General features: G+C 38.4%; 55 protein-coding genes (1 of these 55 running past the window's edge). 18 read left to right on the top strand and 37 right to left on the bottom strand.

Annotation, left to right across the window (positions count from 1 at the left end):
* Nucleotides 1-491, top strand: partial view of an ATP-dependent RecD-like DNA helicase gene (locus O3626_RS07425; protein ID WP_371496178.1) — the 3' end only. Its footprint begins 1,942 nt before the window's first position; only the last 491 of its 2,433 coding nucleotides appear in the window; its start codon lies beyond the left edge, outside the window; it ends in the stop codon at nucleotides 489-491.
* A gap of 231 nt (nucleotides 492-722) precedes the next feature.
* Here O3626_RS07425 and dinB read toward each other — a convergent pair whose 3' ends face one another.
* Nucleotides 723-1,829, bottom strand: a complete 1,107-nt coding sequence (gene dinB, locus O3626_RS07420; protein WP_315377356.1) for a DNA polymerase IV — start codon at nucleotides 1,827-1,829, stop codon at nucleotides 723-725.
* Between the two features lie 261 nt (nucleotides 1,830-2,090).
* On the opposite strand from dinB, the gene pflB reads away from it, so the two are divergent.
* The 6 genes from pflB (at nucleotide 2,091) to O3626_RS07390 (ending at nucleotide 9,013) form a co-directional block, all read left to right on the top strand.
* Nucleotides 2,091-4,406 carry a formate C-acetyltransferase gene (gene pflB, locus O3626_RS07415; protein WP_003005386.1) on the top strand — a complete coding sequence of 772 codons (2,316 nt, stop codon included), beginning with the start codon at nucleotides 2,091-2,093 and terminating at the stop codon, nucleotides 4,404-4,406.
* Nucleotides 4,407-4,824: 418 nt separating this feature from the next.
* Nucleotides 4,825-5,583, top strand: a complete 759-nt coding sequence (locus O3626_RS07410; RefSeq protein WP_023919150.1) for a threonine/serine exporter family protein — start codon at nucleotides 4,825-4,827, stop codon at nucleotides 5,581-5,583.
* 4 nt (nucleotides 5,584-5,587) lie between these two features.
* A complete protein-coding gene (locus tag O3626_RS07405; RefSeq protein ID WP_003005049.1) occupies nucleotides 5,588-6,055 on the top strand; it encodes a threonine/serine exporter family protein in 468 nt (155 codons plus the stop codon).
* 106 nt (nucleotides 6,056-6,161) lie between these two features.
* A complete protein-coding gene (locus O3626_RS07400) occupies nucleotides 6,162-6,392 on the top strand; it encodes a hypothetical protein (protein ID WP_118227821.1) in 231 nt (76 codons plus the stop codon).
* A gap of 186 nt (nucleotides 6,393-6,578) precedes the next feature.
* Nucleotides 6,579-7,751, top strand: coding sequence for a hydroxymethylglutaryl-CoA synthase (locus tag O3626_RS07395; RefSeq protein WP_371496160.1), 1,173 nt, complete (start codon nucleotides 6,579-6,581; stop codon nucleotides 7,749-7,751).
* Nucleotides 7,751-9,013 carry a hydroxymethylglutaryl-CoA reductase, degradative gene (locus O3626_RS07390; protein WP_347112621.1) on the top strand — a complete coding sequence of 421 codons (1,263 nt, stop codon included), beginning with the start codon at nucleotides 7,751-7,753 and terminating at the stop codon, nucleotides 9,011-9,013. Before O3626_RS07395 ends, O3626_RS07390 begins: the two co-directional genes overlap by 1 nt.
* Before the next feature lie 488 nt (nucleotides 9,014-9,501).
* Here the strand turns inward: O3626_RS07390 and O3626_RS07385 are convergent, their stop codons facing one another.
* The 9 genes from O3626_RS07385 to O3626_RS07345 form a co-directional block, all read right to left on the bottom strand.
* Nucleotides 9,502-10,326 (bottom strand): PrsW family glutamic-type intramembrane protease, encoded by an 825-nt coding sequence (locus O3626_RS07385; RefSeq protein ID WP_371496158.1) that lies wholly within the window; start codon nucleotides 10,324-10,326, stop codon nucleotides 9,502-9,504.
* Nucleotides 10,319-11,980 carry a C69 family dipeptidase gene (locus O3626_RS07380; RefSeq protein WP_371496156.1) on the bottom strand — a complete coding sequence of 554 codons (1,662 nt, stop codon included), beginning with the start codon at nucleotides 11,978-11,980 and terminating at the stop codon, nucleotides 10,319-10,321. Before O3626_RS07380 ends, O3626_RS07385 begins: the two co-directional genes overlap by 8 nt.
* 548 nt (nucleotides 11,981-12,528) lie before the next feature.
* Complete coding sequence (gene fni / locus O3626_RS07375) at nucleotides 12,529-13,533, bottom strand: type 2 isopentenyl-diphosphate Delta-isomerase (RefSeq protein WP_371496155.1); 1,005 nt, start codon at nucleotides 13,531-13,533, stop codon at nucleotides 12,529-12,531.
* Nucleotides 13,530-14,537 carry a phosphomevalonate kinase gene (locus O3626_RS07370; RefSeq protein WP_371496153.1) on the bottom strand — a complete coding sequence of 336 codons (1,008 nt, stop codon included), beginning with the start codon at nucleotides 14,535-14,537 and terminating at the stop codon, nucleotides 13,530-13,532. The genes fni and O3626_RS07370 overlap by 4 nt, the downstream gene beginning before the upstream one ends.
* Entirely contained in the window at nucleotides 14,527-15,477 is a 951-nt protein-coding gene (gene mvaD, locus O3626_RS07365; RefSeq protein ID WP_371496151.1) for a diphosphomevalonate decarboxylase, read from the bottom strand. The genes O3626_RS07370 and mvaD overlap by 11 nt, the downstream gene beginning before the upstream one ends.
* Nucleotides 15,459-16,337 carry a mevalonate kinase gene (gene mvk / locus O3626_RS07360; protein ID WP_371496149.1) on the bottom strand — a complete coding sequence of 293 codons (879 nt, stop codon included), beginning with the start codon at nucleotides 16,335-16,337 and terminating at the stop codon, nucleotides 15,459-15,461. Before mvk ends, mvaD begins: the two co-directional genes overlap by 19 nt.
* Before the next feature lie 171 nt (nucleotides 16,338-16,508).
* Complete coding sequence (locus tag O3626_RS07355; RefSeq protein ID WP_371496147.1) at nucleotides 16,509-17,450, bottom strand: serine hydrolase domain-containing protein; 942 nt, start codon at nucleotides 17,448-17,450, stop codon at nucleotides 16,509-16,511.
* 10 nt (nucleotides 17,451-17,460) lie between these two features.
* Complete coding sequence (locus O3626_RS07350; protein ID WP_371496145.1) at nucleotides 17,461-18,228, bottom strand: CppA N-terminal domain-containing protein; 768 nt, start codon at nucleotides 18,226-18,228, stop codon at nucleotides 17,461-17,463.
* Between the two features lie 106 nt (nucleotides 18,229-18,334).
* Nucleotides 18,335-19,612, bottom strand: a complete 1,278-nt coding sequence (locus tag O3626_RS07345; protein ID WP_155124623.1) for a DUF308 domain-containing protein — start codon at nucleotides 19,610-19,612, stop codon at nucleotides 18,335-18,337.
* Between the two features lie 101 nt (nucleotides 19,613-19,713).
* Here O3626_RS07345 and O3626_RS07340 point away from each other — a divergent pair, with 101 nt between their 5' ends.
* The 3 genes from O3626_RS07340 to O3626_RS07330 all read left to right on the top strand — a co-directional run bounded on the left by O3626_RS07340 (nucleotide 19,714) and on the right by O3626_RS07330 (nucleotide 23,248).
* Nucleotides 19,714-22,002: a Xaa-Pro dipeptidyl-peptidase gene (locus O3626_RS07340; RefSeq protein WP_371496143.1), complete on the top strand. Its 2,289-nt coding sequence runs from the start codon at nucleotides 19,714-19,716 to the stop codon at nucleotides 22,000-22,002.
* A gap of 104 nt (nucleotides 22,003-22,106) precedes the next feature.
* A complete protein-coding gene (locus tag O3626_RS07335; protein WP_003008835.1) occupies nucleotides 22,107-22,601 on the top strand; it encodes a DUF536 domain-containing protein in 495 nt (164 codons plus the stop codon).
* 53 nt (nucleotides 22,602-22,654) lie between these two features.
* Complete coding sequence (locus tag O3626_RS07330; protein ID WP_013904187.1) at nucleotides 22,655-23,248, top strand: 3'-5' exonuclease; 594 nt, start codon at nucleotides 22,655-22,657, stop codon at nucleotides 23,246-23,248.
* 206 nt (nucleotides 23,249-23,454) lie between these two features.
* On the opposite strand, the gene O3626_RS07325 is transcribed toward O3626_RS07330, so the two are convergent.
* The 16 genes from O3626_RS07325 to O3626_RS07250 form a co-directional block, all read right to left on the bottom strand.
* Nucleotides 23,455-23,754: a YbaB/EbfC family nucleoid-associated protein gene (locus O3626_RS07325; protein ID WP_003005613.1), complete on the bottom strand. Its 300-nt coding sequence runs from the start codon at nucleotides 23,752-23,754 to the stop codon at nucleotides 23,455-23,457.
* Between the two features lie 78 nt (nucleotides 23,755-23,832).
* A complete protein-coding gene (locus O3626_RS07320) occupies nucleotides 23,833-24,984 on the bottom strand; it encodes a tyrosine-type recombinase/integrase (RefSeq protein ID WP_371496141.1) in 1,152 nt (383 codons plus the stop codon).
* 1 nt (nucleotide 24,985) lies between these two features.
* Nucleotides 24,986-25,234, bottom strand: a complete 249-nt coding sequence (locus O3626_RS07315; RefSeq protein WP_371496139.1) for a DUF3173 family protein — start codon at nucleotides 25,232-25,234, stop codon at nucleotides 24,986-24,988.
* A gap of 16 nt (nucleotides 25,235-25,250) precedes the next feature.
* Nucleotides 25,251-26,363, bottom strand: coding sequence for a CHAP domain-containing protein (locus O3626_RS07310; RefSeq protein WP_371496137.1), 1,113 nt, complete (start codon nucleotides 26,361-26,363; stop codon nucleotides 25,251-25,253).
* A 16-nt stretch (nucleotides 26,364-26,379) separates the two neighbouring features.
* Entirely contained in the window at nucleotides 26,380-26,604 is a 225-nt protein-coding gene (locus O3626_RS07305) for a hypothetical protein (protein WP_371496135.1), read from the bottom strand.
* A 1-nt stretch (nucleotide 26,605) separates the two neighbouring features.
* Nucleotides 26,606-28,489: a conjugal transfer protein gene (locus tag O3626_RS07300; RefSeq protein WP_371496133.1), complete on the bottom strand. Its 1,884-nt coding sequence runs from the start codon at nucleotides 28,487-28,489 to the stop codon at nucleotides 26,606-26,608.
* Nucleotides 28,490-28,500: 11 nt separating this feature from the next.
* Nucleotides 28,501-31,005, bottom strand: a complete 2,505-nt coding sequence (locus tag O3626_RS07295; protein ID WP_371496131.1) for an ATP-binding protein — start codon at nucleotides 31,003-31,005, stop codon at nucleotides 28,501-28,503.
* A 13-nt stretch (nucleotides 31,006-31,018) separates the two neighbouring features.
* The gene (locus tag O3626_RS07290; protein ID WP_049503699.1) at nucleotides 31,019-31,429 is read right to left on the bottom strand and encodes a conjugal transfer protein; all 411 of its coding nucleotides are present in this window, start codon (nucleotides 31,427-31,429) and stop codon (nucleotides 31,019-31,021) included.
* A 2-nt stretch (nucleotides 31,430-31,431) separates the two neighbouring features.
* Complete coding sequence (locus O3626_RS07285) at nucleotides 31,432-31,656, bottom strand: TcpD family membrane protein (protein WP_003005585.1); 225 nt, start codon at nucleotides 31,654-31,656, stop codon at nucleotides 31,432-31,434.
* 9 nt (nucleotides 31,657-31,665) lie between these two features.
* Nucleotides 31,666-32,661, bottom strand: coding sequence for a conjugal transfer protein (locus O3626_RS07280; protein ID WP_371496129.1), 996 nt, complete (start codon nucleotides 32,659-32,661; stop codon nucleotides 31,666-31,668).
* An 11-nt stretch (nucleotides 32,662-32,672) separates the two neighbouring features.
* On the bottom strand, nucleotides 32,673-33,230 hold the full coding sequence (locus O3626_RS07275; RefSeq protein WP_371496127.1) for a conjugal transfer protein: 558 nt from the start codon (nucleotides 33,228-33,230) through the stop codon (nucleotides 32,673-32,675).
* 1 nt (nucleotide 33,231) lies between these two features.
* Entirely contained in the window at nucleotides 33,232-33,465 is a 234-nt protein-coding gene (locus tag O3626_RS07270; RefSeq protein WP_000456042.1) for a hypothetical protein, read from the bottom strand.
* Nucleotides 33,466-33,479: 14 nt separating this feature from the next.
* A complete protein-coding gene (locus O3626_RS07265; protein WP_371496125.1) occupies nucleotides 33,480-34,712 on the bottom strand; it encodes a replication initiation factor domain-containing protein in 1,233 nt (410 codons plus the stop codon).
* A 207-nt stretch (nucleotides 34,713-34,919) separates the two neighbouring features.
* On the bottom strand, nucleotides 34,920-36,608 hold the full coding sequence (locus tag O3626_RS07260) for an FtsK/SpoIIIE domain-containing protein (protein WP_371496123.1): 1,689 nt from the start codon (nucleotides 36,606-36,608) through the stop codon (nucleotides 34,920-34,922).
* 13 nt (nucleotides 36,609-36,621) lie between these two features.
* Entirely contained in the window at nucleotides 36,622-37,083 is a 462-nt protein-coding gene (locus O3626_RS07255) for a conjugal transfer protein (protein ID WP_371496121.1), read from the bottom strand.
* A gap of 21 nt (nucleotides 37,084-37,104) precedes the next feature.
* A complete protein-coding gene (locus O3626_RS07250) occupies nucleotides 37,105-37,401 on the bottom strand; it encodes a hypothetical protein (protein ID WP_013904645.1) in 297 nt (98 codons plus the stop codon).
* A gap of 868 nt (nucleotides 37,402-38,269) precedes the next feature.
* On the opposite strand from O3626_RS07250, the gene O3626_RS07245 reads away from it, so the two are divergent.
* From O3626_RS07245 to O3626_RS07220, 6 genes are all read left to right on the top strand, one after another.
* Nucleotides 38,270-38,620: a helix-turn-helix domain-containing protein gene (locus tag O3626_RS07245; protein WP_371496119.1), complete on the top strand. Its 351-nt coding sequence runs from the start codon at nucleotides 38,270-38,272 to the stop codon at nucleotides 38,618-38,620.
* Between the two features lie 58 nt (nucleotides 38,621-38,678).
* A complete protein-coding gene (locus O3626_RS07240) occupies nucleotides 38,679-40,817 on the top strand; it encodes an AAA family ATPase (RefSeq protein WP_371496117.1) in 2,139 nt (712 codons plus the stop codon).
* A gap of 2 nt (nucleotides 40,818-40,819) precedes the next feature.
* A complete protein-coding gene (locus tag O3626_RS07235; protein ID WP_371496115.1) occupies nucleotides 40,820-42,004 on the top strand; it encodes an HNH endonuclease signature motif containing protein in 1,185 nt (394 codons plus the stop codon).
* A 119-nt stretch (nucleotides 42,005-42,123) separates the two neighbouring features.
* On the top strand, nucleotides 42,124-42,984 hold the full coding sequence (locus O3626_RS07230) for an ImmA/IrrE family metallo-endopeptidase (protein ID WP_371496113.1): 861 nt from the start codon (nucleotides 42,124-42,126) through the stop codon (nucleotides 42,982-42,984).
* An 8-nt stretch (nucleotides 42,985-42,992) separates the two neighbouring features.
* The gene (locus O3626_RS07225; RefSeq protein WP_371496176.1) at nucleotides 42,993-43,679 is read left to right on the top strand and encodes an XRE family transcriptional regulator; all 687 of its coding nucleotides are present in this window, start codon (nucleotides 42,993-42,995) and stop codon (nucleotides 43,677-43,679) included.
* 202 nt (nucleotides 43,680-43,881) lie between these two features.
* The gene (locus O3626_RS07220; protein ID WP_347112648.1) at nucleotides 43,882-44,526 is read left to right on the top strand and encodes a hypothetical protein; all 645 of its coding nucleotides are present in this window, start codon (nucleotides 43,882-43,884) and stop codon (nucleotides 44,524-44,526) included.
* Between the two features lie 212 nt (nucleotides 44,527-44,738).
* On the opposite strand, the gene O3626_RS07215 is transcribed toward O3626_RS07220, so the two are convergent.
* The 3 genes from O3626_RS07215 to O3626_RS07205 are packed head-to-tail and all read right to left on the bottom strand — an operon-like array spanning nucleotide 44,739 to nucleotide 47,095.
* On the bottom strand, nucleotides 44,739-45,527 hold the full coding sequence (locus tag O3626_RS07215; RefSeq protein ID WP_313790543.1) for an ABC transporter permease: 789 nt from the start codon (nucleotides 45,525-45,527) through the stop codon (nucleotides 44,739-44,741).
* On the bottom strand, nucleotides 45,528-46,298 hold the full coding sequence (locus O3626_RS07210) for an ABC transporter permease (protein WP_313790544.1): 771 nt from the start codon (nucleotides 46,296-46,298) through the stop codon (nucleotides 45,528-45,530).
* Nucleotides 46,299-46,306: 8 nt separating this feature from the next.
* Nucleotides 46,307-47,095 (bottom strand): ABC transporter ATP-binding protein, encoded by a 789-nt coding sequence (locus tag O3626_RS07205; protein ID WP_313790545.1) that lies wholly within the window; start codon nucleotides 47,093-47,095, stop codon nucleotides 46,307-46,309.
* Between the two features lie 293 nt (nucleotides 47,096-47,388).
* Here O3626_RS07205 and O3626_RS07200 point away from each other — a divergent pair, with 293 nt between their 5' ends.
* Nucleotides 47,389-48,240 (top strand): helix-turn-helix domain-containing protein, encoded by an 852-nt coding sequence (locus O3626_RS07200; protein WP_313790546.1) that lies wholly within the window; start codon nucleotides 47,389-47,391, stop codon nucleotides 48,238-48,240.
* A 123-nt stretch (nucleotides 48,241-48,363) separates the two neighbouring features.
* On the opposite strand, the gene O3626_RS07195 is transcribed toward O3626_RS07200, so the two are convergent.
* From O3626_RS07195 to O3626_RS07170, 6 genes are all read right to left on the bottom strand, one after another.
* Nucleotides 48,364-48,726, bottom strand: coding sequence for a hypothetical protein (locus O3626_RS07195; protein ID WP_313790547.1), 363 nt, complete (start codon nucleotides 48,724-48,726; stop codon nucleotides 48,364-48,366).
* A 315-nt stretch (nucleotides 48,727-49,041) separates the two neighbouring features.
* Complete coding sequence (locus O3626_RS07190) at nucleotides 49,042-49,272, bottom strand: hypothetical protein (protein ID WP_045760127.1); 231 nt, start codon at nucleotides 49,270-49,272, stop codon at nucleotides 49,042-49,044.
* A 761-nt stretch (nucleotides 49,273-50,033) separates the two neighbouring features.
* Nucleotides 50,034-50,801: a type II toxin-antitoxin system toxin PezT gene (gene pezT, locus O3626_RS07185; RefSeq protein WP_371496109.1), complete on the bottom strand. Its 768-nt coding sequence runs from the start codon at nucleotides 50,799-50,801 to the stop codon at nucleotides 50,034-50,036.
* The gene (pezA, locus tag O3626_RS07180) at nucleotides 50,801-51,277 is read right to left on the bottom strand and encodes a type II toxin-antitoxin system antitoxin PezA (RefSeq protein ID WP_371496107.1); all 477 of its coding nucleotides are present in this window, start codon (nucleotides 51,275-51,277) and stop codon (nucleotides 50,801-50,803) included. The genes pezT and pezA overlap by 1 nt, the downstream gene beginning before the upstream one ends.
* A gap of 121 nt (nucleotides 51,278-51,398) precedes the next feature.
* Entirely contained in the window at nucleotides 51,399-52,958 is a 1,560-nt protein-coding gene (locus O3626_RS07175) for an ATP-binding cassette domain-containing protein (protein ID WP_371496105.1), read from the bottom strand.
* Between the two features lie 446 nt (nucleotides 52,959-53,404).
* Nucleotides 53,405-54,271 (bottom strand): helix-turn-helix domain-containing protein, encoded by an 867-nt coding sequence (locus O3626_RS07170; RefSeq protein WP_371496103.1) that lies wholly within the window; start codon nucleotides 54,269-54,271, stop codon nucleotides 53,405-53,407.
* A gap of 1,130 nt (nucleotides 54,272-55,401) precedes the next feature.
* Between O3626_RS07170 and O3626_RS07165 the strand changes: the two genes are divergently transcribed.
* The gene (locus O3626_RS07165; protein ID WP_315377469.1) at nucleotides 55,402-55,578 is read left to right on the top strand and encodes a hypothetical protein; all 177 of its coding nucleotides are present in this window, start codon (nucleotides 55,402-55,404) and stop codon (nucleotides 55,576-55,578) included.
* A gap of 965 nt (nucleotides 55,579-56,543) precedes the next feature.
* Here O3626_RS07165 and O3626_RS07160 read toward each other — a convergent pair.
* Nucleotides 56,544-57,428: an aldose 1-epimerase family protein gene (locus tag O3626_RS07160; protein WP_195227784.1), complete on the bottom strand. Its 885-nt coding sequence runs from the start codon at nucleotides 57,426-57,428 to the stop codon at nucleotides 56,544-56,546.
* A gap of 144 nt (nucleotides 57,429-57,572) precedes the next feature.
* Nucleotides 57,573-57,671: family 1 glycosylhydrolase (locus O3626_RS07155; RefSeq protein ID WP_265659241.1), on the bottom strand; the 99-nt coding region annotated here is incomplete at its 5' end.

The following is a 57,671-nucleotide window of genomic DNA, read 5'->3' as shown; positions in this document are numbered from 1 at the left end:
AAATCGTCTACCCGCGCAATGAATGGTACAAGATTCGCTTAGCCTATGCGATGAGTATTCACAAATCGCAAGGAAGCGAATTTCCTGTGGTGATTTTACCCATTACTAATCAAAGCCACCGGATGTTGCAGCGTAATTTGATCTATACCGCCATCACGCGCTCTAAGAGCAAACTCATCCTCTTAGGAGAATACAGCGCCTTTGATTTCGCTACTAAAAATACAGGTACAGCGCGCAAGACCTATTTGGTTGAACGCTTCAAGGAACTGGACGGAGGCGAAGCAACCACAGACTATTCTTCATCCCTTGCAACGGCTTCTGCTACAGTCGAATCTGCACGAAGCAAGGAAGAAACTGTTGAAACGAAAGCAGAGACGTCTAAACCTACTGTCTATCGACTAACAGAAGACAATCTCCACACCATCTCGCCTATGATTGGACTGACAGAAGAAGAGATTGCAGCCTTTTTTGACGTCAAACAACCTAATTGATACCCCAAAAATTAAAATAATATATTTTTTAAGACTCATTAAAATACAACTGAAACTTTCCGCCGTGAGAAAAGTGCTAGAAACACTATGGTTTCTAGCACTCGGGAGTTTTGAAACTTTAGGTTCAAAACTAAGTCATGGAACTTCGTAGAAGTTCGCTGACATCCGTACTCACCTAAGGAAAGTTTCTAAGATGACTTTGTCATCAATCTCAGGCGACTAGTGAACAAACTAGTCGTCTTCTTTTTCTTCCACCAAAGGCAACTCGGTATGATCAACAAAGTTGGTCATGGTGACACCCAAGAGGCGGATTCCTGTATTTATCGATTCGATTTCTTGAAAAATGTGACGCGCTGAACGATTGATGCGCTCAGCCTCTCGTGTTGGCTCCGTCAATGTCATTCGCTTGGTCAGGGTGGTGAAGTCTCCATAGCGCACTTTTAAGACCAAGGTCTTTCCTTGCTTGCCGTGTTTTTCCAGCGATTGGGCCACCTTACTGGACAGATTGGCAATTTCTTCTACAATATCATCCTCAGCATAGAGGAGCTTGCGGTAGGTCCGCTCTTTTCCGATCGACTTGCGGATCCGATGGCTCTTGACAGGGCTATTGTGAATCCCTCGCGCCTTACGAAAGAGATCATAGCCAAAGCGCCCAAATCGATCGATCAAGGTCATCTCCGGGATAGCTAAAAGATCCGCGCCAGTATAGACCCCCATCTCATGCAGGCGCTCCACTGTCTTCTTTCCTACCCCGTGAAATTTGGCAATGTCCATCTGGCTCAGGAAATCCTCGGCATCCTCCGGCAAGACCACCGTTAGGCCACGGGGTTTTTGGTAGTCACTTGCCATCTTTGCCAAAAACTTATTATAAGAGACACCTGCTGAAGCTGTGAGATGCAGCTCTTCCCAGATCGCATGCTGAATCAAGCGAGCAATCTTGACAGCTGATTTGCTCTGGATTTTATTTTCCGTCACATCTAGATAGGCTTCATCAATACTCATAGGCTCGATCAGATCTGTATAGCGCTTGAAGATCTCACGGACCTGTTCACCTACTTCTCGGTATTTCTCATAATTTCCAGAGATAAAGATGGCTTGAGGACAAAGGTCCAGCGCTTCTTTGGAACTCATAGCTGAATGAATGCCATATTTCCTTGCTTCATAGTTACAAGTAGAGACAACACCTCTCCCTCCTGACTGACGAGGGTCCTGGCCAATCACGACAGGCTTGCCCTTCAAACTAGGGTTGTCTCTTTCTTCGACGGCAGCAAAAAATGCATCCATATCAATATGAATAATCTTGCGACTGGTATCATTCACTAATGGAAATATCAGCATTTTTCACCCTCCTTTCTTTCTATTATAGGAGGAAAATTTCAGAATTGCAAAAATCGGCTCTCCAGAAAACATGAAAATTGATGAAAAACTGTGTTTGTTTTCAAAAATATAGTACAGTATCGCAGAGGATTTGAAACTGTATTACAAAAGAATCTGCTGTTTTTCGCAATTCGCCTTTGTGTAACCGATTTCTGTATGGTATACTACTATTGTAAGTGCAACAGATATAGTTGCTAGAAAGACAAATAGAGGAAAATACACATGGTTGTTAAAACAGTTGTTGAAGCACAAGATATTTTTGACAAAGCCTGGGAAGGCTTCAAAGGTGAAGATTGGAAAGAAAAAGCAAGCGTTTCTCGCTTCGTTCAAGCTAACTACACACCATATGATGGAGATGAAAGCTTCCTAGCTGGTCCAACTGAACGTTCTCTTCACATCAAAAAAATTGTTGAAGAAACGAAAGCTCATTATGAAGAAACTCGTTTCCCATACGATAACCGTCCAACATCTATCGCTGATATCGCAGCTGGATATATCGATAAAGAAAACGAAGTGATCTTCGGTATCCAAAATGATGAATTGTTCAAATTGAACTTTATGCCTCGTGGTGGTATCCGTATGGCGGAAACTACTTTGAAAGAAAATGGATACGAACCAGATCCTGCAGTTCATGAAATCTTCACAAAATACGTTACAACTGTAAACGACGGTATCTTCCGCGCTTACACTTCTAACATCCGTCGTGCTCGTCACGCTCACACTGTAACTGGTCTTCCAGATGCTTACTCTCGTGGACGTATCATCGGGGTTTATGCTCGTTTGGCTCTTTACGGTGCTGACTACTTGATGGCTGAAAAAGCAAACGACTGGAACTCTATTACTGAAATCGATGAAGAATCAATCCGTCTTCGTGAAGAAGTAAACCTTCAATACCAAGCACTTCAAGAAGTTGTTAAATTGGGTGACCTTTATGGTGTAGACGTACGTCGTCCTGCCTTCGATACAAAAGAAGCGATCCAATGGACAAACATCGCCTTTATGGCTGTCTGCCGTGTCATCAACGGTGCTGCTACTTCTCTTGGACGTGTGCCAATCGTTTTGGATATCTACGCTGAACGTGACTTGGCTCGTGGTACTTACACTGAATCAGAAATCCAAGAATTCGTTGATGATTTCGTTATGAAATTGCGTACTGTTAAATTTGCTCGTACAAAAGCTTACGACGAATTGTACTCAGGTGACCCAACCTTCATCACAACATCAATGGCTGGTATGGGTAACGACGGTCGTCACCGTGTTACTAAGATGGACTACCGTTTCTTGAACACTTTGGACAACATCGGTAACTCTCCAGAACCAAACTTGACAGTTCTTTGGACTGACAAATTGCCATACAACTTCCGTCGCTACTGTATGCACATGAGCCATAAACACTCTTCTATCCAATACGAAGGTGTAACAACAATGGCGAAAGACGGATACGGTGAAATGAGCTGTATCTCATGTTGTGTATCTCCACTTGACCCAGAAAACGAAGAACAACGCCACAACATCCAATACTTCGGTGCTCGTGTTAACGTTCTTAAAGCTCTTCTTACTGGTTTGAACGGTGGTTACGACGATGTTCATAAAGACTATAAAGTATTTGACATCGATCCAATCCGTGACGAAGTTCTTGAATTCGAATCTGTTAAAGCAAACTTCGAAAAATCTCTTGACTGGTTGACAGACACTTACGTAGATGCTTTGAACATCATCCACTACATGACTGATAAGTACAACTACGAAGCTGTTCAAATGGCCTTCTTGCCAACTCACCAACGCGCTAACATGGGATTCGGTATCTGTGGATTCGCTAACACTGTTGATACTTTGTCAGCAATCAAATACGCTACTGTTAAACCAATCCGTGACGAAGATGGCTACATCTACGATTACGAAACAATCGGTGAATACCCACGTTGGGGTGAAGATGACCCACGTTCTAACGAATTGGCAGAATGGTTGATCGAAGCTTACACTACTCGTCTTCGCAGCCACAAACTTTACAAGAACGCTGAAGCAACTGTTTCACTTCTTACCATCACTTCTAACGTTGCTTACTCTAAACAAACTGGTAACTCACCAGTCCACAAAGGGGTATACCTCAACGAAGATGGTTCTGTGAACTTGTCTAAATTGGAATTCTTCTCACCAGGTGCTAACCCATCTAACAAAGCTAAAGGTGGATGGTTGCAAAACTTGAACTCACTTGCTAGCCTTGACTTTGGTTACGCAGCTGATGGTATCTCACTCACTACTCAAGTATCACCACGTGCTCTTGGTAAAACTCGTGACGAACAAGTTGATAACTTGGTAACCATCCTTGATGGATACTTCGAAAACGGTGGACAACACTGTAACTTGAACGTTATGGACTTGAACGATGTTTACGAAAAGATCATGTCAGGTGAAGACGTTATCGTTCGTATCTCTGGATACTGTGTAAACACTAAATACCTCACTCCAGAACAAAAAACTGAATTGACACAACGTGTCTTCCACGAAGTTCTTTCAATGGATGATGCCTTGAACTAAGATTCAAATAGGTCTTAAAAACCAGTCGGAAACGGCTGGTTTTTTCATCCCCATCGCAAGAGTATTCTGAATTTTGAAAGAGTTTAAGAGCCTACTATATAGAGTTTGACAGCGTTTTCTCCAAGTGTTATAGTAGAGCTGTAAATAATATAGAAGGGGTGATCCTATGTTTTTAACATTTATTTTCGCTATTATTTGGCTCTTTATCCTGATTGCACTGATCTTTTTAGCAACCCTTCTCGTCCAGGACAGCACCGTGCAGCACCACCACCCGAGTTAGCGAATGATAAGCCTAAACAATAGCTATTCTAAACGAATTCAGAAAGGATAAGAAACAAACTAGAATTGTCAGATTTTAGTTCTGTCTCTCGTCCTTTTTTGCTATAATAGAAACAGATTATTTAGTAAGAAGGAAATTATGGAAGAGTCAAAACAGATCAACCAAGTGATCGACGTCCTGATGTTAGCTGGAACCCTCCTGATAGAGAGTGGTTCTGAGATTCACCGGGTCGAAGATACCATGATCCGGATCGCCCATTCACAGGGAATCGTCGATTGCAATGTTTTAGCGATGCCAGTCGCTATTTTCTTTTCAATTGAGAATGCCAATGTCACGCGCATGAAACGGATCTTGCGGACCAATTACAATATCGAAAAGGTCTGTGATGTCAATCAGATCTCTCGTCAACTCGTCTCTGGAGAGATCGATCTCGAGCAAGCCTACCAGGCCCTGAGCGAGTTGAAAATGAAGCGCGTTCCTTATACCAATCTCCAGTTGACCATTGCGGCAACCCTCAGTGCTCCTTTCTTCTCCATCATGTTTGGAGGAAATTTCTATGATGCGATTGGAGCGGGTATTGCGACTGTCTTTGCCTTTGCTTTTTCTCTTGTCGTTGAGAAATACGTTCGCATTCCTTTTGCCACTGCCTTTGCGGCCGCCTTTGTCTTTGGTTTTTTGGCCCATATCTGGACGCGCTATAGTGGTTTTCCTTCCAATACCGATCTCATTATCGCAGGCTGTGTCATGCCCTTCGTTCCTGGAATCGCTATGACCAATGCCGTCCGAGATCTGATGAATTACCACCTCAACTCTGGGATGAGCAAACTCTTTGAGACTCTCCTCATTACTCTTGCACTTGGTGCCGGTACAACGGTCGCCCTAGTCCTTATGAAATAAAATCATGAACCTAACTGAATTTTTAATCCAAGCGGTGGCCAGTTTGATTGCCATCATCACCTTTTTAATCGTCCTCAATGTGCAACGCTCCATGTTGATTCCTGGAGGAATCCTCGGTATGGGCATCTGGCTACTTTACTATATCCTGAAAGGGCCTACCAATGTCATCGTTGCAACCTTTATCGCAGCCATTGTCGGCTCCTGTATCAGTCAGATTTTAAGTATCATTCTCAAGACGCCTGTTGTGGTCTTTATGTTGTCCATTCTCGCGCCATTGGTTCCTGGATATATTTCCTATCGTACTACTTCCTTCTTTGTCAGTGGCCAATATCGCCAGGCAGTAACCAGCGTGACCCTGGTGGTTATTCTGGCCTTGGTGATCTCCATCGGGATGGCTAGCGGCTCTGTTGTCTTGAAACTCTACCATTCTTACCAACGCCATCAAAAAAGAAAAATGACCAATGCCAACTAGCATTGGTTGTTCAATTTTTATGAGTGTCATCGCTTGCATTTTCCACATAAAAGAATACAATAAAAGTGAAAAAACAAATCCTTTAAAGTATGCGAGGTGATGTATGATGCTAAACAAGTATATCAAGTATCTTCCTTGGATGATCCTAGGAGCCCTCCCCTCCTATCAATCAGCAACTATCTATGCCCGCAATTCATTTGACTTGTTCTATCTGACCTTGAACTTTCTGATTGTGTACATCGCTTTAATCGTCTTCTACGAAAATGTTCTAAGAGACAAATGCAAAGAACTCTTCATACGAATCATGAGCAATCCTAAAAAAGATAAGCAAGGATAAGAGTTGAAAAGCCATCTGAGGATGGCTTTTTCTTATAGATTTTCTATTTTTCTTTGAAACATTGCAAAATCGGTCCCGAGAATGATTTCCTTGCTGATCTAGCTTTTTCAAGGGAGTTTTACCCTTAAATATGGTAAAATAGTAACGAAATATACTAGTAGATATCAAATAAAAAAGAGGTTAAGAATGACAATTGGGATTGATAAGATTGGTTTTGCGACGAGCCCTTATGTCTTGCGTTTAGAAGATTTGGCTGCTGCTCGTAATACTGATCCCGAAAAACTGATCAAGGGTCTTCTCTTAAAAGAACAAAGTGTTGCACCGATCACAGAAGACATCGTCACATTGGCTGCTACTGCAGCAGATGATATTTTAACAGACGAAGATAAAGAAGCGATCGACATGGTGATTCTTGCGACAGAATCTGGAATTGACCAGAGTAAGGCTGCTGCTGTGTTTGTCCATGGCTTACTAGATATCCAGCCTTTCGCCCGCTCTTTTGAGATGAAAGAAGCCTGCTATGCTGCGACTGCTGCCTTGGATTATGCTAAACTCCATGTTGAAAAATTCCCACAGAGTAAGGTTTTGGTCATTGCCAGTGACATTGCTAAATACGGAATTGGAACTCCTGGAGAACCAACACAGGGGGCTGGAGCGGTTGCTATGCTGATCAGCCACAATCCTCGTGTTCTATCTTTTAACGATGATAATGTTGCCCAAACACGCGATGTCATGGATTTTTGGCGTCCAAATTATGCGACAACCCCCTTTGTGAATGGGATTTATTCAACACAGCAATATCTAGATTCTCTGAAAACAACCTGGGCGGAATACCAGAAACGGACTGGCCTTACCTTGACAGACTTTGCAGCCGTCTGCTTCCACTTGCCTTATCCGAAATTAGCTCTCAAGGGCTTGAAAAAAATCTTGGATAAGTCAGTATCAGAAGAGAAAAAAGATCAATTACAATACAATTTTGATCAATCGATTCTATACAGCCAACGCGTAGGAAATATCTACACTGGATCTCTTTTCTTAGGCTTGCTGTCACTACTGGAAAATCGTCCCCAACTCAAAGCCGGGGACCGAATCGCCCTCTTTAGCTATGGAAGTGGAGCAGTTTCTGAGATCTTTAGTGCCAATCTCGTTCCTGGTTTTGAGCAACTCCTAGATCATAACCGTATGGACAAACTAGATCAACGGACGGTTCTTAGCGTTGCTGACTACGAACGACTCTTTTATGAGGAAGTAGATCTAGACTCTAGTGGCAATCAAGTGTTTGAACCTGCTACGCTTCAAACTTATGCTTTGACAGAGATCAAGGAACACCAACGCACTTACCAGAAAGTAGAAAAATAATGGCACGATTACCAGGTTTTGCAAAACTTTCGCCCACAGAACGCATAGAGGCCTTACTAAAGGAAGGCCTCTTAACTTGGGATGAAGCACAGATCTTAAAAGAACAAAAGGGACTCCCCCTCTCTATTGCAGATCAACTGACGGAAAATGTCTTGTCGACCTTTGATCTGCCTTTTAGCCTCGCTCCTTATTTTCTGATCAATGGTCGTGACTATGTCCTTCCTATGGTCACAGAAGAGCCTTCCGTCGTTGCTGCAGCCAGCTTTGCAGCCAAGCTCATCCAACGTTCGGGCGGTTTCACCACCCAAGTGCACCAACGTCAAATGATCGGTGAGATTGCTCTGACAGATGTTAGGGATGTGGAAATGGCTAGCAAGCGCATCCTAGAAGACAAGGAAACTCTTCTTCAGCTGGCTAATGAAGCCTATCCTTCTATCGTCAAGCGTGGAGGCGGAGCGAGGGATCTTTGGGTCGAAAACAAGGGGAACTTTCTCATTGTCTACTTGGCTGTCGATCCTAAAGAAGCCATGGGGGCCAATATGCTCAACACGATGCTGGAAGCTCTGACCGATCGCATCCAAGAACTCTCTGGTGGACAGGCCTTAATGGCGATTTTATCCAACTTGGCCACGCGCTCTTTGGTGAGTGCACGGTGTGCTATCGATTTTAAAGCACTGAGTCGAAATCCTGAGGAAGCCATTGAGATTGCCCACCGGATGGAGCTAGCTAGCCAACTGGCTCAAGTGGATCCTTACCGTGCAGCCACTCATAACAAGGGGATTTTTAACGGGATTGATGCCCTGGTCCTTGCGACAGGTAATGACTGGCGGGCCATCGAAGCAGGTGCCCATGCCTATGCCACACAAAGCGGCTCATACAAAGGCTTGAGTCACTGGACAAGTCAGCCAGAAGAGAAAAAACTCTATGGAGAGATCACCCTACCAATGCCAGTTGCAACAAAAGGAGGCTCCATTGGCCTCAACCCAACGGTTCAAGTCAGCCACCGTTTACTAGGAGAACCTTCTGCTATCGAATTAGCCGGTATCATCGCGTCGCTCGGTTTAGCGCAGAATTTTGCTGCCCTGAAGGCCCTAGTCACCACAGGGATTCAAGCAGGACATATGAAACTCCAAGCACGCTCTCTAGCCCTTCTAGCAGGAGCTAAGGAAGAGGAAGTTCCCCGTCTGGTCAGCCAACTCCTTGAAAACAAACCCTTCAATTTAGAAAAAGCACAAACACTCTTAAAAGAATTGAGAAAATGAAAGAACTAAGACAAGTTTTTCGTTTTCAGATTGAAGACAATGTCATTTTTGAAACTTTCCTTAGGTGAGTACGGACGTCAGCGAACTTCTTCGAAGTTCCATGACTTAGTTTTGGACCCAAGGTTCCAAAACTCCCGAGCGCTAGAAACAATCCAATTTCTAGCACTTTTCTCACTGCGGAAAGTTTCAATGTATGTATGAACGAGCCTATTGGTATGTATCAGTTTTAATTATTCTGTATCACTTAGCTTGTTTTATGTAAAAAAACAGTTTATTTACATTCTAAAAGAGGCTGGGACAAAAGTCCTAGCCTCTCAATTATTTTTGGATTGTCGAGCAAGACGCAGTGGTTGAGTGGGCTCTACTACGCTGATTTCATCAGCTTTTACAGCCCTACTCAACTGTGCGGAGGTGGGACGACGAAATCGAATTCTAACGAATTACCGATTTCTGTCCCACTCTCTTTTGTGTTTGAAAAATTTTTCTTATTATTTTAAAAATGACAACTCGGGATGTTTCTTAGTATAGAGTACCACTTCGATAAAGGTCCCTACTTGGACGGCAAAGAGCAGTCCGACGAGAAGATTAATCCGATGGTCTGTTTCATAAAACGGAGAATTCCATAAGAAGTGATTGGCTACTGTCGAGACAACACACCAGAGTCCAAAGAGTTTTTCCTTTTTCTGGGTCACTTGAGACAACAAGAGGAAGACACCAACGGATACAACAGCTGTATAGAGGGCGTGTGAAGCTAACCCACCAGAAATACGATTAATAGCCTCAGTAACAGCGGCTAATTGGCTAGTTTTTGTTTGGCGGGCAACGTACCCTAAATCCTCAATGATTTGAAAACCAAAGCCAGAGCCCAAGCCGGCAATTAGAATCGCTTTTAGATCTTTTTTGCCAACCATCAAAACTACCCAAAAGGCAACTAGAGCCTTAAAGAATTCCTCTGAGAATGGGGCTGTCAAGGCATCGGTCCACTTGTTAAAGACAGTGGCATCCTTGATCATATGGCTATTTAGGATGTCAATTAAGCTATTACCTGAAAAGCTCAACCAGCCTGCTACGAAGGCACCCCCAAACATAGCAATCCATAAGAGATAGGTTGGGACAGACAACTGCTTGGCCAATCGTTTTGAAAAGAGATAGAGTGGGATAATAATAGCAGCTAAAACAGACAAGTTCAAGACCAAGTCTCTGCCTGCAGACTGGCTAAATTCTTGTTGAGAAAGATGACCGAGTTCAAACTCCAAGCCAATTCCTGCAAATAGTAGAAAGAGATAGATCGAGGCTCTTTGAATTTTAGTCATCTTGTTTTCCTCCCTTTTGTTTCTTTGAGCGAATTAGGTAGATCACAATTGCTAGAAGGGTTGCTCCGAACAAGCCTGCTGCTAAAATGTAATCATAGTCAAAATCAACCAGATCAATTTTCTCTTCATAAGCAGCATCTTCTTCATCATCTAGATCTTGCAGAGCACTTTTTCCGTGTTCATCTGCTACCTTTTGTTCTGCTTCTTTTCTAATTTCTTGCAAGCGTTCAAAGGTTTTCTCAGCTCTCGCTATTCCTTCCTCTGTTGCCTTCTTACTCGCTTCTTCAGGCTGAGAAGCAAGGGCAATTTGTTCCTGATCACTCAGATCTTGTTCGACCATCCACTGAGACTCCAACCGTTCCATTTCAGTACGAATCGCCCCATCTTCGAATAAATCAGGATACTTGGCTACAAGGTCATTGATTCTTGAAACGGTCCAATACCAGGAGCGGTCATTGTAATGATCCCCTAATTCTTGGTAGGCTTGATAGGTGTTGAGAATATTGCCATAATACGGTAGGTAAGGAGCATTCCGCGGACTGCCCATCGACAGCCACATGGTACCTCCACCCGCACTTGCTGGGACCTCGTCTTTCAGTTGGAAAATATGGGCCTCCATGACATTTGGATTGGAGATGGGGTATTTATAAACGGCATCAAACTCTCCTTTTTTCGGGATGCCTTTTCCATCCAGCTCCATTTGATCCTGTGGTTTGTATTTGGTTCCTTCCAAACGATTGCGTTGGAGATTCATGGCATCGCGGAGAGTTAATTTCCGATCAGTTGTATGAAGAAGATCAAAGGACGCATCGTCATATTTAACAGGAGAGCTTGGGTCTAGAGATTTGATCCCCGACCAAACCCGCGAGCGATCCGCTTCTTGCAAAGGCGGATTATAGGATTGAGAAATGTGGAATTTTCCATCCACTTCCTTATAACTATTTGCGTCCTTGGCGACTTTTTCAAGATCTTTTGAGGCAATCGTACGCTCTGTATCCGATAAATCAATATGGCCTAAAAAGAAAGTATTTGGAAAGACTGCAAAGCGGTCTTCTGGGAAGAGAATGGCCGCATATTGGTGACCAGATAGGATTTCAATATACCAGACGCCTTCTTTATCGGCAATGGTCACAATATTTCCTTCTGCAGCGCCTTTTTCTTCGACGATTTTAGCAATGAGTTCAACCCCTTCTCTTGCGGTTTTCACACTTGGGAGAACAATGCTGGTTAAGCCGGATTCTGCCAAACCATCCTTGACATAGGGATCCACTTTTTGGATCTTGTCATTTGCTGAAGCAGAGACAGTCGCAGAAATGGAAACCCCATATTCATTGAATCCTGCTTCGTCAAAAATTCCCTGATCTGGGGTGACATCTGGGACCGCTGTATACTTATAGCTAATCTCTGGCAAGGGATATTGAAAACCGTTGGCGGCATCCTCAAAGATGGCACCTTTTTTATTGTAGACGCGCTCTTTGACCACAAAATTTTTATTATGGTTGGGCTCTAAATCTTCGGTACGCCCTACCAAGGTCGAGCCGTCGGCCGTCAGTTTCTTTCCGATGATGAACCCCGTACAGGCCTCAACAGGTTGAGCAATCAACAAAAGCGGAAGCAAGGCTGCTACAGCTGATCGAAAATAGTGCTTCTTCATCCTAAACTCCTTTTTAAAAATGTTTTTCCTTATTTAGTATACTCTTTTACAAGCCTATTTTGCAAGCGTTTCCAGTAACCGTAAACAATTCGTAAACTATCAGAATTTTTGAGGGTAAACACTTTAAAAAAAAGAAAGGATTGGCTTTAAAAAGTCAATCATTAGAATGTAGATAAACTATTTTAAAGTAAAATAAGTTAAGCGATTCTGCAAAGAAATAAAAATGCATTCCAATTTTTAAATCGATTCAAAAATACTGAAACTTTCCGCTGTGAGAAAAGTGCCTGAAACGTTTTTGTTTCAGGCACTCGGGAGTTTTGAAACCTTAGGTTCAAAACTAATTGAACACGGGCTACGGATTGTGTCAAAAAGATAAGTTCTCCTAGAATCGAAAGATTCTGCGTCAAACTTCCTATTTTGACTTTATCCGTAGAAGCCCTTTGTATCTTAATTAGTCATGGAACTTCCTGGATTGCTGAAATCATCCACTGGATAATTTCACCTAACCTCCGTACTCACCTAAGGAAAGTTTCTAAAATGATTTTTCTTCATTTTCTCTGTTGCTGAGCTTGCCATAATTTTCCATAGAGGAGATAGTCGACTTCTCTGAGCTCTTTCAGGTTCTGACAACCGAGCGCACAAAGGAGTAATTTAAGGTCTTCTTTCCATCCTTGGACAATAGCAATCACTTCTTCGATGCTCTTTGTCTCTACCATCTCAAGAAAAACGCGGGAAAGTCCTACGCCACGCGCTCCAAGGACCAAGGCCTTGACCATATCAAGGGGATGACGGATGCCACCACTCGCGAGGATCTCAACCTGATCTATCTGATCTTGTAACTGTAAGAGACACTGAGCAGTTGATTGTCCCCAATCATCCAGATAAGCGCGATTGCCACCACGACGATTCTCAATATAGGCAAAACTAGTGCCACCACGGCCAGAAATGTCAACTGTTTTAATCCCAGCCTCTAGTGCCAGCTGAACTGTTTTAGGATCCATACCAAAGCCGACTTCTTTCAGGACTACCGGTACAGGAAAGCTCTGCCCATAGCTCTTGAGATGGTCTTTCCAAGTATGGAAAATCCTCTCCCCTTCAGGCATGAGCAACTCTTGCATCAGATTCACATGGACTTGAAGAAAGAGGGGTTGTAGCTCTTCCACTGTTCGCAAGCCCAAATCTGGCTCTTTATCGATGCCAATATTGGTCGCTAACAGAAGATGAGGGTGATCTGTTTTGACAGCGTACGATTGATCGCTCGGATCCTTCAGCCCTGCACTGTAAGAGCCAGTCACAAAGAGAATCCCACAGGCTTGGGCTACTGCTGCCAACTTTTGATTGATCTCTTTGGCCCGTTCACTCCCGCCGGTCATGGCATTGATATAAAAAGGGACCTCCCAATCACGGCCTGCGAAATGGGTCGTTAGATCAATCTCCGCTAGATCCACAAGGGGGAGGGAACGGTGAATTAGCTCGATCTCATCAAAGCTATTATAGGAGGAGCTTTGCTCCAAAGCATAGCGAATATGCTGGTCTTTTCGATTTTCGCTCACGAATCTCCCATCCTTTCTTTGTAAATGACTTCAATATTCTTTTCCTTCCAGCGGTCTATCAAGGTCTGAGTCTCAACTGGGTCAAAACTAAGGGCGATTCCACAGTCGCCTCCTCCAGCGCCACTAGATTTGGCGCAAGCCGTTAGGCCATCTGTCGCTTGCTGCAGGACTTTTAGAGCCGGGGTATAGATCAGATGGTTTAAGGATTTTAGGTTCTGATCTGCACGTTGGATACTGGCCTCGATCTCCCTTTGGTTTCCTTCACGGAGGCCTTTTTCAAGATTCTTCACTGCAGTCTGACTCTCCTTGAGAAAGGCTTCATTGATCGCCCCCTTGATCTGGCGGATCAAATCACTTGAAATCGCTGGTTCCTTGGTCCAACCAACCAGAAAATCATAAGAGACGGCTGGCTGAATCACTCGGATCTGGTAGTTCCAATTCAGTTCTAAAACTTGTGAGAGGGGCTGGGAAGTCAAGGCTTCATGCAACCAAGCCCGATCAAAGGATTGGTAATAAATCAAGTCCTCGTAGGCAATACAAGCCAAATCGCCCATGGAACCATTGTCCCCTCTTTGCACCAAGACGACTGCTGCTAGTCGAAAAAGCAGATCGGGGCTTAGGTCTAGTTCATACAAAGCCGCCATGGCCTTGATCACGAGCAAGACCACACTTCCGCTGGAACCAATCCCATACTTCTTCCCCTCTTCACCCAATGTCCCCCTAAGGTGAAGATCAAGGGGTTTCGGGGCTATTCCCTGATCTTTCAACCATTCTTCCATGAGCTGGATAGTCTCTTGAATCAAGGCGTAGTCCTTATTTGGAGTCAAATCCACCTTGTAACCAAAGAGATCTGAGACCAACTGGTAAGTGTTAGCTTCTTGAATGGTAGCTGACAGATAAATGGGAATAAACTGAATCACGGCTCCACACCCAGGCGTTAACACCGCGTATTCTCCAGCTAGATAGAGCTTGCCTCCGGTCTGTACCTGATACTTAGTCTTCATCTTGAGGGTCCTTTGTCTTAGATACGATGGTCCGATAGCGGGCGTCAAATAAAGGCACCAGCTGATCCAAGTCTTCTTCTAGACAGAGGACTTTAACATTTGGCCCTGCATCCATGGTAAAGTAACAAGCATGGCCCGTTGCGCGAAGCTCACGGACAAAATCCATGGCTTTGTAGCTTTCTTCTGTCAAGTAGCTAAAGGCTGGAGTGGCTGTCCTGGTCGTTCCATGCATGGCAAGGGCATTGCGCTCTGTCAAGTGGCCGACCCGTTCAAAATCATTGGCAGCTAGATAGCCCAGCATGTCCTTGTAATCTTGACAAGACTCCTCCACCCATTCTTTGAAATTGGTCGAGGTTTCCATGCAGCGTTTCATCCCTTCGCGGCTAGAGACAGGCTTTTGCTTATCATTGAGAACCAGCATAATCATAGCCAGTTTCAGGTCTGTTTTGACCTTATATATCTCTCCACTTTCTTTGTCCCAGGCTGCTAAGGGACCAAAGAAAGACCGTGAAGAGGAACCCGAAGCAAACTTGGCTTTTTGAGCTAATTCCTCCTGGCTCAAGCCCAAATCATAATACCGATTGCAAGCCTTAACGAGAGCAGAGAGCCCGCTCGAGCTAGAGGACAAGCCTGCTGCGGTTGGCATGTTGTTGCTGGTATCCACCCGAACAAATCCTACTTCATCTGCTGGCTTCAAGCCATCAATCACAGCTCCAATTTTGGCTTGCTCAGCTGGATTTTGGAATTCCCCATCGATGTAAAATTCATGCGCAGTCGCATCTGCTGGCAAGGGAGATAGACTGGTCTCTGTATACATATTCTCTAAGGTCAACGAAATCGAACTGGTCGAAGGGACCATCTGTTTGGCATCTTCTTTTCCCCAGTATTTGATAATCGCGATATTGGCATAGGACTTAGCCTTTACAGGTTTTCGATCCATGTATGGTGCGCTCCTTCTTTTTCTAATGCATGGGCAATGGTTGCTGCTTCACGAGAATCCTTGACGAGGGCAATCACACAGCCTCCAAGACCACCCCCGCTCATTTTAGCGCCTAAGGCCCCGTTTTCAAGGGCAACAGCGACCAAATGGTCTGCTTCAACACAGCTGACACCGACGGCTCTCAAGTGGTCATGGCAAGTAGTCAGAGCCTGTCCTAGGCTCGTTAGATCATTCATTTTCAGAGCCTCTTCCACCTGCTGGGTCAACTGACCAATCTCATGGAAATGGGACAAAACTTCCTGCCCTTTGGCTTCAACCTTTTGGATCGCCTCACGGGTATTGCCGTGAATTCCCGTATCCGCAATCACCAAGCTCGCTTTTATACCCAGCTCCAGCGGGTAAAAGCCGACATTTCGGATAAATTTAATGGCTTGATCGCTCAAACAAGTCTTGGCATCGAGCCCACTTGGATTCATATGGGCAATGGTTTCTGCTCGATTGACCAGGATTTCTAAGGTCTCATCATTCAGCTTCTCTTGATAATAGTCAAAAACGGCACGAATAGCTGCGATACTCACTGCTGCAGATGATCCCATCCCCCGTTTTTCCGGTACCATGGACTGAATGCGACAGCGAATCCGGGCCTCGCGAATCCCGAGGTGCTCAAGAGACGCAAAAACTGCCATGGACAAGGTGTCATCTTCAAACAAAATCCATGGACTGTCTGCCGGGATGATCTGGCAGATCACTTCGATATGATGGAGTGGCAAAGCAATAGCCGGATAACCATAAACCACCGCATGCTCTCCAATTAAGATAATTTTACTATGCGCCCTTCCGACGCCTATCTCTTTATGCATATTCATCTCGCTCTATTAAGGTCATTACTATTTTAATATAAATCAGCCAAAAAAGCGATGCTTTTGAAGGAAATCCAACCTAAGACGGAGTTCAAAAATGAATCTCCTACCAGTTTCTTTCTCACGGACAGACCGTAAAAGGCCAGGATCCATCATCCTAGCCTTCCATTTCTATTTTTCACATTCTTGTTTGATCAGGTCCATCAAAGAGTTGCGGTCGAGGATCCATTGGGCCCGTTCATCCTTCTCATAGGTCCGGTTGGACAAAAAGATCACAGCTTCCTGCCTCTTTCGATTGTACATGATGAAGGTTCCTGTATAGCCCGTATGATCCAACCAGTCCCCCTCTAGATTCCATCCAAGAGCGCGGGTCTTGCCCTCTTCACGCGCAAAATTCTGAGACAAGTCACGCGCAAAATCATCCTTCAGATAATGCTCTAAGAAGCGCTCTAGATCAGCAACAGTTGAAAAAAGTCCAGCACTTCCCGCATGACAGCCCAGAACTCTCGCTTTGGGATCATGAACACTTCCAGAAGCCACTCCACGGACCGTTGGCACCGCCTTTTCGACCGGCCCAAACCGTGTTTCTGTCATCTTCCAAGGCGTAAAAATCAGCTCTTCAAATAAACGATCCAAGGGCTGGTGAAACCTGTCTTCCAACCAAAAGCCCAGCAGAAGAAAATTGACGTCGGTGTAATGAAAACTCTTGTCTTCTTTTAACTGCAAATTTTCAAGGGCTGTTTTCAACTGCCTCGCATCCAATTGATCCCGGTTGGGGATAAAAGGATCGAGACCAGAAGTATGGGTCAAGAGTTCCCGGATGGTCGTCTTCTCATGAGCAAAACGTGGGTAAAGCTCTTTAAAGGGGCGATCGAGTGGAAGCTCCCCTTTCGCATACAAAAAGGCACAGATGGTAGCGACTCCGACGACCTTGCTGACACTGGCCAAATCATAGACCAGATCAGCCTCTACTGGCTCACCTTTTTCAGGATCTGCTAGTCCCAGATAGTGCTCACTCCACTGACCATTTCGGTAAAGCGCAAGAGAGGCACCTGGATAGATGCCTTCTTGGATTTGTTCGGTGATTTTTTCGATGATTGCCTTCACGCTCATCACTCCATTCTTATTCTTCATAAGAAATATGGACCTGATCTTGATTGGCTTCAACCCAGAGTTCGATCTGGCTCGGATCCTTAGCAATCAAGAAAGTTCCCTTACGGTGCACAAAATCGACAGCTTCTCCTAAGCTTTCTTTCAGAACTTCTACATCAAAAGGTGCCAATTCGACCTTGATCATACTCAAATCCCAAGTCACATGGTTTCCCACTTGGAGATCTTCTCCTTGAGCCTCTTGCAAATGGATAAGATGTGCCAAAGCTGGCAAGTTGCTATAGAACTTCTCAGCCTCAGCAAGATCGGCCACATTGACCTCAAGAAAGTCCACATCAAAGCTGGTCAAACCTTTGAAATCTTCTGGAAGCTCAACAAGAGGCGCTTTCTCCAAAGGTTCTAGGCTTTCAAGATTTTCTTCCGCATGCACGAAAATGGTATCTCCTTGAGGAGACACAACTTCAAAGGCGCGACCATTAGCTCCTTGGTAAAGGGCGCTTGTCTCTGGCTGGCGGGCCAACAAATAATCAATTTCTTGAGCTTGTGCCACTTTCACCACGATGCGACCCAATTTCTTTGGACCTTCGACCTTACGCGAACGCATACTCGGTGACTCTTCTAAGACGATTTTTTCTACTTTTGAGGCATCTCCTAAAGACAGGAGAGCTCCTTCTTCCACTAATACTTTCATTCCCAATGTCTCTTCATAAAAGCGTTGATTGACATTTCGGTTATTCACTTTCAAGACTGGGATCACTCTTACGATCTGATTTGCTGTCATACTTTCCTCCAAGCACTTTTTATTGTAAAAGATTTTCTGGCTTTTTACAAGAAATCTTGTGCAAAAAAGACAGATTTTTCAAAAATAAAAATCTGTCTTTCTTTACTTAATATACTGTTCGTGTATGGACCCGCCCGTTTGGAGCTTCAAATTCATATTCTAAGTAATCCTGATAGGTCCCCGGTGCAATCACTCCACGAACATCTAATACAGCCGTTCCCGCCTGTCCCACAATTGAATCTGCTAACAGACAGCAATTAGTAGACAGAACAAAGTAAGATTTAAAACGCGAAGAAGTAAATTTATATAGCTCAGCCCCTAAATCATATTTCAATTTGTAAGCGTAGGTCGGCTGACCGTCTTCCAGTAACCTCCTAGGTGGATCCCAAGGTTCTAACAACTGATCAATTTCAGCTAGACGCTTCTCTACTGCCTGATTCTCTTCTTCGGTAAGGGATAGGCTGTAGCCAAACAGCGTCTTTTGACTCTCTTTTTTACATAGTTCGATGTATGGTTCCTTATCCACTTTAAACAGTACGCCATCCCCAATCGTCCCAAATAGACGCTCTGAAAAGGGATCGTAACTTCCGTAAGAAATGACCTTCCCCTGATAACAAATATCTACATGCCCAATCGCTCCAAATAAGTTGCTGTCAGAAGTATGAACCAAAATTTCTAATTCCCTTGCCTCTTCTTCTTTTTTCACCAATCGATAAGGGCCTGTGTGTCCCGCCGAGCTCCCTTTTTGAAGAAACTGGTTAAACCGTTTTAACTCCTTAGCAGGGATAAAGGCTGCAAAGATAACCGGTAGGCTAATACGAAAGCGACGTTTTAACTCTTGGCCTTGTTGGTCTTTGTCAAATAAAATACCATCTCGAATATTAGAAATCCCCAACAAGACCAGATAAGCCCCCAAGAGGATAAATTGGAAGTGCCTATCTGAACCAGGTTCCAAGACAGTTGCTAGACCAATCCCACCGTTTAAAAGCGCATCCCATAAATAGAGCCAGCCTCCTTTTACCCGATTGGCCTTATAAAGCCAAAATGTGATCCCATAGACAATGGCACTCCCCAACTGATATGCCCCTAAACAAATCACAACTAAGTTTACGGGCAGACTACTCAGTCGATTCAACCAGATCAACGCAAGTGAAAGAAAAATAAACCAAATAGAGTGGCTATAGGAAATAGACTTGCTACGTAACAAAAAGCGAAGAAGAAAGCTTCCTAGTCCATCAACTAAAAAGTAAATGGCTAATAGATCCAAGGAAAATTTGGTGAAACCAACGCCGTTTCGAAAAATGAGAATCCCAAAAATGACGGCAAGAACCCCAAACAATAAGGTCCGTCTTCTTGCAACTTGTTCAAAAGATATTTTTTTCAATATTCCTTCTCCTTATAGACGAAAGGTCTTTAGACAAATACTATTTTATCATGTATAATATAAGAAGTAAAGAACAAAGAAACTGATAAAAGGAGCAGCCTATGAAATACAATCAATATAGCTATCTATCTGTTGACCAAAAAGACATTCTTAAGGAACTAAAAGAAATTGGGTTTGACCTTCCCCTTCATCTTACAGAGAAAGAACTGTTTGAATGGTTTGTTCGCAAGGTTTATTTCACCTACAAAAATACAGATTATCCCCTCTCTAACCTAGTGGCGGATGCTGAAACAGATCTCCTGAGCTATTTCCAATCAGACCGCGAATGGTCGCCGGAGATTTTTTACACAGTAGCTCTCCAGTTGCTCGGTTTCCACTATTTTATTGATTTTGAAGATACGGATAGCTTCTTGAAAGAAGTCCAATTTCCGATTGAGTATGGAAACTTGGTTGAAAACCTCTATCACCTCCTCAATACTCGAACAGTCAAAGGGAATTTACTAATTGATCAGTTGGTCAGCGATGGTTTGATTCCTGAGACCAACCAGTATCACTATTTTAATGGTAAGAGCCTCGCAACCTTTACGAGCCAGAATGCCATCCGCGGGGTCGTTTATGTCGAAAGTCGGGTCGATACCGACAAGGATGGTCTGCCAGACTTGGTCAAGGTCAGCATCATCCGTCCTCGCTATGAAGGCAAGATCCCAGCAGTCATGACCGCTAGTCCCTATCACCAAGGGACCAACGACAAGGCCAGCGACAAGGCCCTCTACAATATGAATGTCGACCTCGAGGTTAAAGAACCTCATACCATTCAAGTAGAAACACCTCAATTAGAATTGGTGGACCCTCTTGGTCAAGCTGAACTAGTCGATGAAGCTGAAGAAACCCTCACTCATATCAACTCCAGCTATACCCTCAACGACTACCTGCTTCCACGCGGATACGCTAATCTCTACGTATCTGGAGTTGGAACAAAAGATTCGCAAGGCCTGATGACCAACGGAAATTACCAACAAATCGAAGCCTATAAGAATGTCATCGACTGGCTCAATGGTCGTTGCCGTGCCTTTACAGATCACACACGCAAACGCCAAGTAAAGGCTGATTGGTCTAATGGAAAGGTCGCAACCACAGGGATCTCTTACCTTGGAACCATGTCTAACGGCCTTGCGACCACCGGTGTTGATGGCCTAGAAGTCATCATTGCGGAAGCTGGAATCTCTTCTTGGTACAACTACTACCGCGAAAACGGCCTCGTCACAAGTCCTGGAGGCTATCCAGGTGAAGACTTTGATTCCCTTGCCGAATTGACCTACTCGCGCAACCTTCTAGGTGGAGACTATTTGCACCACAATGCGGCCCACCAAGCCGATCTAGACATCGTGAAAAAAGAGCTGGACCGCGCTTCTGGAGACTACAACCAGTTCTGGCACGACCGCAATTATCTCTTACATGCTGATCAGGTGAAGGCTGAGGTGGTCTTCACTCATGGTTCCCAAGACTGGAACGTCAAACCCCTTCACGTCTTTAATATGTTCCAAGCCCTTCCAGCAAGCATCAAGAAGCATCTTTTCTACCACAATGGTGCCCATGTCTACCTCAACAACTGGCAATCCATTGACTTCCGTGAGAGCATGAATGCCCTTCTCTCTAAAAAATTGCTGGGCTACGATTCAAGCTATGAGTTGCCAACTGTCATTTGGCAGGATAATACAGGAGAACAAAGTTGGACTTCCTTGGATGATTTTGGCAACCAAACAAGTCAGCGCACCTTCCTACTCGGAGACGGTGAAAAAGTCATCCAAAACCGCTATGCGACGGAAGATTACGAGCGCTATGGCAAGGCTTATCCGACCTTCTTAAGCGATCTCTACCAAGACAAGGTGCAACAGGTGACGATCGATCTTCCAATCGAAGAAGACCTGCACCTCAACGGGAAAGCTCGCCTTCACCTACGACTTCACTCCAGCACCAATAAAGGCCTTCTCTCAGCCCAACTCTTAGAGCTTGGAAGCAAGAAATACCTCCAACCCTATCCTGCAGTCTTATCGGTCCGTACACTGGATAACGGTCGCTACCATATGCTAGACAACTTGACCGAGTTGCCATTCAAGGAAGCGGGCCAACGAGTCATTTCGAAAGGTTATCTCAACCTCCAAAACCGGCATGACCTCTTAGAGGTTGAGGCCGTAACACCAGGCGAGTGGATGGAATTTGACTTTGATCTCCAACCAACCATCTACAAGCTCGAAAAAGGTTCAACTCTTCGCTTGGTCCTTTACACGACGGACTTTGAAATCACTGTGCGTGATCAAACCGATTACCAACTCACCATTGACTTAGCACAATCAAGCCTCCATCTTCCTGAAATGACAGAGGCCCACTAATTGTGGTATCAAGGCTTAGCCTTTCTTTGCTTCATTTGACAGCTTAGCCTACTTATGTTACTATCTAATAGAGTATTTCATAGAAAAAGATATTAGAGGAAGTTATGGCGATTGAAAAAACTGTCAGCGAAATTGCTGAAATTTTAGGAGTCAGCCGCCAGGCGGTCAATAACCGTGTCAAGGCGCTGGCTCCAGAAGATACCCAAAAAAATGAAAAAGGGGTTACCGTTGTAACCCGTAGTGGCTTGATCAAGCTCGAAGAAATCTACAAAAAAACTATTTTTGAAGATGAGCCAGTCAGCGATGATGTAAAGCAACGCGAATTGATGGAAATTTTGGTAGATGAAAAAAATGCTGAAATCGTCCGTCTCTACGAGCAACTCAAAGCCAAAGACGAGCAACTCGCTAAGAAAGATGAACAGTTGCGCGTGAAAGACGTTCAAATTGCTGAAAAAGACAAGCAATTGGACCAACAACAACAATTGACTTTACAAGCAATGAACGACCGCGATACCTTGAAACTTGAACTCGAACAAGCCAACGAAAAAGTTCAAGAGCAAGAAAGCAAAGGTTTCTGGGCACGCGTTTTCCGTCGATAATCCGGGGCTGGATCCTACCAGTCCCTTTTCTTTTCTACCACAGGAGATTTCCCATGAAAGCATTAGAAGATTATATCGCCTTCGATCTCGAATTTAACCAATACGAAGGGGCCTATCAGATTATCCAGGTGTCTGCCGTGCGTTTTACGGACGGTAAAGAAGTCGATCACTACGACTCCTACGTCTACACCGATAAGCCCCTAAAAAGCTTTATTAACGGCTTGACTGGCATTACCCAGGACAAGATCCAAAATGCCCCTCAACTCGAGCAGGTCCTCAGTGAATTCAAGGCCTTTGTAGGAGACCGGCCCTTGATCGGATACAATGCCAAAAAGAGCGACCTACCCATCCTACTTGAAAATGGCTTGGATCTAGAAGACCAGTACGCTGTCGATGTCTTTGACGAGGCTTTCGAACGTCGTCCATCTGACCTCCACGGCATTAAAAATCTCCAACTCCACACCGTTGCAGAATTTTTGGGGGTAGCAGGAAAATCACACGATAGCTTAGAAGACGCCCGCATGACAGCTCTTGTCTACGAACAATTCCTCGAATTTGATCAAGGCCGCACCCTCCTTGAAGAACAAGAGAACTTCTCCACCAACCCCTTCGGAGGCTTGGACTTATCCGGATTTTTTGATGAATAAAAAGAGAGAGTGGGACAGAAATCGGTAATTCGTTAGAATTCGATTTCGTCGTCCCACCTCCGCACAGTTGAGTAGGGCTGTAAAAGCTGAAGAAATCAGCGTAGTAGAGCCCACTCAACCACTGCGTCTGGCTCAACAATCCAAAAACAAGAAGAGGCTAGGACTTTTGTCCCAGCCTCTTTTGAATTAATGAAAACTTCTTTAGCTTAAAATGGTAATTTCCCTGCGAAAGCACCGAGTTTTTTCTTGGTTGCCGCATCAATTTCTTCAATGGCAGCATTGATGGCTTGCACCGTCATATCAGAAAGAGTTTCTGTATCTTCTGGGTCGACCACTGCAGCATTGAAATCGATGGAAACAACCTTCTTATCACCTGTAAGAGTTGCAACAACCAAGTCTTGAGCAGATTTCCCTACAAATTGAGTTGCGGCTAATTCTGCTTGGCTTTGCTCCATTTGCTTTTGCAATTTTTGAGCTTGCTTCATCATATTTTGCATATTCATCATAATGTTTTCTAGATTCCTTTCGTATCAAGGGTTTAGACCCTATTGCTTAATTTTCACTGCCCACTTCTGCCCATTTTTCTAAAAATCGTCAAATGCGTTAGCGACTTCTTTTTGTTGTGATGGGAACAAATGTGAGTAGATATTTATTGTTGTATTGATAGAACTATGTCCTAGTCGTTTCATCAGTGTGAAAAAGATATAATCCTTTCCTTCTCCTCTCCTCAATCCCTGATTTATCAAAAAGGCTACATGCGAATGCCTAAAATCATGGTTTCGGATCAATTTGAAATCTTCTGGCAATCTTTTCTTGAATGCTGCTCTAAAGTTAGAGACATTTGGAGCAGTCATAGGTTCCCCTGAAAATTGGAAAATCTGCAAATCATCTGTTGAATCAGTGAGCTTAGACAGCCTCTGACTTTGTACTGACTTCCAGGTTTTCAACTCATCCACAAAAGCTTTATGAATGTAGATTTCTCTATTTGATTGAGTTGTCTTTACAGATCCAATATGTGTTTTTCCATTGCGATAATAGGCTGACTTACGGATCTTAATATATCCCTCATCAAGAAAAATATCTCTCCAAGTTAAGGCAAGTGCCTCCCCCATACGAATTCCCGTAAACATGAGTACACGATACAGAAGTTTAAAAGGATACTCACTTTCTTCAAAATAGGACTCAAACTCCTTGAATTGTTCAGGAGTATAGTAGGACATTTCTTTATGCTTTTCTGGAAGTTTCCGAATAGCATCACATGGATTATCCTGTCTGAATCCTTTCGAAATAGCAATATCAAACAACTTATGAACAAAAATCATTTGTTGGTTAATATGCGTTGGTGTAAGTGTCCCACCTTTTACACTAGGTTTTTCAATTAACCAATCTCGATATTTTTTTACATCTTGAATGGTAACTGAAGACATATCAGCATTTTCAAAGAATCGCGATACATATTGGGTATAGTATGAGTTCTGAGTATCTATTGTACCTCTTTTATTTCCACGAAGCTCATCTTCTTCTTTTAACATTACATAAAGAGAGGAAATGGTGAGTTTTTTTGTATTCTGTATCTGATTTAACTTATGGATACGGTAATAAGCCTCATATTCCTCTGCTTCTTTTTTCGTTAAAAAATTAGATTTGCGGTGTCGTATACGTTTGCCAGTTAAGGAACTTTTACCATCACTAATATCAACTAGCCACAGTCCATCGTCCTGTTTTATTACCGCCATGCTATTTTTCTCCTTCAGTCATGACAGCGCTTTGAAGGTTCCCCTCAATTATATCATTTTTTAATTGTATTTGAAAACCAAGAATGGATTCAACTGTAATAATCGGTACACGTCCAATACGTTTATTCTTATACCATTCAAATCCTTCTTGTACAAGCTGCCTTTTAGCCTTTCGTATTAATTTACTAGCTTGTGTTTCAGAATATCCAATCAATTCCATTAAATCATTTTTATCTACAACTTGAATCATCTATATCTATTCCTTTCTAATGTCCAATAACATAGGTAAATTGTTTGGCAGTTTCCGCATCAAATGTGCGGTAACTAATAATCCCCAATCCTTTCACATTACATTCAGAGACGAGAATTGAACCGTCTGATTTGACTTGCTCCACAAATGAAATATGTCCGTATATTGGATCAGCTCCAGCTTGTCCAGGGCTAAATGATAGAGCAGAGTGTTCTGTTGGTGTATGGGTTGTTGTGAAACCTGGCTTATTCATCCATTGTCCACCATTTCCCATAAATGGATCAAAGTTGACTCCGACTTGTTTTCCACGGTTGAAGACATACCAGGTACATTGTCCCCAAGGATAGGTACTAGTGATATATCCTGTGGTATCAATAGCTGTTGTCAAACTATAGCCTACAGGTATATCATTTGAAGTGATGCCACCACCATCTCTAGTTTTTCCTGTAGTTTGTTCAGGAGCTTTTGGTGTTCCTCCATGTTCATCAATGAAGGCATCCAGTTTTTGCATGGTTTCTGCACGTCTTTTTCCTGATCCGGTGGTATCTGTGAAATAGACCCCACCATCAGTTGCTGGATTGAGTGTTCCATTCGCAAACTTTTTAGCTTTGTCATCTTGAATTTTGAAGGTTTGGTTTTTATTTCCAATGATGGTTTGCTGGGTTAATCCAACAACAGCAACCTCATCATTAAAGTTATTGGCATATTCTGGATTGGAGTCATAGGCTCCAAAACCAAACATATTGGCTCCAGGATTAGTGGCTACCCCAGCAGTTCCAAGGGAACTTTCATTCAGTGCAATCGCAACGATTCCACGGACATCAAGATTAGATTTAACTTCCCATTCGAGGAGCTTTTTCCCATTAATTCGGTTCTTATCGTAGGAGATTCCTAACGTATCTAAAAAGCCGTCTAATTGCTCTGCTGTGATACCGAAGCGATGAACAAGTAGGTTATGAGTATAAGGGTCTCCATCTGACCAGTGATCCGCATAAGTCACTCCATTTTGAGATTGGGGCGAGCCATTCGTTCCACCACCTCCGACAGCCCCCATAAGGATAATGATAATGAGGACTGGTAGAAAGAGAGGAATAAGACCAGCTAATAGAAACCATTTTAGTTTTTTCATCGAATCTCCTTTCTAGTTAATGTCTTATATAAGCAGTGAACAGGACAGTCCCAAAACGCCATTTAGCATCTAGAACGACTGAATAGGTCTTAGCCTGTAAGATAATTTGGTCTTGCTCTTGTTCTGTGACTGGAAATAAAAGAAGGAAATCGACTGAGCGTTTTTCTTCTTGGTAGGCCTGATAAAGAGTTTCTTCAAGAACCCTTGGAAAAGAAGTTCTTGAGCGTATTTTCGTATTCATATCATTCTCCTCTAAGTTGTTTTAAGCGTTCTGTTAATCGGTCTCTTCGTTCAATATTGGCTCTTAATTTATCATCTCGTGTCATAGTCTTTCTATAAGTACGAGTGAAAGCATTCGATCCTTGAGCTTTGTACATGGCTTGAGGATCTTTATATTCCTCTAATTTGCGCTCAATACTATTAATGCGGAGTTGTTTAAATGGAGAAATCCATTCTTCTTTAAGAGTTTGGAATTCCTCGTTTGAACTTGGTGTTGGCTTCGCTGTGATTGGGGATTCCATTGAAGGAGTTGGTGTTTTTTCTTCAACTGGTTTAACCTTCTCAGGAATTGCCTTTGTTTTCGGAATGTTTGGTTCAGGAGTATCTGGACTTGTTGGCATCTCAGGTGTTTCCGTTGGGAGCACTTCATCGGGCTGGTGCTCTGATTCCTTATTGGTAAAGAAAGAACCAACATTTTGGAAGTGACTCTTGGCATTCATCATCATCCCAGCTCCAAAACCAGCACCTGCTAGGGCAAAGTTCCCAAGGTGTTGAGCAGATGAAAGACTTCTCGATGGTACTTGTGAAGCCACCTCTCTAGTCTTTGTGACCCCTTTTTCAACTTTGTTTCCAATATCACTTGCCACCATTCGTGCTTTAGATCCAAGAATGAATTGGATCAGCTCAGCTTTGTATTTCCATAGAAGGAAATATACAAGTCCTTTTGAGACAACTGAAATGAGTAGTTTAAAGACAAGGCCAAAAATGATTAAGGATGGAAGAGTTTTAAGGATGCCATCAAAGCCAGTAATGACGATATTTTCTATCATTTTCTCAATGTAGAAGACTAATAGAGTCAATAGACTCGTGATAGCTGGGAAAAGTAGCCCGCCAAACATGACTTTCAGAACTCCAAAAATCAAATCTTGCATTCTTGGTACGAAGGACATTAGTAGCACAATTGGAAAGAGCAGGATCATCATCAGGACGAGTGTCTGAGCAATGACGTTTAACATCTGAATCAAGATGACGGGTATAGCTAATACAAAGGCTTCACAGATTTTAAAGATCACATAAAACATACGAGTAAAGATGAAATCTGGCATAGCTGAAACCCAACGGTTCTTTTCACCATCATCATTGGCTCCATTTCCTAGTTCATCTAGATATTTATTGCGATCTTTAGACTTAACCGCTTTAAAGTTTCCATTTTTATCGCCTGTTCCTAGTACCTTACTATCGTCAAAAGTTTCTTGTTTCCCATCTTGGCTATTCTTATATTTCCCGTTTTCTTGTCCTGTATTGACAAAGACATATGCTTTATAAGAGGTTTCTGCAATATAGCTATCTGCCATGGAATCGCCAATTTTAATGGATTTGTTATTGCCGTACTCCACCTTGATATTCGTGATATTTTTGGTGACATCTTGAGAGACATGGTTGATAGTATCAAGTAGATACAGACCTCCTGATGTTCCAGCAATTGTTCCAAAGTAACCAAATCCAAGGATGAGAACTAGAAAGACATGAAGGAGAGTTCTTGAAAAAGCTCCCTTAGAAAAGAAAAACTGGTAAAAGAGATAGAACGCTAGAATCAGAAGTAACATCGAAACGAGTGATTGTTTTGCGACTCCACCAGAGCTTGAACCAATGAATCCTTTCCAGATATTCATCGCTCCATTAAATACATAGTTCTTGTAGTTGGAGTAGAGATCAATCTTTTCAAGAATTCGAATCAGCAAAGAAAAGAAGCCCACCACTGCGTTTAGAATGAAAAAAAAGAAGTTGACGAAAAGCTCATTAATCAGAACCCAAGCCCCGTTAAAGGAAGCGAACCCAGTTGGCTCCATGTAGGACTTAAGAGAAAATATATCGACTCCCCTTAGTTTGTCAAAAGCTTCTTGCATGGGTTCACCTCCTAACTAGCGTATTTATTTTCAAGACTTGATGATACCGTAGCTTTCATTGGTTTTAGAAGCATATCAATATCTTCAAAGATATTGTGTACGGAAATCATATTGAGATTACCGTACACGTCATAGTACAGGCATTGACCAGATATCATATTGTCAATCCATTCGAGATTGCTTTCAGTAACTTCGAGATTGACGTGTTTTAAGATATCTTCCCGTTCAGACTTTTCATAGAAAGCAAAGATAGTCCCAAATCCAGTTGTATCATCGTCATTTTCTGCATCATGTACAGATTGGGTAATCAGTGCCAAGGTATTATTTTTGGAGCGTCCAATCCGACGCATATTTTTGATAACGGCTTTTCCTTCTGCGGACTTCATAAGAATCCACGCTTCGTCAAAGAACTCAATGGTATCTTCATTTTCATTTCGTTCTCCAAAGTGGGTACAGAAGGCACCAAGCGCAAACATGAGAGCAATAGAGTTGCGTTCATGATCTGAAATTTTTGTGGAATCGTCCTTTGGTAGTTTGAGGTTATTGACCTCTAGAATGGTCACTCGTGATTCATAGTTAAGTCCTTGAGTGGTTCCATCTGAAAAGGCTAGTTCCAAGATAGAGTTTGTGACAATTGAGGTTAGATAACGACCAACCGAAGCAATTTCAGAGGAAGTAGAGTCTCTCAGAACTTTTAGGACGTGTTTAAATCCGACCTTCTCACCAGCGACTCGTTTCTCCACAATCGCATTAATAGCTTCTGTGATCGCTGTTTTCTGATCCATCGTGACATCATCTACAGCTTGTAGTAGAAACTCAAGCATGTTTTTTGCGACCTCTACAGCTTGTTCTTTATCTAGAACGACAATAGGATCTAAAACTCCGTGGTTTGATGGTAGTGAGCTATCCAGTGTTACAAAGTTAAAGTTCTCAATCTGTTTCTTGCGTTCAGGATAGAGACGTGCAAATTCAGGTGAGTTGATCACTTCTTGGTAGTGATTTCTAAGTTCACGTTTAGGGTCAATGTAAAGGGTTTTGACATTCTGTAAAGCCACACTTAAAAAGATGATCTGAGCAAGGAAAGATTTTCCTTGCCCTGTTGCGCCCGTAATAATGATGTGCGGGTTCTTGGTAATCTTTCCAGCGATATCTTCCTTATTTCCGACTGTCGCATTGTAGAGGACAATGTTCTTTGAGGAATCAATAGCTTTAGCAATATTGTCCCAACGGCCTGTCCAGTTATCTACTCGGCCAATATACCAACCGATACGGTTTCCAGAAGAGGTATTGGTGAAGGGCATGAGTTCTGAAAATCCACGAGCTGTGACCATATGTGTCCAGGTGCGAGTTTTCTTTTGGAGGTTTTCTCCATAGAGCAGCGCTTGAAAGAGATAGGGTCCGTCTTGAGAGGCCTCACTGATTTCAACGCCCATATCATCAAAGTAGTTCAAAACCACTTGTCGTCTTTGACGGAGTTGGTTCACACTAGAAGCAGAGACAATCAGATAGGCTCCATATTCGATGATATCTTCCTTGTTTCCGACTTTCTTCATTAAGTCCTTTAGGGAGATGGAACCCATGATAATCTCGTCTTGTTGGACAGTATCTGTATTTTCTGCCTCTTCCATGATGTTTCTGTAACGCGTATTCGAGCGTCCCATTCGACCCTTGATTTTACCTGTATCAATGAATTCTGCCTTGATTCGTAGCTCAACGGGAAAGTTTAAGCGTTGGATAAATTCGCCCAGGTGAAAACCATTGAATTGAACAGGAAATTTACCAACCGGAAGAATCGTCACAAAGGAAGATCCATAAGGGCTTTCTAGCTTGAGGAAGCCACCTTTTAGCACTTTGATCAAGGTGTCCGTGATATTGAATTGAGCACGATTAGCGAGTACCTCTTTCTTGTAGTGAGGGATATAGCGAAGGTACTGCATCCGCTGGTAATAAAAGAGTTCTTCATTAGATAACCGTTTTGCCCGAAGGACGGAGAAAGCTTGAAAAATAGTGAATTCATCACTTTTATAGTCTTCATACCAAGTGGGACTTAATTCATATTCATAGCCAAGACCCTTTGCGATTTTTTCAGTGAACTCATTAAAGCTCTCATAGGCCAAGTCTTTTACTGTAGCTCCGTGATTTTGTTTGCGTAAGGTTACTCCTACGACCCAGTCAAACTGATAAGGAATTTCCATTTCATCTGTTAGGCGATCTACCGTGTAAAGAAGTAGTTCTTCTCCTAGTTCACGACTGTCATCTGCTAGAGCGTCTGAGAAGTCCCGCATTTTCTCTTCTAAGAGATAGTCTTTAGGGATCAGAGATATTTCAAAGAACTTGTTTTTCTGGAGCTTCTTCATCATTTGAGCAACCGTAATTTTGTGTTTGTGCTTTTTTTCATCATCCGTAATCGTGATGGGAGTGTTTGGAATACGGTAATACGCAACGACGGTTTGATCTTTTTTGAGAGCTAGATTTTCATGTGTTTCCCTAATAGGATAAGTTAAAGTAATACTCATAGGTCCTCCTTTTCTATAGATTTGTTTTTTCAAAGACAATTTCTTCTACAGGCTCTATTCGATCTTCATGGTAGATAGCTTTTTTATTGATCTTAAAGTCCCAAAAGTAAATCAGGTAATCTCCGATAAAGACGTGCATCTTTTTACCGTGAGGCTCGTATTCCGTATAGAACTTGGCCAATTTGTAAGGGAGATACCAATAGAGCAAGAGAGAAATTGAGTGAGTGATTTTTGCGAGTGGCACAAAGATAAATCCTCCAAAGAGTAACATGGCCACAAAGACGATGATAAAGACAATGAAAAAGGACAACTGCATGGGTGTCGCAAAGTACCATAGTCGAGTGCCCTTTTTTGTCTTGATTTCTTGGATCCAATAAGGAGCATTTAGGCCCTTACTGTAATCATAAAGTCTTTCTTCATTCATACTTAGAGTCCTGATTCAATACCGAAGAGTCGCAGGAACCAGCCGACTGCTTTGAGGATATCTTGTCCTTTGGCAATAGAAACAATAACGGCATAGAAACCAACGACAGAGAAGAGTTGAAGCCAGGAGCTGTTTCGCCAAGCCTTGATCGCTAAGAGCACGGCAATAGCTGTCAGGATCCAAATCCCATCGCCCTGGAGGAAGGTTCGTAGATTGTCTGTATTCATAGAGTTCTCCTATTCTTTATCATTTGCATAGTTCAGTGGAATGGTATGTTCTAGTTTTGTGACATAGTAGGTCTTTTCTTTTTCTGAGAGGGTAAAAGTGAAGTTTTCTGAGTGGGTGGTCCCTCCGACCTCAAAGGTTGCTTGGACATAGGCAATTAGATTTTTTCCATCTTTTTTAAGATAGGTATAATCAATTGTCTTGAAGGTGGTATTGGCTATAATATCCACATCCTTAGCAATCAGATTGAGGTTGTCTTGGTTAGTAGTATAGTTGGTAAAGAAGACCTTGAGGAACTTTTCAACCTTCTTACGCTGACCATCTGAAAAGTGGTCATTAGCGGTTAGTTGTAGCTGATCGTCTTCGCTAAAGTGTCCAGCTTGTGAAGATTCAATAGCAGAGAACCAAGGAAGACCAGAAATATAATATTTCCCATCTTTTTCATCAAATGGAATATTGAAACCTGTAACGATCTCTTTTTCTTCCGTGTTATTATCCCGACGGATCGTTTCCTTGTATTTGATCTTATAGGTCGCAACCTTCCCTTCTACAGTCACTAACTGAGAATAGAGGAGTTCACTAGGATTTCGAACTTGACCTTGAGCTTTCACATCAGGAATGAAGTTGTAAAAGCTGTTTAAGTATTCCACTTGAGCTTGTTGTTTATCCCCTTCTTGCGGAAGGGTGAAGTAAGCATAGACATAATCATTCAGGTAATATTGGAGTTTGTAGTCGTATTTTCTACTAGACTCCATTGGCTGTGCTTTTTGATTTTTTGTTGCCTCGACTTGAGCTTGTAGTGCTCCTACCTTATTTGATAGTGTGATAGCACGGATAGATCCCATGAGACCAACAAAAAGGAGGAAAGAAATTCCTCCTATGACTGCAATATTGACGGTCTTTTTATTGGTGACTTTTAGTTTTGGTGGACCTCCTTTTTTCTCCACCTTTTTAAAGTGTGAGAGATATTCTTTTGCTTGAAGCAAATAGCGTTTGGCTTTATCCATAGATCCTCCTTTTAGAGACCAGAAAGTTCAATGAGTTTTGAGCCTTTTGCATAGAGGCGCTTATTGGCTTTTTCGATCTCGCCATTAATGTAATAATAGCCTCGCAACTCAGTTTGAAGTTGTTCGATCAAGTCCGGTTTTAGGTCTTTGGCTTCTTCTTTTTTTAGGAGACTATTTAATTCTCCAGCCTTGGTCCAAGCCTCTCTGTGATCTTTCTTTTTAAGTAATTCTCCCAGTTCATTCGTGACTTGAGAGACTTTCTTTTCAAAAATAGTTTTAGTAGCCATTTCAATTTCCTTTCTAAATTTTTCTTGATTGTCTTTGATTGTCTTTTGGATATAAATAATCAGTGAGGGGCGCATTTTTTTATTTACGCTCAACACTTGACCATCTAGCGTGAAACAGGCATGTTCATAGTCATAGAAACCTTTCGCATCTGGTGGTTTTTCGGTAGATCTTCCAGCGCATTCATAGTAGAAGTCTTTGCCCTTTCGTAAGAGGATATACATATTCCAGAATTCATGTTCTGGAAGAAGTAAAAAGTCAGCTTGATAGATCTTCTTTAACATCTTAAGAAGCCTCAAGCAGATCATCGTAGCCTAGAGCTTGGTAGATAAAATCTGAATCGAACCAGAGCCAGTCATTGATTTGTCCTTCTGTTGGTGTATCACCTGAGAAGATATCTTCACAAATGACGGTTAGAGTATCCACTCCACCACGTTCACGGACAGTGTTCAAGGTGGTTAGTCCACCAGACCAAGCTTTAAAGTTTTCTAGTGAATTGATTTGAACTTTGTATTCCATATAGTTTTTCCTTTCTAGTGTTCATAGTGTTTATTGGCTTTGAGAAGTCGTAACATGGCTTTTCCTCGATCAGTGATCTCTCCGCTATTCTGAATCATTTTCATGTATTCTGTTTGGAGAATCTTGTCTGCTTCAGTGACTAGTGCAAGGGAGTTAGCAACTTGATAGGTCAGCCAGCGAATCGTCCGCTCAATACTGTAAGGCTGTGGGTTAGTTGAGAGCTTTAAGGGTTCGACGCCTCCAAAGAGACGTTGCCATTTTTCATCAGGTTTATAAGCTCCAAAACGAGTAACACCATCATAGACTTGGATTTCTTTATTGATGATGCCTCTAGCGATTTCTCCGAGATCTACACCATTGATGTATTCTTCCACAATGCCCTGAGCTTTCTGATCTGAAAACCGCAATTCATAGCGATTCCAGATACCAAAAATCTCCAAGGATTCGTCCAAGGAGATGTTTTCCATTCGAGCAATTTCATAGCGCTTTTCATAAAAGTTGAAGTAGAGTTGACTTTGACGACTTCCAAAGTAAATGGACAAGCCGTGATTAGCTTCCATGTCTTCATTATCTGTGAATGATCCACCACCTGTGATATTCCATTTCTTGATTGTGTCTAGAACAATCTCTTTGGAATAGAGTTTATCAATCAATTTGGGAATTTGAATTTGTTCGTCCTCGTGACCATAACCCTTATAAAGTTCATCCAGAGCAATATCGAGTCGCTTCACTCGAACATCTTCATAGGAATAAAGAATGTTTTGAAGAAAGATCTGCCAAGTGATTCCCTTGTCTTCTAGAAGCAATTCCAACTCACGGCATCCTTGACCGGATAGTTGAAGACAAGTTTGGTAATCATTGGTCACAGACTTATCAAAGAAATCAAAAATCCAGATATTTCCTCGTTGCCATAAGTGGGTATAATTCATGAGACGGGTTTCTTGGTCTGTAAATTCGCTAAGGTGGCAGTGAAGGAAGTTTTCACAGAAAGCATCTAAATCCTTTAATCTAGGAAAGGTCAATCGTAGATAGTCGATTTGAGCCCGAAGACTGTTTTTATCGCAATCTTGATAGTAACCAAGTTTTTCTTTAAGTTCTCTAAACTTATCAATCGTCAGTCCTCTTTCGCCTGTTTCATAAGAGCGGTAGGTTCTTGTAGGTAGATTAACAGCTTGTGCAAATGATTTTTGACTAAGTCCTGTTTGTTTTCTGAAATTCTTAATATGAAAAGGACTAATTTTGTCCATTCATCGCAACACCTCTTTCTAACAAAGTGACACACTTTTTTGACGAAAGTGACACACTTCATAAAAATTGAAAACCCAACTCCCATAAGGAATGAGGAGGGGTGGACTTGGCGTTTTTGCCAAATGTAACCCCCCTATTAGAAAACGGGGGTTGAAGTTTCATCATGGCCTAGAAACTTCGGGCTACGGTCTGCGCCTGACCTGCGGTCAGGCTTGCCCTTGCCCTTGTCCTAGCCCATGATGAACAATCGTCGCTTCAACTGCTTTTGGATAAGACCTGCGTCCTCCCTTTTCAAATTGAGCGAGGATTTCAAGAAGAAGTTTTTCTTGAAAAGGATCCACTAGAATAGCGGATACAGTCCGTTCAAAGATGATCCCTTGTTCTGTTAAGAGATAGATAATCTTGCGCAAGGTTGGCATTTTAAGATTTTGTTCGTCTGCGAATTCTTTGAGTGGTCTTTTGTTTGATTCGTTTTCTATAGTCTCCTCTTCCTCTATAGGGTCAAATGTTTCAACTGATGGTTTATATTCTTCAAATACTGAGAATTCTTCTCCTTCAAACTCCATGATCGGAATGTTAGAGTAGGCATCATAGAAGGAGAAACCTTGATCAAGCGGTACATAGGGAGAGAAAAACTCACCAGCCAGTTCACCGTTGTTTGCGATATAACCCCGTCCTTTGACCTTGACTCCATTGATTTCATCTAGCTTTTTGAACTCTTTGGTTTTATTAGCATCTCCAAACATCATGTCATAGCCTGTTGATTCTAAATGACCGACGGAGAGACGCTTCATAAAGTTATCCCGAAGAGCAGTTTTGATAAATTCCCCATCGGGCCGTTGCATAGCAAAGATGATAAAGACTCCAGCCTGACGACCTTCTAGAACTAACTGTGAGAGATATTCCATCAGTTCGGACTGTTGGCTATAGTCACGGTCAATTTTTGCCATAAGAGCTGCCCACTCGTCTACAAGAATGAATTTAGGTTTCATGTGATAGTGAGTAAAGTTCTTTCCTGCTTGGAATTTTGGTGAAGTAGACATCCGTTCATAGCGTTTTTCCATGAACTCTACATTCTCTTTAAAACAGTTGATGATATCTTCCTTACTAGTATAAACACGGCCATGAAAGACTGGAATTTTCTTTAATCCAGCAAGGTCCGAATTCTTTGGATCACAGATATCGATAAAGCCAATTTTAGCTAGTGCATAGATTATGGTCATGAGAACAACTGTTTTTCCTCCACCAGTTCCACCGCCAATGAGAAGATGAGGTTCTTCAATATAATCCCAAGATACATCTTTCATGAGCTGGAGTTTGGATCCCTTGACTTTTACTTCATCGATGGTGATTCGGCTATCAATTCGGTTAATAGCAACTTCATATTTGATAAAGCGATTATCAAAGGTTTTATTGCGAAAATCTCCATTAAACATGACTTCAAGCGTAGCTCCAAGGTTGAGGAAGCGATCTTGAAATTTATTCCCTTCTAGAATAAAACTCACTTCAATCTTGTAGCGAGACTGTTTGATATACACTTGAGGCAAGGTGATTTTTTCAATGATCTTGTTTTCACGCTTGACCTTTTTAACCAAATAGAGGTTATTCTCCAGCAAAAATCGAGAGAGAATTCGAAGACTATTGAGCTTTTGAAAAAAGAGTACCTTCCTGTAGCAAACCCGATTGATAAACCAAGAGAAGATTAAAGAAAAGAGAAGCCCAGCTCCTAGAAAATAGCCTTGAGGTAAGGGATGAACTTTTAATTCTTCTAAATGTAAGTAGCTGTAGTAACTAATAGCCAACAAAAAAGGAAACCACCAGATAAACCATGTGATTCCCTTTAGTTTACGATGAAAAACTCGAACTCTTTTTCCACGATAGGTAAAGAGTTTCATCCTGCATCACCTCCTAGTTTTCCTTCTTATTTTCTACTGGTTTGTTTTCTTTAGTTGGTGCACTTCCAGTTTTTTTCTTGATTTTAGAAGCAAAGAGCTTATAGATATCATTACGATTGACGTGGGTATGCGTAATAACAATATCTTCCAATTCAATCTCTTCTCGGTATTTAATACCTAGGTCTTCAATTTCAGACTCAGACATATCTGCGATAGTGAAAAAGAGGGTTTCGTGCTGGACAGAAGAATGAATCCCTACGACAATTCCACGGATCTCACCTGTATTGACTTGGACAAATGATCCATCAGGATTTCGTTGTGAGCGATCCACTTCAAAGATGATATCAGGGCCCTCAATGCCTCGGAAAGACAGTTTTCCAAGGACAGCTGGGACATCTAGTCCATCTGTAATGACACGATAAGTCTTGTCAGCAATTTGTAGTTTTTCTCCGTAGTTTAATCCAATTTTAGCCATGTGATTTTCTCCTTTTATTTCTTATTTTTTGATTACCAATTTTTCCGCAAAGACATTGAGGTAAGGTGCAACAGTATTGCCATTTAAAGCAGTGTCTGGGAAAAAGATTGGGTTAACCGCTTCTACTAGAGAATCTTCTGGAAAGACCGTTGTAGAAGCTGGTGTGATGACATGAAAAGCGCCGTGCTCTGCGCTGTTTAGAATGTGACGTTGGTATTTGCCTTCTTTTCTAAAAATAAATTTAGGAGCATCTCCTAAACGTTCATAGTAAGCAGGGCCAATAAATTCTGGTTTCATTTTAAGTGTTTCTGAGATCATAAGATTTTCCTTTCTGAGTGTAAAATAAAAAGAGTTAAGCTAGTTGCTTCACTCTTGAGTAATAGTGTGTAAAAATTTTGCGTTTATACATGCGACTATAGAGATCAATATCTCCATATGCAAATCCTGTTTCTTTTGCCTTAGAGACCAAATGATCGATATCTACCAGGGCTTGACTATATAGTTTAGCTAGTAGACTTTCTGAACTATCAAACATCTCATAGGTAAAGAGATAGTTTTCATAGAGTCGTTTACATTGTAATGCGAAAAAAGTTTGTCATAGAGTTCTCCTTTATTGTAAAAGTAAAAAGCTACTAAGTGAAAAAAGGAAAGAACTTAGTAGCTTGAGAGTAGGTCTATCTAATTAGATAGACAGCAGTAAAGAAAAGTTATTTGGTTGGAAAGATCCCTCTTTCCACGGTGGCAACGTTTAGCAAGGTGCTTTGCGTCAATTACCATCGCTTTCCCAGCCAATCTCTTTAGGTAGTCTTGATCATACCCAAGGGATTCTCTTACGCCCTTTGGCGAAGCCAGTTCACTTTACTATTCGGAAAAGTGCGAAAGTCCGAAATGCGTGGAAGCCCACAAGAATTGAGTCTTGTTTTATATCTTCACTTCAACCGTAAAACGGACTTGACTTTACCTATCAAATAGATTACAATAAAGGTACGAAGTTTAGTGTAGTTTGATAGTCAGTCCTCTGGTTGTCAGACGCACTTTTTATTTAATTGTCAATGATCTCAATTGGTAGGGATTATTATTTTGATTTTTAATATCGCCACCAGCTATATTTACATTTTATCGCTATTAGCGATAAAAGTCAAGAGATTTTTGAATTTTTTTTAAAAGAATTTGAAGAGGAATAACTATGGCGTTTGCAGAACGTTTAAAAGAATTACGAAAACAAGCTCACTTAACTCAGGTTGAACTCGCAAAACGATTAGGGATAGGACAGTCTTCCTATGCCGACTGGGAGAGAGGAAAGAAAAATCCTACCCAAGAGAATCTTATTAGACTAGCACAAATTTTGAATGTGTCAGTTGATTATTTAGTTGGAAACTCAGAAGCAAAATCAGAGGCATTAGATAATATTGAATTGCTTTTCCGTATGAACTCAAAGGGATTAACAGAGGAAGAGAAGAAAATCTTTAAGAAGGAGTTGATTGAATTTATGGAAGAAAGAAAAAAATTATTTAGTAAGAGTAAAAGAAAGAATTAAAAAATTAACATATTTAATGACTTATAGAGGATTCAATACTTTTTTGAGGATAGATTTTATGAATACTGCAGAAATAATTGAAGGTATAAAAAAAGAATATCATGAGATTACTTGGTTTGAACAGGACTTTAAACTTTCGCAAGAAAAGGATAAGTTGTTTGTTGATTATAGTTTTCTAGTGTATTCTGATGAAAATTGGCATGGAAATAAAAAAATTCTAATGATTAGTCAATTTGAAACTTTAAAAAATAAGAAATTAACAAGTAGTGCTAATAAATTGGTTAATAAACTAATAGACTATATTATGATTACGGAAATAACCGATAAGTCTACTAATTTTACAGATACTGACAAGTTATACAATTTTACAGATATTGAGAAGTTAGATGATTTTAATGGTGATGTAAATAAAAAGGATTCTTATTTTTCTATTAAAACAGAGTTTCTCACATTTCATTTTGTTAAAATTTCAGCTATTGAAACTAGTAGCTTTGAAATTATAGAAAATGTAGTTAGTTTCAAAAAATTGGACGATTTTATAAATTGTATAGATATTGGATTTGATCAATGGGATGACTATGGTTATCGACAAACTATGCTTGTTTATATATGGAGAGAACAAATATCATTCCGTATTAATCCTTTGACTGATGAAATAAGACTATATCTATTAGGATACAAAGAAAAACCAAAAGATATAGAAGTTTGTTCGATTGGATCTAATCACTATTATAATTTCTTAAAGAAATATTTAACATTTGATGTTAGAAAAGAATGGTTTGCTAAGACAAATGATTTAGCATTTGATTTAAATAAATTAGATTATTTTGCCAGATTATATGCTGACTATGAAGATTACGATGCTAAAGCTAAAGGGACAAAACCGCCATATGGAAAAGTTCATAATTTTTTTAATAATTCCTTTCTAAGAACTACAACTATAAAGGAAATTAAAGATGTATTTCATCCTTTGACACTATCAGGATCTAATCTAGACGAAATGAATACGGATTCTTCTGAATCGAAAATAAAACGTTCAATTGATAACAAAATTGATAAGATAGAATATCCATTCAGTGAAAAGAATGTTTCTAAGGGGAAACTAATTTTTTATAAGAGAAAAAAATCATATTTGCCAATGAATGTCTATGGAATGGTTGGTGGGAATGGGAATGGCAAAACTTACAAAATAGAAGAAATTATTAGAAGACACGTTAAAAATGATAATAATTTTTCTCAGGTGGTTCATTTTTCACTAAGCCCATTTGATAATGTAATTGAAGTTGATAACATAAAACTGACTGACGTGTATAAAGATAAAGAAGGAAACACTCTTTACGAAAAAGTAGGATTTGTATCTATTAAAAAACCCTTAATAGAAACTGTAATTAGTAAATTAGATTCATTGGAATTAGAGGAAATTAAAAACTATTTTGTTGATAAATATAAAAACAATAAGAAAAAGAAATTACTAGATGATAACAATAAACTATTAAAAGAAAAAATTCATGAAATTAATATTGAAGATAGTTTTCGTTGGTACATTCAGTCTTTAATTCTTGATTTGATTGCATCTAAAGAAAAACTTGAATTATGGGAGGAAGCTTTAGGCTATTTTTCTTTTGAGCCATGGGCACAAAATATTAGAGCAGCTTTTTGTGATAGAAATATTAAATTATCTGATTTCAAAAAGCTAAGCAAACTAAGTTCGGGTCAAGCTACTATTCTACTGTATTTAACTAAACTAGTTTTTTGTGTTAATCAAGGAAGTTTGGTAATATTTGATGAACCTGAAACTTTTATGCACCCACCTATGATCAAGTCTTTCATTAGGGCTGTTTCTGAAATAGTTAATAGAGTAGGAGCTTTTTGTTTAGTTGCAACACATTCGCCTGTAGTTATTCAAGAAATTCCTCATTGTAATGTATATAAGTTGGATTCGAATCATAACATATCATCAATTATTTATAAGACTTATGGGCAAAATTTGGATGCTTTATATAAAAATATATACGGTGTAGAACTACAAAATACAGGATATAATAGCTTGCTTATAGAAAGAGTAAAAGATCCGGAACGTCAAAACAATCCCTTATTATTTAAGACTGATATTCCTTATTTAGGCGATGAAGCTTATTTAAAATATCTGCTCCTTAATGATGAGATATTGGAGTATGAGTTAGAAGAGGATGATTAAATTTGAGAAAAGTTAGTATAGACAATCTACCTACTATTGATAAAATAATCGAAGTTTTGCCAAGTTCTATAGAAGATCAAGATAAACAAAGTCTGAAATCGTACCTGAATAACTTAGATGAAAAATATCAAGAGAAAATTGCTTCAGAATTATATGACATAGATATTGAAAATCTAAATCGACCTACTTTTTTTGATAATGATAAAGCAGAATATTTATACAATAATTATATTCGAAAGGAAGAAAAAAAAGTATTTACTTCATTTCCAACAGTAAAGAATGTCCATAATATTGATATATGCCCGATTTGCGAGGGTGTCCTTTCGACAAAAGTAACATTGGAACACATTATTCCTAAAGGATCTAAAGGAGATTTTCGTTTTGCTATCTTACCTATTAATTTAATTAAATGTTGTGTAGAATGTAACACTTCAAAACATCAAGTAAAATCTGATAATAAAAATAATAGTGAGATTAATCCGTATGCGGTAGATTTTCGAATTGAAGAATATTTTAAAATTGATTTAGTGGAAAAAAGAGGAGGGATTTCTCCAAGAATTAATTTTTCTTTTCATCAAAATTGTTTCGATAAAAGAATTGAAAATTTTATAGACATCTATAATCTTGAAAAGACTTATAATCATCGCTTAAACTTAGAGTATCAAAAAATCATTTCAACGTTATCCAATAATCCTGAAATTTTTAGAAATACATTACTAAAATGTTATTTAAACAATTTAAAGGAATCATACAAAGTTAATATGGAATATGAGAAAAACAATAGTTTTTATTGGATAGATCAAAATTATTTCGGCTTTCAAATTTGTGATAAATTAATAAATTATTGTCAAAGAAACCAAAACATTCTAGAATGCTTCAGAAGTGATATTAACCGACTACGTTATAATCCCAATGAACTGGTATTTGAAAATAATGACTTTTTTACAGAATTTAAATCTGTAACTAATCAAATTAAATTAATTGAGTTTGTGTTAAGTAATGAAACGGATATAAAAAAATATTTTTATCACTTAAAAAAATATTCAGTAGATTTCAGCTTTCCTAATTTGTACAAAGATGTGGACTCGAATAAAAAAGATATAATTGAAGCTATTCTAAAATACTATCTTGAATCTAATAAAAGTTTCGAAACTTTTGGGGAGAAAATTTCTAATATCCTTGAATAGAAGTCACAACAGAATCAATCTTTTTAAAACTAGGTGGACAATTGTCCACTTTTTTTGTATACTAAACTCAACCAAATTGGTTTGGTTTTGTAATTTATACTTTAGGGAGGTACCGTTCTTTGGATGAATTGTATACAAAAATAAGTAAGTCTACAAAACATGTATTATACCAGTATATGAAGGATAACGATATTTCATTATTAAATTATAATTTCAATTACTTCTTTCAACATTGTATTCAAAAATATAAAATTCAAGTAATTAGTCACCACTTCTCAAATCACAAGATTGAAGGATTAACTGTTATTGATGAATTAGGTATTAGTTTTTCTTATGAAAAGGATAATCCAATTGTAAAGCAAAATTTTACTCTGTGTCATGAACTAGGACATTTCGTACTTAAGCATGAAGGCAATTATTTTACTGAATCTATTGATAATCAGGAGAACCTACTAGAGCGTGAAGCGAATATTTTTTCTGCTGTAGTATTAATGCCTGACATTGTTTTGTTGTCAAAGATTTATTATAGTTGCGACACCTTTCAACACATTCAAAATAGCCTCGATGTCTCAAAACAGGCATTGTTCTTTCGCCTTTTAGATCTTCTTAGAGAATATTATCCTGAAAAAGAAAATACCATTAGGCAGGCTATCGATGCTTATATTGATGGACAAAATGCTACACTCCTCCTTTTGTTTCACGGTGTCAAAAATCAGATTATAAAGGAGTTCAACAACTATCAGACTTCTCTAATCAATAAGATTGAGCAATCAGTAATCAAAAAAGGCTTCGTGACTAGTCAAGAATATCCAGAACTTCTAGATCAAGAGAATTGGAAAACAATAAAGACTTACTGTAATAATTTAAGAATATGGCTCATTTATGATAGAGGAAAATCAATAGCTTATGTTTGGGATAAAAATAAGCTAACAGACAAAGAAGCCAAACAAAAAGCTGAATTGAAATTATTGTTAATGTGAGGTAAATGATGTACCAACCAGAAAAACTGAAAGCTCGTAGAAAAGAGCTAAAAATGACTCAAAAAGATATTGCAGATCAATTAGGTATTACCTACCAAGCGTATTCTGCATGGGAGCGTGGAGTAAAACAACCGTCTAGAGAAAAAGTAAAGCTTTTGGAGCAGATTCTAAAAGTACCAAAAGGTTATTTTACAGAGCTTGAAATCGTCCGACTATATAAGACTTTATCAGATGAAGGAAAGGATCAAGCACTTAGCTATGTAAGAAAACTAGTTCAAAAAGACCAATGTAAGAATATTGTTTCGATATCAGAAAAACTATACGAATACCATGTTTACGAAAAAATGTCTGCCGGTATCGGTTCATCGGTGTATAACGATCAGAACTATGATACTGTTTATTTTCATGAAGAACTAGCCCATGATTTTGCCTCATGGATATCTGGAGATTCAATGGAACCCAAATACAAAAATGGTTCTGTTGCTCTCATTCGTGAAACAGGATTTGATTATGATGGTGCAGTTTATGCCGTAGTCTGCAATAGCCAGACTTATATTAAACGAGTTTATCGAGAGGAGCATGGCTTAAGGCTGGTTTCTATCAATCCAAACTATAAAGATATTTTTCTTTCGTATGATGAAGATCCTAGAATTGTAGGAATTATTGTTGGTAATTTTGTACCAATGAAACTCTAACAACATTTTATTTACGTTGTTTTTCTATTTCTGATGATTATGTAACAAAGAATATAGAAATCTTTTACTTTGTAACCCTATGCGCCACCCCTTTTAAAATTTAGACAAATTACAAATGTTACAAAAATATTTCAAAAACACTTGACATTCTGTAACATTGTAATATAATAGCTAATATAAATTTAGGTGAGGTATCATAATTATGAAAAAATGGACAAGTTTAGCACTTTTAGGCTTAACTTCTGCAACTCTACTAGTAGCTTGTGGTTCTAAAAAAGAGGAAAATAGTTCTTCTGTAAAAGAAACACAGACTTCTATGAAATCTGGTCAGAATAAAACAAATCAGTCTTCTAAAAAGAAAAATACAAAAGAAACTGAATCTAGTTCAGAAGAAACAACACAATCAAGTCAAACAACCACAGCGTCTAATACAACAAGTGGTGACAAAGCTACAGATTCATCTCAAATGGTTCCTGCAGAGCTGGTAGGGACTTGGACAGGTACAACTGAAATTGCGAAAGATGTCCAAATGACAGTGGCTGCGGACGGAACGGTCACTACGACAGCAAACTTTTATCAAGCAGATGTGAACCCAATTCGTACAGCAACGACTAGAGCAAAAGCTGTTCAAGCTTCTGGTAATATCTATTACTGGGAAACAGACGAACCTGGAGCTTTTGATGCCCTTCTTCCCGGTATTGCTGGACTTGGGGGAGCCAATGCTAAGGTAAAAGCCGGTTTCATTTTGGAAGAGGGACATTATACTCCGATTGTATTTGTAACAGGTCTCAATGAAGATTTTGATTACAGCAAATACAATGATTTCCGTGTCTCACTCACAAAATAAAGACATATTCAACGCTCTTAAAATTGACAACACCCCAAAAGTTAGATTTTCCTATCTATCTTTCAGGGTGTTTTCTTATAACCTAATATACATAAGAAATCAAAACTTCATCGTTCTATTTCTACTTATTATATTGTTGAAGTGCTTTATTATATGCTTTACTGCCTTTTTGGTAATATTCATGTTCTATTCCAGATATATCTCCAAATTATTTATACTAATTCAATAGTGCTATTTCTTCTTGATACGTTCTCCATAACTCTTAATAATATGCTGGCAAATATTATAAAAATTATCCCCAAAACAATCTCCTCAAAAATTTGTAGATAGTAAGTAGATATAGTTTTCCCTTCTATCACTCCTTGAGCTACCTCAATCGATCTTGTTAGAGGCAGAAGCTTTGGAATAAATTGTAAAAAATGTGGTAAACGACTAATTGGAAAATTAGCACCAGTAAAAATTAATAATATCCTACTCGCCAGGTTTAACATCAAATTAACTTCACTTGTTACCAATATAAAACAGGAAAAAATATAACCAAAACTCATTGCTACAAAAGAAGCTACTAAAAGTACTATAAAAAAAGAAGCAATTAGGCCAATATTCCAACTAATTTTCAAAATCATACTGACTAATACTATGCCTATAGTTACCGAAACCATACTAGTCAACATGGAACTAATTGCACTTGAAAATAATATTGAGCTCAACTTCGTTTTTGAAGCAATTAGAAAACTCAATGTCCCATTATATCTTTCATCCATCAGTTGTGTACCAACACCAAACAAAGCTCCAAAAGATGTTATTAGTATCGCATTTCCAATCATCCATTTTTGAATATAATCAGTTCCGTAAATGTATCCGGCAATCAGAGAGAAAAGCAATGTTTGTGAAATTGGAGGAATTAGGTCAAACATCATATAAGTTTTCCAATCCGACATTATTGAGGATTGTTTATAAGAAAAGATGATCCTTCTGAAAAATCTTAAAATACTTTCCATCTAATACACCTCCAAAGTTGCATCAATTCTACTTTTCTTCTCTACACTGACAAAGGCAAAGTGAGCAATTATAAAATTAAATACAGTTAGTAAAGAGAGAATTGATATAACAATAAATATCTCTTTTGAATTTCCACCGTATACAGCAAGTTTAAATCCTTCCATTACCCATGTTGGAGATAAAATATATGAAATCCACTTTATATATTGGTTTATAAAATCTAAAGGGAATACCATTCCTGTTATCAAAAGTAACGGATACTCTATTACGTTCATTAACAAACGTGCACTTCTTGATAAGGTAAATGCTGAACACATCAGCATTCCTATACTAACGAAGGTCAATACTGCTAAGACAATCACAATTACTAATAAGCTAAAACTCTTAACAGCCATTATGCGACCAAATAATATCGTCACAAATATTACATTCAACAGAAATGCTGCTACTCCCCAAAGACTATTACCAAGTAGTTTGCCAAAAATAATCTTTTTAAAACCTGACGGTGATGTGAATAAAATAGGTAATGTCCCTAAATACTTTTCTCTGTTTATGTCCGCAGCTGACGAAAAACAGATAATAGTCCAAAATGAAGATAGAGAGGTTCCTAAAATAGCATATAAAGTAAATTCTTGATTGGATTTATTACTATACATTAGCCCTAAGAGAATAGCATTACACAGAGGATTAAAAAATAGACAATAGCGAAACGTACTTCTAGCTACTGCTTGCTTCATGTGTACAATAGCACTAGCAAAAATAACTTTCATACTTACGACTACCTCACTAAATGCAAATAAATATCTTCCAGTGTTACATCTATTTCTTTTTGTTCTTTCACTTTATCTTGAAGAATTTTTGTTCTATCTTCATCTGAAATTAATGATGCAATTTCTGGTAATGTACCACAGGTTACAATTTCGCCTTGATTAATGATTGCAATTCTATCACAAAGTTCCTCAGCTTCAGCCATATAATGGGTTGTTAAAAGAATTGTTTTCCCATTTTTAGCCAACTCTTTTATGATGTTTCTCAACTCAAGTGCTCCTACTGGATCAAGACCAATACTCGGTTCATCTAAAAAAATTATCTCAGGATCATTTAACAATGCTCTAGCAATCTGAAGACGTTGCTTCATACCTTTTGAGAATGTCTCTACTCTACGTTTTGCAAAACTATTTAACCCAACCTGTTTAAGTAAATCTGGAATCAAAATCAGTTGCTTCTTCCGAGGTATCTTATATAGATCCGCAAAATAAAACAAATTATCCTCAGCAGAAAGTCTAAAATATAAACTTCTTTCTCCTCCAAAAATGAAATTTATTCTCTCACGAATTTGTTGCTCATCTTTATAGATATCGAATCCGGATATTTCTACTTCACCTGATGTGGGAAGAAGCATTGTTGAAAGAATTTTTATTGTAGTTGACTTGCCTGCACCATTTGGACCGAGTAAACCAAAAACTTCTCCTTTCTGAATTGAAAGTGAGATTCCTTTTAAAGCTTCAAAGCAGTTTTTTTCCCCTTTTACTTCAAAGTTTCTTTTTAAATCTCTTATATATATCATTTTGTTTCTCCTATATATTAAATTATTAAATCGTCTAAATCATCTTCCCCCGAGTCTCTATACTGGACTCCTTAAAAATCAGCCTATATTCTTAGAGACTTCAAGCCTTTAGAGTATCTAAAGGCTTAGATGTACATCTAACATTTTAGCAACCAACAATAATAATCTCAATAAAAAATACCAATATTAAAACATTTAGTAAAATTTTTTCATATCATTGCTCCTTTTTCTTTTTAAATATTGTACAATAAATAATGAAATCTATAAAATTTGTTGTGAAAATGGGAATTTAAATGAAATCAAATCTCGGTAGAACACTTAGACAAGTGCGTCAAATGAAACAAGTCACCATAAGCTCCATTGCGGATAAACATTTATCTAAGTCACAAATTTCACGATTTGAACGAGGAGAATCCGAAATATCTTGTGCCCGCCTTATTAATATTTTAGATAAATTACATATCTCTTTAGATGAATTTCTTAGTCTGAATGATAATAATTACACTAGAACCGAATTATTTGCCAACTTAGTACAATACATCCGAAAAGAGTATTCATCACAGAATATCAAAAATATCGAATCATTACTCTCTAAACATTCTAACTACAATTTGAATCCTTTTGAGAAGACAATGATAAAATCAATTATCTATACTCTAGACAATAGTATTGCGCCTACAGAAGAAGAAATCCTTCAATTAATAGACTATCTCTTTAAAGTTGAAAAATGGGGGTACTACGAAATAATGTTATTAGGAAACTGTGTGAGAACAATAAAGTATAGCTCATACTTTCTCTTAACAAAAGAAATGCTGAACAATTATATTTATTCATCATTGAATAAATATAATAAGAAACTTGTTACACAATTAGCAATTAATTGTTTAATTTTAAGTATCGATCAAAGTGAATTTTTGAATTGTTCATACCTAATTTCTAAAATTGAGAAACTTTTAGAAAATGAATTAAATTACTATGAGCAGACCGTTTTCCTCTATGCGACAGGTTATTTCCAATATAAAAAGGGACAGACCTCTGGAATAAAAATGATGAAACAAGCAATTCAGGTATTTGATATTTTAGGAGAGGATAAAATAAAAACTCAATACGAAGAACACTACACTAAATATGTAAAAAGCAAATAACTTCTCTCTAGCAAAGTGCAGAAAGTCCTCAAACTATTTGGTACAAACAGATAAGTCCAAAATAGAAAGATCATCTATAATGCACTAAAATACACCTATTCGGTAAAATAGGTGTATATGATATTATTTGTAACCAAATTCTTTGAGGGCTTTCTCATAGGCTCTGCTACCCTTTAAGTAGTAGTCGTGTTTCATTCCACTAATATCAACAGAAAAGACGCCATCTCTATACGAATACTCTTCTGTCCTATTTGCAATATCTTGCCCAGTTAACTCAATGGTTTTCTTTTGTTTATAAATCTTAAAGTTATCAGCTTCTCCATGTTCAATGGAACCTTTATCACCTTTTATAGTGAATGCCAGCTCGTTTCTTTCACTTGATACCCAATAATATTCTCCATCCAAGGACTGTTGATTGCTATTAGAACATGCAATTAACATCACTGCCATTATTGAAAGTAGCAAAACACTTATAAATTTTTTCATATCCTTCGCCTCCTTTTGTAATATTATTTTACCAAAATAATATTACAAAATTGTGTCAATGTCTGTTATAATAGAAATTCCAATAAATGTCTGATATAACAGACATTAGTAAATTATAGAAAAAGATCTATATTTGGCTATAGTTTTACTAAATCTCTACGACTATAGATTAAAAATGTATACACTTCTATACAAATAGTAGAAAAGGACTCAGTCCTGTGCAATACAGAACTAAATCCTTTGGATATCCTATTTGTCTAACTTTTTTTGGGTCAGTACAATCTGGTTGCTAGGGCTTTATTATGCTTTATCTTACTAAGGATGATGATCTTTTTCAGGATTGCTCATAATCTGTGTAAATATTTCTTTATATTTATATTTCAGATATTTTTCGTGTAGAATGAACAAAGCTACGTAAACAATCATAAAAACAATAGATAAATACAGTATATCAAATGTACTATGTCCAAAATAAGTTGCGGACTCATAAGATCCAATAGCTCCTAAAACCAACCAAGGAATATACTTGTAATACTTAGTTACCATAACGAAGTCCCTCCTTTAATTAAACTAATGAGAATATCTAAAACTAAAAGTCATACCTGTACGTGTAGGATTATAAGGATCTAAGGTCATCAAAGTGCTAAATTCTCAAACCAACTTCTACCGCCAATAAACGTGGAAGTTAATTTGTCAAAACAATGCTATTAAAAAATATAAGGGAAAACTTTTTTGTTAAATAAGGTTATCGTTACTATTAACCAAATATAGTTTTTAGCCAATCAACTATAAGTGGTCTAAGTAATGGGATTAAGAATAGACCTACAATGATACCTAAAATAAATATTAGAGACATTTTTTTGAAGCTTCTTTTGTTCATCTATGGACACATCCCTTCTAACCTAAATAATCTATTTATTGAATTCGCTTTTAATATAACATTGTTATGCATTAAAGTCAAATAAAATAAACTATAATGTTATCGTATGTAATTGTATAAGTGGCCAATATCATAGTAAAAGGTCCTGATATAATTTATTTGCCAATGACAAAAAGTTATAAATATACCCATGAAACTTAATCCGTTAATTCTTAACAAAAACTAAGTAATTACATAAAAGAGACCCTTAGGCCTCTTTTTCTCCTTCAAACACTCTGTCACTGTCCATTTACTGTCCAATAATATAATGTAATACATCTATAAATTATTGATTTTATCGAATGCAAAATCGCTTAAAATCAGTATTTTGACAAATAACAAGACTTTAAGAATCTTAAATTAAGTCTTTGCATAAATTAACCCTTCGTCACTTATCAATTCCTCCCAGTTCTCTCAACCGTTCCTGTCCCAACTTCAACATCTCTTTTTCCACCTTATTCCATTTTCCAAATAGGCATTCGTGTAGGACTACTGCTGCTGATGTTTTGTCTACTTGCGAATCATAAACACACGATTGATCTCTTCGGTAAATTTGAACTTGATTAAAAATCTTGTCATTTTCTAACTCTCGTAAGTTATCAACTAAATGTTCTACAATTCCATCATGGTGCTCTTTGGGAGTCGCTCTCGCTTGACTTGGGTCTATTGCATGGAGCTCCTCATAACGTATCAAGGTACTGAGATAGGACAATTCTGGCTTGGTCGCAATTACTGCAAGTGAGACTTGGTAACCTCTAGTTGTCAATAATTGGGCCGTTTTTCGAGGAACTTCTGTTGTTCTCAAGGTACCCTCGATTAACAAATGATACCCTTGTTTACTCAACTCATCTACAAGATATTCAACCATTTGTCCCGCAAATACTTTGGTATAATCCACACTATCTTTGCCATACTTTTCCTGTAGGCCAAGGTAGTTCGGATGAAAAGAGCGATAACTATCTCCATCAATGATAATGATATTACCTTGAAATTCCCTTTGTTTAATACGATGAATCGTTGTTTTCCCAGCACCACTCTGTCCACCGAGCAAGATAGCCTTGGGCTGAGATGAGGTTGTTTTTCCACGAGTTAAAGAACGAACGAGTCGTTTGGAGGCTTGTTCAAAATTATCTTGACTAAATTCTTCTAGTTTCATTAAGCCACCACCAGATGAGTAGCTTGTTCTAGCATACGTTCAATGCCATCCAAATAGCCATTATATCGCTCTAAATCCTCAAAAGTTGCAACAAGATAAATCCTCGTGTTAATCAAATCAGATAAATCATCGCTCATTAGAACCCAAGGATTAGAAGTATCATCATATGAAATTTCTAGCTCATCTTGAAAACGATAAAGTTGCGCTAAGATATTCGCCCCTCGTTCTTTAATCACTTCAATTTTCAGAGTTAATTGATAATCTTCTACTGGTGTGAGCATTTTTTCCTCCCCTACGATATCGATATACGAAACATTAAATTTCTTGCAGATACGATCTATTAATTCTGTCGAAATTCGACTTGTCCCATTTTCATAACGACTCAGACTATTTCGAGAGATACCAACAATCTTTGCAAACTCAGGCTGAGTTAGGTTATGTGCCTTGCGTAACGTTTTAATATTTTCTCCGATCATGAGGGTCCTCCTTAAATTATTCCTATTATAGCACAAAAAGAAAAAACGCACCAATTTTGGTGCGTTTTCAAATCTGGTAGATGAATCTTTAATTTAACCAACTGATCTCAGTATGTTAAAACTAATCCAAATATATAATTTTATCAAAAAGAGATCTTATATTTTCATCTAGATGATGGCTTACAAAAATAACAGTTTTTTCTGTCATTGAGAATAGATGTTTCTCAATTTGATATCGTCTTTCTTTATCAATAGCATCAGTTGCCTCATCAATAATCAAAATTGGTTTTTCTTCAAGGTATGCTCTAGCTAAACTAATTCGTTGCTTCTGTCCACTAGAAATGTCTTGGATAATTTCTGATAAAGTAGTTTCCAATCCATGATTCAATCCATTAATCCAGTCTCTTAAATAAAATAATTCCAATGCTTTTTCGATTTTTGAATCTTCTATTTCTCGGCCTAATGTCAAATTAAATAAAATGGATTCGTTAAAAATATGATCTTCCAAACTAACATAAGAAATATTTTCATGAAGATCCTTGAAATTTATATTTTTTGAATCGATATTGTCATAGAAGATGTGGCCTTTCGAAATTGGGATTTCACCATTAATGGCCTTCAATATAGTTGATTTTCCTGAACCTGATGACCCTGATATTGCATACTTCTTATTTTTTTCAATTATAACATTTAAATTATCTAAAACAATTTTGCCGTCACGTTCAATAGTTACCGACTGAAGTTCTACTTTATCTATAAATTTCCTCCAAGTTTGTTTATTAACATTACTTTCATTAATCCTTTGATCACCTTCCAATTCAAACTTTTCAAATATTTTGTTTACAGTTTTAAACTCAGCGTAATTTGCTGTTAAGCCTGTTAAGCCAGCAAAGATAATTGATGAAAAATATTGAGAAGAAGATACAGCACCAATCGGAATTAATCGGTTAAAATATAAGACCCCTGCGTGGGTCAACATGGCAATTTGACTCACAAAACTAGTCCCATTTTGAACAGACATAAGCCCACCAAAGGTTTTTGAATATGAAACTCTGGACTTCGAATATTTTTTTGAATAAGATAAAATTTTTACAATTAAAAAATGAAGTTGATTAGCATTGGATAACATTCGAAATCCACTTAAAGAATCATCAATTGCTTTAACTAATTCTTCATTCTTCTCAGTAAAGTAAACAGCTTTATTCTCCATTTTCTTTGTAAATATTTTAGGGAGATTTACCATTAAAAGGAAGAATATCAAAATTGTAAACAATAATGAATAATGGAAACTAAAAAAGGCAATAATTGCAAAAATGATATTTAATGCTTGACTAATCATTAATTCAAGTGTTTCAAAGCCAAGATCTCTAATAGTATTAAGATCATTTGTCAGCCATGAGGTATAGGCGCTAACACTTTTTGATCCAAAACGTATCACACCTTTACTTTCAATACTTTTTACAATATCTTTACGTATTTCGGTACACATTTCTTGTATGGCTTTTTCACTTGCTTTTGAGTTTTGATATATTTGTAATACCCATATTAAATTTACAGCTAAAATCGCTCCACTTAAATACAAAAATCCCTGTAAATCAAAATTTACAATTGTAGAAATTGCTTTAGCACTCAATATACCATTTAAATAAACACATAATGAATTAATAAAAATCCAAAACAACCATATAGAATTACTTCGTTTGCATCTAATTAAATAAGTTTTTAATGTCGTATTCCAGCCTCATTTAAAAATTCCAAATATTTCTTCACAAATTATTATCTTATGTTTAAGTGCAACATAAGATAATAAAGTTCCTATTTGTCACTTAATACTCCTCAAACACTATATTCATTAAGTACTTTGTTATTGAAATAATTTCTTTCCAGTAATCTACAATACTCTTTGAATATCTTTTGTTGAATACTTATCATCGCACGAATAGAGCAAGTCAGCTAACCCATGACAAAAACAAATCCTTCTTGATCTCCTCCCTTTTGTATTATTGCATTTTATTTTAGCACCTCATGCATAACAAGTCAATACATAATATAATCATTTTGTATCTATTTATAATTAGATGCTTTTTTGTATTTTAAAACGATGTTATTTAAAAACATCGTTACATATTATTCCGTCAATTTTAAAATATACTGCTCTACTTTTAGCATCATAGGAATATTCTCATCAAGTTTGTACAAAAGACGGGCAACTTCATAATTTTCTAATGTGTTATCTTTTGATGAAATACTTTTGCTTATATTTCCCATTAATACATATAAATCTGCTAATAGATAGGTAGTTCTATAATCTTTACATTGTTTAATTGTAGTAGAAATTCTAGAAATTGCTTGTTCAGTATCTTTTTGGAGCCATAAATACCGGCATACGTTATAGTTAAATTTGATTGACAATTCTAGTTCTTCTATCGTATTTAAACTCAATTGGTTAACTCTTTCCTCTATTCGATCTCTAATTTTATTAAATCGTTCTATACTCCCAACTTCATAATAAAAATTAAATAATGTATTAGAGAATTGAAGATAGTTCAAATCAGATGTACTTAGTTGCTCAAGTACTCCCTCTAATTTTTGAACTGCCTCGTCTTTCTTTCCATAAAAATAAAAATCAACAAGTGTTTTTATCCACTCCATATAAAGTTTATCAGATAAAGATAAACGATGAGTCTTAATATTTTCTAATTCAAGTATATATTTTAAAGACTCATAATTCCGATTCATAATAAAAATACGTGCTATTTTTTTAAATTCTGTTAGCTCGTCCATTTTCTGTTCAACATGTTCTTCAAAAAAATAATCCATACTGACTTTTAGTTTGCGTGATAAAGCATACAAGAAGTCTGCCCCTGGAGTATATTCTCCACTCTCTAACCGACTAATTTGACCTTGTTTGCAAATCCCTTCAGCCAATTCTTTTTGTGACATTTTTAATTCTTTTCGTCTATTTTTTAATCTTGTTGCTAATAATGTACCCACGTTTGGATATTCCTTTTCTAATTGATTTTGACTTCAATATTAATTGTAATATGTTTAAATTAAAAATTCAAATATATGTTCAGAAAGATACAAATTTTATATAAATGTTAGTCGATGTTCCATTTTAGAAATCTATATCTCCCAATAAAATGAAATTCGATTTGGTATAAATAAGAATTCTTCGAAGGATCTAGTTCGCAAGATGATATCAGTGTGATTTTATATTTGGTTGGTATCTTAATTCATTTATTGATGTTATTTTTTCCTGATAAATTTCAAGAATAAGGCAGAATTCATAATCAAGTACAATATGTCATATTCGAAAAAAATATTGATAGAAATTGAAAAGCATCTGAACAGTTATACAAATCAACTGTTCGGATGCTATTTACATTTATTTTATCAAATTTTAAATACTGAAAGTAATTACATAAAAGAGACCCTTAGGCCTCTTCTTCTCTCCTTCAAACACTCTGTCACTGTCCATTTACTGTCCAATATAGTGTAATACATCTAAAAATTGTTGATTTTATCGAATGCAAAATCGCTTAAAATCAGTATTTTGATAAATAACAAGACTTTAAGAATCTTAAAATTAAGTCTTGCATATTCATCATAGCAATTACATTCCTTCCAACTTCTGAAATTTACAGTTCATTATACCATTTTTTAAACGCTTGGAAAAGCTTTAGTGAGGGAACGTATAAATTCTCACTGAAATATTATGAAATGAAATAATTTTTTCAACCCATCTATATAAGGTGAAATAATTCTTGCCTAAAATACTTACTAACTGGTATAAGAATTCTAAATAGTGAAATCAAGGAGAAATTATGTTAAAAAAGATAATATGTATAGTTCTTTCGACAATTCTTTTGGTAGGTTGTACCCTCGAATTCTGAAAACAAAAATTATGATAGTGAGTTCCTTACCTCGTTGTCAAAAGGGTTAGATAAAAGATAGAAGGATAATGATAAATATCCAGAGGAATCAGCTAAAAACTATAAATTATGGGTTAACGATGAATTAGACGAAATTAAAGATTATAAAGAGATTGGAAGATCAAGTCTTGAATTATTGGGGTAAAAGACTCTGATGAAAAGGAAAGTATAAATAGATCAGATAAAAAAATGCCCGACAGTGAAGATACAACAGAGACCAGTACTCCGACTGAAAAAGTTGATTTAGATAACTATTATAATTCTGTTCAAGCAGCCATCGATGAGATGAATAATAAAACTGGCGATACGCTCTCTATGGAAAGGACATCTATTACTCCTGGAATAAAAATTAACCTTTCCCATTAATTGCTTCTTATTCAGTATCTGAACAAAGAGCAATCATAAGTGCCCTAAACGAAACATTCTATAACGTAGCTAAAAATAATGGGGTGAATAGTCCGAGATTCTATTACTATATGTATAATAAGGAGATAGCGGCAAATCGTTATATAATGGATCCAAGTAGTGTTAAATTCAAGGACGTACCAAAAGATTAGCATAAATTGTTTATAACAAAACAAAAGAGGCGCTTAGGCCTCTACTTATTTTCTTCAAAAACACTGTCACTGTCCATTTACTGTCCAATATAATGTAACTCATCTATAAATTGTTGATTTTATCGAATGCAAAATCGCTTAAAATCAGTATTTTGATAAATAACAAGACTTTAAGAATATTAAATTAAGTCTTGCATAAATTATATAAATTAAAGATAGTAAGGAAATCATTTAGACAATACATGAATATTTTGAAAACGAAAGATTAATAATGGCCATTTACTGATAGAAGACCTTATGTCATTAAATTCGTTTAATGAAACTGACAGAACTTTTTTCTTAAATTAATTACTGAGCCAATCTCCCTTTTATCATTCAATTTGAATTTTTACTCTTAGTAAATCCATTCTGTCCTACAATCCTCTGCCGCAACTAACATTTTAGGATCCGGGCCAGCATCTGAAATAATCGTTTTCTAGGCCGACAGTTGGTTAATTTTATAAAATCCAGTGTGAAAGAATTTTGTTTGATCGACTAATAAAATCGTATTTTTAGCCCTTTCGAGTCAGTTTCAGCTTGATTCACCATATAAAAAAGCAAGACTAAATGAATCTCAAATAACATTCATTCAGTCTTGGTCTTCTGTTTTCAATTAAACTTTCCATCGCTATCATCTACAATCAACGATAGTCCAAGTCAAAAATTGTCTCAATAGAATATTATTTTAAAGGAGGGAGATCTTGGACTATCGCTAATAAACAAGAATGATAGAGGCTAGATTCCTAGCACTTCAATGACAAAACTCTTTTGATCAGCTTGCTTTGGTTCAACAAATGAAACATCTCGTTTTTGATCAAACTGGTCAGATTCCTCTAAAGAGGTAGATAGACCACTCCAAGGTTCCAAAGCTATGAATGGACCTTTATTGGTTGTAGACCATAGGATCAGATGAGGGAAATCCTTAAATTGCAACTGAATTCCCTTATCATGCTTTTTCGATTTCAAACGGATACTTCTTGAGGACAATTGATCAAGCGTTACCGCATCTTTTTCAAAAATCTTGAAGTCCAAATCTAGTGTTTTTTGACCTTGCAAGAACGGCGTACGATCTTGTACATCTAAAAGCCCTGTATCAGGAAATTGTTTTGGAACTGTACAAGTTTCCTCATTTTCAAATTCCAAATAATAATCTTCATAAGCTTCATCCGCAAGAAGAGGGCAATTGAAACCAGGGTGACCACCAATAAAGTAAGGCATCACTTCATCTGAAAGATTTTCAACAATGTATTCTGTTACAATTGATTTTTCTTTCAAAGTATACAAAATACTCAACTTAAAATGATAAGGATATTGCTCAAACATCTCTGGAGTATCTTCAATCGTAAACTTCACTTGGTGATCGTTTACAGGATGAGCCTGGAATGTTTTTTTGCGGACCAATCCATGTCTTGGAAGCTGACCCACTTTTTGACCAAACAAAGCCTTATCGTCACGAACACTTCCGCAATTTGGGAATAAGACTGGCGCTTGACCACTCCAATAAGTTGCATCCCCTTGCCAGAGGTATTCAACCCCGTCTTTGTCCTTAATGGAAGAAAGGGCTCCTCCGACCTCTTGGAATTGGACAGTTAAGTAGTCATTTTTTAATTCAATCGTCACAATCAATTCCTTTCTTTTTGTTATTGAAAAGGGAAAAAATCTACATCGAAACAAACGATACAGACTTTTTCAAAAACCATTTTATGAAAATCCTTGACCTTTTCTAGAGTATTGGATAACAAAATAGGATACCTTCAAGTGAGGTTATTCAATCACTTGAGTTTCAGCTAATTTCTTGTACCAATGTGCAGATTTCTTAGGATAACGTTCTTGTGTATCGAAATCAACGTAGAAGAGTCCGTA

It is taken from the genome of Streptococcus sp. 20925_1_77 (genome assembly GCF_041432125.1).
Classification (GTDB): Bacteria; Bacillota; Bacilli; order Lactobacillales; family Streptococcaceae; genus Streptococcus.
Note: the sequence above shows the minus strand (reverse complement) of the source record. Positions and strands in the feature narration are given on the sequence as shown.

What these genes read in the sequence shown, in the direction of transcription:
- O3626_RS07385 (WP_371496158.1), bottom strand. Translation starts at nt 10,326, where the DNA reads ATGACTAAAATTCAAAGAGCCTCGATCTATCTCTTTCTACTATTTGCA.
- O3626_RS07275 (WP_371496127.1), bottom strand. Translation starts at nt 33,230, where the DNA reads ATGTTAAAGAAGATCTATCAAGCTGACTTTTTACTTCTTCCAGAACAT.
- O3626_RS07395 (WP_371496160.1), top strand. Translation starts at nt 6,579, where the DNA reads ATGACAATTGGGATTGATAAGATTGGTTTTGCGACGAGCCCTTATGTC.
- O3626_RS07240 (WP_371496117.1), top strand. Translation starts at nt 38,679, where the DNA reads ATGAATACTGCAGAAATAATTGAAGGTATAAAAAAAGAATATCATGAG.
- O3626_RS07335 (WP_003008835.1), top strand. Translation starts at nt 22,107, where the DNA reads ATGGCGATTGAAAAAACTGTCAGCGAAATTGCTGAAATTTTAGGAGTC.
- O3626_RS07265 (WP_371496125.1), bottom strand. Translation starts at nt 34,712, where the DNA reads ATGGACAAAATTAGTCCTTTTCATATTAAGAATTTCAGAAAACAAACA.
- pezA (WP_371496107.1), bottom strand. Translation starts at nt 51,277, where the DNA reads ATGATCGGAGAAAATATTAAAACGTTACGCAAGGCACATAACCTAACT.
- dinB (WP_315377356.1), bottom strand. Translation starts at nt 1,829, where the DNA reads ATGCTGATATTTCCATTAGTGAATGATACCAGTCGCAAGATTATTCAT.
- O3626_RS07355 (WP_371496147.1), bottom strand. Translation starts at nt 17,450, where the DNA reads ATGAGCGTGAAGGCAATCATCGAAAAAATCACCGAACAAATCCAAGAA.
- O3626_RS07260 (WP_371496123.1), bottom strand. Translation starts at nt 36,608, where the DNA reads ATGAAACTCTTTACCTATCGTGGAAAAAGAGTTCGAGTTTTTCATCGT.
- O3626_RS07320 (WP_371496141.1), bottom strand. Translation starts at nt 24,984, where the DNA reads ATGGCGGTAATAAAACAGGACGATGGACTGTGGCTAGTTGATATTAGT.
- O3626_RS07280 (WP_371496129.1), bottom strand. Translation starts at nt 32,661, where the DNA reads ATGGATAAAGCCAAACGCTATTTGCTTCAAGCAAAAGAATATCTCTCA.
- O3626_RS07325 (WP_003005613.1), bottom strand. Translation starts at nt 23,754, where the DNA reads ATGATGAATATGCAAAATATGATGAAGCAAGCTCAAAAATTGCAAAAG.
- O3626_RS07285 (WP_003005585.1), bottom strand. Translation starts at nt 31,656, where the DNA reads ATGAATACAGACAATCTACGAACCTTCCTCCAGGGCGATGGGATTTGG.
- O3626_RS07200 (WP_313790546.1), top strand. Translation starts at nt 47,389, where the DNA reads ATGAAATCAAATCTCGGTAGAACACTTAGACAAGTGCGTCAAATGAAA.
- pflB (WP_003005386.1), top strand. Translation starts at nt 2,091, where the DNA reads ATGGTTGTTAAAACAGTTGTTGAAGCACAAGATATTTTTGACAAAGCC.
- O3626_RS07165 (WP_315377469.1), top strand. Translation starts at nt 55,402, where the DNA reads ATGCCCGACAGTGAAGATACAACAGAGACCAGTACTCCGACTGAAAAA.
- O3626_RS07310 (WP_371496137.1), bottom strand. Translation starts at nt 26,363, where the DNA reads ATGAAAAAACTAAAATGGTTTCTATTAGCTGGTCTTATTCCTCTCTTT.
- O3626_RS07390 (WP_347112621.1), top strand. Translation starts at nt 7,751, where the DNA reads ATGGCACGATTACCAGGTTTTGCAAAACTTTCGCCCACAGAACGCATA.
- O3626_RS07255 (WP_371496121.1), bottom strand. Translation starts at nt 37,083, where the DNA reads ATGGCTAAAATTGGATTAAACTACGGAGAAAAACTACAAATTGCTGAC.
- O3626_RS07205 (WP_313790545.1), bottom strand. Translation starts at nt 47,095, where the DNA reads ATGATATATATAAGAGATTTAAAAAGAAACTTTGAAGTAAAAGGGGAA.
- O3626_RS07410 (WP_023919150.1), top strand. Translation starts at nt 4,825, where the DNA reads ATGGAAGAGTCAAAACAGATCAACCAAGTGATCGACGTCCTGATGTTA.
- O3626_RS07405 (WP_003005049.1), top strand. Translation starts at nt 5,588, where the DNA reads ATGAACCTAACTGAATTTTTAATCCAAGCGGTGGCCAGTTTGATTGCC.
- O3626_RS07330 (WP_013904187.1), top strand. Translation starts at nt 22,655, where the DNA reads ATGAAAGCATTAGAAGATTATATCGCCTTCGATCTCGAATTTAACCAA.
- O3626_RS07295 (WP_371496131.1), bottom strand. Translation starts at nt 31,005, where the DNA reads ATGAGTATTACTTTAACTTATCCTATTAGGGAAACACATGAAAATCTA.
- O3626_RS07340 (WP_371496143.1), top strand. Translation starts at nt 19,714, where the DNA reads ATGAAATACAATCAATATAGCTATCTATCTGTTGACCAAAAAGACATT.
- O3626_RS07300 (WP_371496133.1), bottom strand. Translation starts at nt 28,489, where the DNA reads ATGCAAGAAGCTTTTGACAAACTAAGGGGAGTCGATATATTTTCTCTT.
- mvaD (WP_371496151.1), bottom strand. Translation starts at nt 15,477, where the DNA reads ATGGATCGAAAACCTGTAAAGGCTAAGTCCTATGCCAATATCGCGATT.
- pezT (WP_371496109.1), bottom strand. Translation starts at nt 50,801, where the DNA reads ATGAAACTAGAAGAATTTAGTCAAGATAATTTTGAACAAGCCTCCAAA.
- O3626_RS07215 (WP_313790543.1), bottom strand. Translation starts at nt 45,527, where the DNA reads ATGGAAAGTATTTTAAGATTTTTCAGAAGGATCATCTTTTCTTATAAA.
- O3626_RS07245 (WP_371496119.1), top strand. Translation starts at nt 38,270, where the DNA reads ATGGCGTTTGCAGAACGTTTAAAAGAATTACGAAAACAAGCTCACTTA.
- O3626_RS07400 (WP_118227821.1), top strand. Translation starts at nt 6,162, where the DNA reads ATGCTAAACAAGTATATCAAGTATCTTCCTTGGATGATCCTAGGAGCC.
- O3626_RS07225 (WP_371496176.1), top strand. Translation starts at nt 42,993, where the DNA reads ATGTACCAACCAGAAAAACTGAAAGCTCGTAGAAAAGAGCTAAAAATG.
- O3626_RS07195 (WP_313790547.1), bottom strand. Translation starts at nt 48,726, where the DNA reads ATGAAAAAATTTATAAGTGTTTTGCTACTTTCAATAATGGCAGTGATG.
- O3626_RS07380 (WP_371496156.1), bottom strand. Translation starts at nt 11,980, where the DNA reads ATGAAGAAGCACTATTTTCGATCAGCTGTAGCAGCCTTGCTTCCGCTT.
- O3626_RS07270 (WP_000456042.1), bottom strand. Translation starts at nt 33,465, where the DNA reads ATGGAATACAAAGTTCAAATCAATTCACTAGAAAACTTTAAAGCTTGG.
- O3626_RS07305 (WP_371496135.1), bottom strand. Translation starts at nt 26,604, where the DNA reads ATGAATACGAAAATACGCTCAAGAACTTCTTTTCCAAGGGTTCTTGAA.
- mvk (WP_371496149.1), bottom strand. Translation starts at nt 16,337, where the DNA reads ATGCATAAAGAGATAGGCGTCGGAAGGGCGCATAGTAAAATTATCTTA.
- O3626_RS07370 (WP_371496153.1), bottom strand. Translation starts at nt 14,537, where the DNA reads ATGAAGACTAAGTATCAGGTACAGACCGGAGGCAAGCTCTATCTAGCT.
- O3626_RS07290 (WP_049503699.1), bottom strand. Translation starts at nt 31,429, where the DNA reads ATGAATGAAGAAAGACTTTATGATTACAGTAAGGGCCTAAATGCTCCT.
- O3626_RS07220 (WP_347112648.1), top strand. Translation starts at nt 43,882, where the DNA reads ATGAAAAAATGGACAAGTTTAGCACTTTTAGGCTTAACTTCTGCAACT.
- O3626_RS07350 (WP_371496145.1), bottom strand. Translation starts at nt 18,228, where the DNA reads ATGACAGCAAATCAGATCGTAAGAGTGATCCCAGTCTTGAAAGTGAAT.
- O3626_RS07315 (WP_371496139.1), bottom strand. Translation starts at nt 25,234, where the DNA reads ATGATTCAAGTTGTAGATAAAAATGATTTAATGGAATTGATTGGATAT.
- O3626_RS07250 (WP_013904645.1), bottom strand. Translation starts at nt 37,401, where the DNA reads ATGATCTCAGAAACACTTAAAATGAAACCAGAATTTATTGGCCCTGCT.
- O3626_RS07210 (WP_313790544.1), bottom strand. Translation starts at nt 46,298, where the DNA reads ATGAAAGTTATTTTTGCTAGTGCTATTGTACACATGAAGCAAGCAGTA.
- O3626_RS07190 (WP_045760127.1), bottom strand. Translation starts at nt 49,272, where the DNA reads ATGGTAACTAAGTATTACAAGTATATTCCTTGGTTGGTTTTAGGAGCT.